The organism is Streptomyces sp. YIM 130001 (assembly GCF_003574445.1).
In the GTDB taxonomy this organism is placed as follows: domain Bacteria; phylum Actinomycetota; class Actinomycetes; order Streptomycetales; family Streptomycetaceae; genus Streptomyces.
In genome coordinates this window covers 171,454-229,124 of sequence record NZ_KZ984558.1, presented here as the reverse complement: position 1 = coordinate 229,124, position 57,671 = coordinate 171,454, and the positions used below count along the sequence as shown (strand labels likewise).

The following is a 57,671-nucleotide window of genomic DNA, read 5'->3' as shown; positions in this document are numbered from 1 at the left end:
GGCCGCGCCCTCCGCATGACATCGGAGTGCGGATCGGCCCGGGACCGCACAGGTCCCGGGCCCGGACGCCCGCCCCGGCCAGGTGTGACGGCGGCGGGTCAGGCAGGGAGCCGCGGCACGCTCTCGACGAGGCGGCGGGTGTAGGGGTGTGCGGGAGAACCGAGCACCTGACCGGTGTCGCCCTGCTCGACGATCCTGCCGCCTTCGAGCACCGCGGTACGTGCGCACAGTGAGGCGACGACGGACAGGTCGTGCGAGACCATCACGAGTGTCAGTCCCTGTTCCCGCTGGAGTTCGGCGAGCAGGTCGACCACCTTGACGCGCGTGGTGACGTCGAGTGCGCTGACGGGCTCGTCGGCGAGGAGGACCCGGGGGTCGCACACGGTGGCTCGGGCGATGGCGATGCGCTGGCGTTGCCCGCCGGAGAACTCACGAGGGTAGCGGTCTGCGGCATCGGCGGGCAGGCCTACCCGCCGCAGTACGTCTTCGACCTTGGCTTCGGCGGTGCGGCGGGTGTCGAGTCCCAGTGAGCGCAGAGGTTCGGCGACGAGGGTGCCGATGCGCTGCCGGGGGTCGAGGGACGAGTACGGGTCCTGGAAGACGCACTGCACACTGCGCCGGAAGCCGCGCATCTGGGTGCGGTCACGGAGGTTGAGGGGTGCCCCGTCGAAGCGGACGGTGCCGGTGGTCGGCCGGTTGAGGCCGAGGAGCAGGCGGAGCAGGGTGGTTTTGCCTGCGCCGGATTCACCGACGAGGGCGAGGCTCCGGCCTGCCTCGACGGTGAGGGAGATGTCTTCGACGACGGGTGTGCGACGTCCGCGGTAGGCGTAGCCGGCGGAGTCGAGTTCCAGTACCGGGCTCATCGCGTGCTCCCGAGGTCGAGGGCGGACTCGAGTTGGCGGGCGCTGGCCACGAGCTGCCGGGTGTACGCCTCGCGGGGGTGGCGCACGAGCGTGTGGATGTCGCCCTCTTCCACCGTGCGGCCCCGCTGGAGGACGAGTACGCGGTCGGTGATGCGGGCGACGACGGCCAGGTCGTGACTGACGAAGAGGACGGCCATGTCGCGTTCCCGTACGAGGGCGTCGAGGAGGTCGAGCATGTCGGACTGGACGGTGACGTCGAGGGCCGTGGTGGGTTCGTCGGCGATGAGGAGCTTGGGGTCGCAGGCGAGTGCCATGGCGAGGGCCGCGCGCTGGCGTTGTCCGCCGGAGATCTCGTACGGAAAGGCGCGGGCGATGCGCGTGGGGTCGGGCAGCCGGACCTGGTCGAGGGCGTCACGTACGGCCTTCTTCAACTCGGCGCCGTGCAAACCGCGTTGACGGGTGAGTGGTTCGGCGATCTGCTTGCCGATGCGCATCAGCGGATCGAGTGCGGTGAGGGGCTCCTGGAAGACGATGGCGGCGCCCCGACCGCGTACGGCGGTGAGTTGCCGTTCCGTGGCATCGATGACCTGGGTGCCGGCGAGCTCGATGCTGCCGGTGGCGGACATGCCGTCGGGCAGGAGGCCGAGGACGGCGAGAGTGGTGAGGGACTTGCCGGACCCGGATTCGCCGATGAGGCCGAGGCGTTCCCCCGGGGCGACGGTCAGGGACAGGTGGTCGACGAGGGTGTGTCCGGCCTCGGTGCGGATGGTGAGGTCGCGGATGTCGAGGAGTGTCATGAGCGCCTTTGCCGGGTGGCCGGGTCGAGGGTGTCACGCAGGCCGTCGGCGATCAGATTGACACCGATGACCAGCAGGACCAGCAGGACGCCGGGGGCGAGGGCGCCTGCGGGTGCGGTGGTGAAGGTGGCCTGTGCCTCCTGCAGCATGCCGCCCCAGGAGGCGTTGGGGGGCGGTGCGCCGAGGCCGAGGTAGGACAGCCCGGCTTCGGCGAGGACGGCGAGGCCGAACTGCAGGGCGAGGTTGACGACGAGCGTCGGCCAGATGTTGGGCAGGACGTGGCCGACGACGGTCCGGGGCCAGGAGGTTCCGGAGGTGCGAGCGGCGGTGATGTAGTCCTGCGCGAGCACCCGCTTGACGAGGATCCGTACGAGGCGGCCGACGACCGCGCTCTGGGCGAGCCCGATGGCGAGGACTGCGGAGCCGAGGGTGGCGGAATGTGCGGCGACGATGAGCATCGCGAGGAGCAGCGTCGGGAACGCGATGAGGATGTCGAGGAGCGCCGAGAGTGTGTCGTCGAGCCAGCCCTGCGCGAAGGCCGCGAGAACGCCGAGAGTGATGCCGAGGGTGGCGGCGATGAGCACCGAGCCGAGGCCCGCTTCGAAGGCGATACGGGAGCCGGTCATGAGCTGGGTGAAGAGATCGCGGCCGAGTTTGTCGGTGCCGAGGAGGTGGTCGCCACTGGGACCGGTGAGGCGTCCGCCGCTGGTGTCGTCGGACGCGTAGGGCTGCCAGAGCACAGAGACCAGAGCGAACAGGGCGATCGCCGCGGTGAGGACGGCGCCGACAACGAGCGTGCCGGAGCGGCCAGTTCGCGGTCGCCCGGTGACCGGCTCAGATGCGGGAGCGAGGAGGTCCGCGGTGGGTTTCATCGGGCGCCTCCCGAGAGCCGGCCGCGCAGCCGTGGGTCGACGATGCGCTGTACGAGGTCGGCGGTGAAGCCGATGAGGAGCACGGCGAGGGTGGACACGAACAGCACGCCCTGGATGACGGGGTAGTCGTGTTGGGCGATTCCGGTGGCGAGGAGCGAGCCGAGTCCGGGAAGGGCGAACACGGATTCCACGACGACCGCGCCGAGCAGGGTGGAGGCGAGTTCCATGCCGAGCACGGAGATGACCGGCACGGAGGCGTTGCGCAGTCCGTGGCGCCACATGGCACGTGAGAACGACGAGCCCAGCGCGCGGGCGGTACGCAGGTAGTCGCTGTCCAGAACGTCGAGAGTGGCGGATCTGACGTAGCGGATCAGGGAGGCGCTCATGACGAGGGCGATGGTGAGCACGGGCAGGACGAGCGAACGGACCGCTTGGGCTGGTTCGCCCCAGCCGTCCTGCGGGAAGCCGCCGGCGGGCAGCCAGCCGGCGTTGAGGGCGAAGACGGCGATGAGGATCATGCCGAGCCAGAACACCGGGATGGCGATGCCGAGTTGGGATACTCCGCTGAGCAGAGCGCCGTACCAGGTGTGGCGCTTGCGGGCGGCGATGAACCCCGCGGGTACGGCGATGACGACGGCCAGGACGAAGGCCGCGAGGGTCAGGGGCACGGTCACGTCGAGACGGGCGGTGACTTCGGGTCCGACGGGCAGCGAGCTGACGAAGGACGTGCCGAGGTCGCCGCGGGTGAGTTGTCCGATCCAGTGGACGAACTGTTCGGGCAGGGGCCTGTCGGAGCCGATGGAGTGCCGGGCCGCCTCGATCTGCTCGGGTGTGGCGCCGACCGAGGTCAGTGCGTTGGCGGGGTCACCGGGCAGCATGCGGAGCAACACGAACAGCACCACGCTCGCGAGGGCGAGCGAGACGAGCAGGAAGACGAAGCGGCGCAGCAGGTAGCGCAGCATCAGCCGGTCTTCTTGATGTCGTAGGCGAAGAACTGGGAGTTGAGGCCGTTGAGCGGGTAGCCGGAGAGCTTGGTGGAGGCGACGACGATCTGCGGGTAGAGGTACAGCCAGTCGCTTGCGGCGTCCTCGGCGGTCTTGCGGTTGGCCTTCTTGAGGAGTGCGGTCTGCTCGGAGGTGCTGGAGGCCGCTTCGGCCTCGTCGACCCACTGGGTGACCTGCTTGTTGTCGTAGCCCCAGTAGAAGTCGGGGTCGCCGTACCAGACCACGTCGCGGTCGTTGACGTGCTCCTGGAGGGTGGCGGTGAAGTCGTGGTTCTTGTAGATCTTCGTGTACCACTCGTCGGGCGTGATCGTGTTGATCTTGACGGTGACGCCGACCTTGGCGAGCTGCGACTTGATGAAGGTGGCGGCGGTCGGGTGAGGGTCGTAGTTGGGGGTGTCGAGGGTGAAGCTGAAGCCCTTGGCGTAACCGGCGTCCGCGAGCAGCTTCTTGGCCTTCTTGACGTCGTGGGCGTTGACGTCGGTGAGGTCCTCGTACCAGGGGTCGGTGGGCGGGACCATGGAGCCGATGGGCTTGCCGTATCCGCCCCAGACGGAGTCGAGGAGCTTCTTGTCGTCGATGGCCGCGGAGACCGCCCGGCGGACCTTGGTGTCGGTGAACGGCTTGGCGCGGTTGTTGAAGGCGAGGAGCAGCTTGGTCGTCGAATTGCCGTCGTTGACCTTGTAGTTCTGGTTGCTCTTGAACTGCTCGAGCGCGTCGGGCGACTGCTCGCTGGTGACGACGTCGACCGCGTTGGTGAGCAGTGCGTTGTTCAGCGCCGTGGCGTCCTTGTAGTAGTGGAAGACGACCTGCTTGTTGGCGGCGGCGTCGCCCCAGTAGCCGGAGTGGCGGTCGAGGCTGAGGGCGGAGCCGCGGGTCCACTTCTTCAGCCGGTAGGGACCCGTGCCGTCCTCGCTGGTCTTGAGGCTCTTGGCCTCGGAGTTGATGATCCAGACGTAGGACAGGTTGTAGATGAAGGAGATGGACTTCTTCTTCAGCTTGACCTCGACGGTGCGGGCGTCGGGGGTCCCTACGGACTTGACGACCTCGAGGTTGGTCTTGCGTGCGGACTGGGAGTCCTTCGCGATGACCTTCTCCAGGCTGTACTTGACGTCCTTGCTGGTGAGTTCCTTACCGCTGTGGAAGGTGACGCCGTCGCGCAGGGTGAAGGTGTAGGTGAGGCCGTCGTCGCTGACCTTGTGGTCCTCGGCGAGAAGCTTTTCGACCTTGCCCTGGTCGGTGAGCCTGAACAGGCCTTCGTAGACATTGCCGTTGAGAGCCTCGGTGACGCCCTGGCCGCCGCCGGCGGTGTTGTCGAGGTTCTGCGGCTCGTAGAGCGAGCCGATGTTCACGGTGGCGTTCTTGTCGTGGCTTCCGCCCCCGCCGCTCGTGCCGGTGCCGCCGCAGGCGGTGAGGGTCAGGGCGAGGGCCGCGGTGGTGGTGCCGGCATAGCGGATGGTCTTGTTCAGGCTCATGGCGGGGTTCGCGCTTTCGTGCGGCGGTGACGGAGGTGGGCCGTGGCGGTACGGTCGGTCGCCCGGCTCGGGGCGGCAGGCGGGGTGCGGGGCGGTCAGGACTGCGCGGGGAAGCCGTCGCGGAAGACGGGGCGCTTCTCACCGGCCTCGACGGGCAGGTGCAGGCGGTTCTCCCGCGGCGGCATCGGACAGTTGTACTGGTCGGAGTAGCCGCAGGGCGGTACGAAGGCGCGGTTGAAGTCCAGGGTCACGCGTCCGGGTCCGGCGTGGGTGACGAAGAGGAAGCGCCCGGCGCCATACGTCGATGTGCCGTTGGTGGGGTCGCCGAAGACGAGGAGCAGGGTGCCGTCGTCGTCGAAGGCGCTCAGGGTGTGGTCGCGGCCGTCGAGAGTGAGGGCGATGTCGCCGGGGACGACCTTCTGCCGGGTGCCGCCGTTGTCCCTGAGGTGCTCGAATGCCACGGTGCGCGCGCCGGTCACGGGCGTGTACGAGGCGTCGATCACCCAGTCCGGGTCGTAGGGGAAGACCTCGGTGTGCCGGAAGTGCTCGATCGCGGACGAGTGCGCGTCCCAGACGCGCAGACCGTACTCGGGCTCGCCGGTCACCAGGTCTGTGCGCTCGACGGAGGTGACGGTGATGCCGTCGGGCCGCGCGGCGCGCTCCGCGTCCAGATCCGGCCGTCGGCCGTCGGGGATCCAGCGGGTCTCGACGAGGGCGAGGTTGCCGGTGGGTGCGGTGAGTGAGCGGTGCCGTTCGGCGCGCCACGCTTCCCAGGCCCGCGTGCCGTCGACGGGCTGGTTCGGGGCGGTGGCGTCGTGCACGGTCTCACTCATTCACGTAAGCGCGGGCCGGCTGCCGTCTCCATGGGTGTCACGGTGGGTGAAGCCAACCTCAAAGGTATCTCTTTATCTTCCATAAGGCGCGCTAATGTCAAATTGCGCCCGCGGGAGCAGAACTTCCGAACTCGCTGCGGTACGCCGGTGCAGCGCGATACTGGAACGGTGAGCGCATCGCACATCAAGCCACATCTGCGCTGCCTGCAGGGCAGCGGCGCCGACCTCGGGCACGCGGTGGCCGAGCGGTCGGTGGAACGTGCTGCGGGGATCGCGGATTCGACTCCTCCCCCGGTCGGTCCGCCCGTCCATGTCCTGCTGATGCACACCGGGCGATCGTCGAATCTCCGCTGGTCCGCCGATGGTGCCGCACGGCGTGAGCGATTCCACGCCGGTGACGTGCTGGTCAATCCGGCCGGGTGGGCATCGCGGCCGCGCTGGCAGGACGACGTGGAACTGCTGTTGCTCGGCATCGATCCGGTGTGGCTGGAGAAGTTGGCGGCCGAGAGCGGCGCCAGGGCTCCGGTGGAGATTCTGCCGCGGTACCACTTCACCGATCCGCTTCTGAAACTGCTGCTCGAGCGACTGGTCGCGGAGTACGCGGGTCCAGGGCCGGCGGACTCGCTGTACGCACAGTCACTGGTGCAGGCCGCCGCGGCCGTGATGCTGCGCGTGGCGGGCGACGGCGGCCCCGCGGCCGTACGCGACGGGGGTCTGGCACCGCGCCGGCTCGGCGAAGTCGTGGACTTCATCCACGCGAACCTGTCGCGGCGGGTCACCCTGGCCGACCTGGCTACGGTCGCCGGGGTCAGCGAATCGCACTTCACCCGGGTCTTCCGTGCCTCCACGGGAGAGTCCCCGCACCGGTATGTGATGCAGCGCCGCCTCGAGCACGCCCGCAGGGAACTGCTCGGCAGCAGCCGCTCCATCGCCGAGATCGCCGTCGAGGCGGGTTTCGCGGACCAGTCGCATCTGACGCGGACCATGCGGCGGCATGAAGGGGCCACTCCGCGGATGCTGCGGGAGGCGGGGCGCGGGGCCGGCGGGAGCTCTTCGTAGGCCGTCGTGTCCGGGCAATCCGACTCTCGGGCAGTGCGTGAGCGGTCCGTTCCACGGGCGATCGGATCGTTCAAGATCGACAGGCGGCTCGATACCGATGCTGGGAGGGTCAGTGGCACGGCCTCCGGCCGGCTCCGGAGGCGGCGTCACCCCCACCCGTGCATGGAGGAGTCCGCAATGGCAGACACAGCGCAGAAGTCGCTGCGTGGAAAGGTCGCCTTCGTCGGCGGCGCGTCCCGCAATCTCGGCGCACTGATCAGCACCACACTCGGCGAGGAAGGTGCACGCGTCGCGGTGCACTACAACAGTGACTCCTCGCGGGCCAAGGCCGAGGACGTCGTCGCCGAGATCAACGCCGGACCGGGCGAGGCCTTCGCCGTACAGGCGGACCTCACCGTGGTGTCCGAAGTGGAACGCACCCTCGACAAGGTGGTGGACCGGTTCGGCCGCCTCGACTACAGCGTCAACACGGCCGGCATGGTCCTGAAGAAGCCGCTCACGGAGATCTCGGAGGAGGAGTACGACCGGATGTTCGCGGTCAACTCCAAGGCCGCGTTCTTCGTGATGCGCGAGGCGGCACGCCGGATCGAGGACGGCGGGAAGATCGTCACGATCCTCACCTCACTGCTCGCCGCCTACACGGGCCTTTACTCGTCGTACGCCGGCAGCAAGGCACCCGTCGAGCACTTCGCCCGCGCCCTGTCGAAGGAGCTGTTCGGCCGGCGCGTCTCGGTGAACAACATCGCGCCCGGACCCATGGACACCCCGTTCTTCTACCCGGCCGAGGACGACGCCTCGATCGCATTCCACAAGTCCTCTGCCATGAACGGCGAGTTGACGAAGATCGAGGACATTGTGCCGTGGGTGAAACTGCTGCTCAGCGACGGCTGGTGGGCCAACGGCCAGACCATCTTCCTCAACGGCGGATACACCACTCGCTGACCGCCCCACCCCTCACCGATGGAGGAATCCGTGAGCACCGAAATCAACGACCCCGCTGTGGCCGCGTTCGTCGACGCGGTCAACTCCGGCGACCGCGACGCCTTCTTCGCGGCACTCACGCCGGACGCCACCATGTCCGACGACGGCAGTGACCGCGACCTGACCAGCTGGGTCGACAAGGAGATCTTCACGGCGAACGGCCGCCTCGACGTCGACTCGGTCGCGTCGGACGGCCGTTCACTCACTGCGTCGTACACCAACGCCACGTGGGGCAGTATGCGTACCCGTTGGACCTTCTTCGTCAGCGACGGGAAGGTGAGCCGTTTCGAAACCGGGCAGGCTTGAACGGGCCTCTGCCACACGCCTGTTGGGAGGCACTCCTGCCGGGTCTCACGCGGTGTGCAGGGTCAGACCGTAGCGTCCGAGGATCTCGTTGACGGGCTGGAACCAGGTCTCGCCGCCGCTGCTGCAGTCGCCCCAGCCGCCGGAAGTGACGCCCTGGGCCTGGTCGCCGCTGATGAACGAGCCGCCCGAGTCGCCTCCTTCGGCGCAGACGCTGGTTCTGGTCAGCTCGTGGACGACCGCGCCGTCCGAGTAGTTGACCGTCTCGTTGGTGCCGAGCAAGGTGCCGCAGTGCCAGCCCGTGGTCGAACCCGAGCGGCAGATCGACGAGCCGACCGGTGCCTCCGCGGAGCCGCGTACCAACTGGTCGGGGATGGTTCCCCAGCCGATCACCACCGGTTCGGTCCACCAGCCGTTGCCGACGCTGACGTAGGCGTAGTCGTCGCCGGGGAAGGACGAACCCTGGAAGGTTCCGATGTCGGACCCGTCCCAGCCTCGTACTCCTGCGCCCGCGCCGCCGCAGTGTCCTGCGGTGACGAAGCCGCCGTGTACCGAGAAGCCTATGGAACAGCGGACGTTGCCCGTGTAATAGGGGTCGCCGCCGACGGTGCCGGCGGCGAAGGTGGAGGCCGCCTCGGGCACGGATTCCACCTTCAGGGGTCCTGCGTCGCGGGCCTTGGCGAGGAAGGCGCGTACGGAGGCGGAGCCCTCGCGGCCCTCGACGACGTCGACCACGATCCGGTTCGCCTTCGGGTCGACCTGCCAGCCGCTCACCGCCGAGGGCGCGTCGATCCTGTCGATGCGCTCCTTGGCGGCGTCCAGGTCCGCGGCGGTGTGCTCGACGATGCGGGTCGTGGCACCCAACTGGCGAATCTTTTCTGCCTTTTGACTGCTCGTCAGTGCGACGGTGAGGCGCTCGCTCTTCGCGTCGAACCAGGAACCCGCGTACGTCGCACCGGCCGACGCCTCGGCCTTGCGTTCCACCGCCGCCGCCTCGCGCTCGGCGGCGAGACGGTCACGGGCCTGGGTCTGGGTGAGCCCCAAGTCCCTTGCCATGGCGGCCTCCAGGCCGCGGGACAACTCCGGAGCCGGCTGGGCCGCGGCCGCCGGAGCGAGCGCCGTCGCGCCGCCCCAAGTGCCGGCGATCAACAGCAGCGTGGACAGACCTGCTCGTAATCCCTTGGTACGTCTCACTTGTGGGCCCTTCTGTTGTTCCGTGGTCGTGGGGAGGAACATCAGGTGCTGCGGGCGCCGAGGCGCCCATCGCCTGAGAGCGCTCTCAGGCGATACGTGCGAGACGGCCCGGCGCGGTACGTCGGGCCACGGTTCCGGTGCTGGGGAGCGCAACTGCGAGAGGGCACGGAGGAACGGGCCGAGCCGACACGAGGAGGCCAACTCCCCCTCCGACGCCGGAGTATCACGGCGCATCAGATACAACAGCACCCGTGAGCGGCTTTGTCCAGACCTACGGTGGCGGCCGCGCCCGGAACCGTGCGGGGTGCAGCGTGGGGGAAATCCCCCAGAGCCGTCCACCGGCTGACCGGATGGATCTTCGCACCGGCGGGCGAGAACCTGTCGAGGACGGTCGTCGAGATGCCGAGGCATCTGACGAACCGGCACCTGCCAAGACCTCGACCGCTCGCACCGCCCACGCATCGGAGACCCGAAAATGCCGACCCGCCGCACCGCCCTCCTCACCGCCGCAGCCGGGGCCCTCGCCGTCGCCGCACCCGTCCACTCCGCCTTGGGAAGCGAAGGAGGGTCCAGCCGGAAGTCCCCCCGCAGGAAGGGGAGTCGCGGCGTGCGGCTCGAACTGACCGCTCCTGGCGGCCGGCACCCCGTGGGTACGGTCTCGGCGCATCTGGTGGACCGGGCTCGCCGCGATCCGTGGATGCCCGACCGCCCGCAGCGGGAGTTGATGGTGGACGTGCGCTATCCGGCACGGGCGGTGCACGGCCACCCGCGGGCCGCGCAGATGCAGCCGGGCGCGGCAGCGGGCTTCGCCGAGCTCAACAACCTGGCCGATGTGCCTGCGGACCGTGTGGACTGGGCGGCGACACTCACCCACGCACACGAACAGGCTCCGGTCCACGCCGGGACGGAGTCGCTGCCGGTGGTGCTCTACTCCCCCGGCGTCATGGACCCCCGCACGTACGGAACGACGACGGCGGACGATCTGGCCTCGCGCGGTTTCCTGGTGGTCGTGGTGGACCACACGTACGACGCCTCGGCGGTGGAGTTTCCGGGCGGCCGGGTCGAACGCACCTGCCTGCTGGCGGAGTTCGAGGCCACGGGCGGCGACGAGGAGCGCGTACGGGCCCTGCTGAAGAAGACCCTCGGGGTACGGGTCGCGGACCTCCGCTTCGTCCTCGATGCCCTGCGCTCCGCCCTGCCTCCGCAGCTGCGTCGAGTCGCCGACTTCTCACGGGTGGGTGCCTACGGCCAGTCCGCGGGCGGGTTCGCCGCGCTGCAGTGGATGCACGACGACCGGCGGGTGCGGGCTGCGGCCGACCTCGACGGCGTACTCGCCTTCGTACAGGAGGACGCACAGCCGGGGCACTACGCGAGTGTGGCCCTGGACGGCGTGGACCGGCCGTTCCTGCTCTACGGCAAGGACGGCCACAGTCCGGACACCGTGCCGTCCTGGGGCGAGCTGGTCCGCCACAGCACGGGACCGCACCGCAGCAAGGAGCTGCGGGGCGCCGCGCACGGCAGCTTCACCGATTCGCAGGTGCTGATCCCCCAACTCGCCGACGCACTCGACCTGCCGGGGGATGTGGTCAAGTCGCTCATCGGAACGGTCGACCCCGTGGCGTCCGTGGCGGCTCAACGGACCGCACTGGCAAGCCTCTTCAACGGTTCGCTCGCCGGCTGAGTCGGGCGGCCGCCCCTGCTCCGGTGCAACGGCAGCACGCGGAGGCGGAAGGTGCGCCCGGGCAGGGGTCGATACGGAACCCTATCGACTACGGGCATGTTCCAAATGAATTTGCCAGAACTTCCCCCAGTTCTCCGCACGTTGCGTAACGTCCCGATTACCGGCACGCGGCCGAGCGTGCCCGGCGCCGGAGTGGGGAGGGGAGTTTTCGGGTGCCCGGAATCGACGCGTGCCTGGTGCAGGCGATGGATGTGCCCGGCGCACTGGGGGCGTCCATCGTGGACTGGACCAGCGGTCTGGCTCTCGGTGCGGCCGGCGAGAGCCCCGGTGGCGACGGGGAGGCAACTGCCGCCGAAACGGCGGAACTTGCGCGCATGGCCGCCGAGTACCGGTCCTTCACGGCGGAGTCGCCCGGAGCCCCGCCCCCGTCCGGTGATGCGGGCGCTGACGACACCAAGGCGCCGAAAGGGTTGCCGGTCGAGGACTTGATCGTCACCACGCGCTCCGCATACCACTTGATGCGGTTCGTGGAGACCAGCTTCGACAGCTGCGTCTTTCTGCACCTCTGGCTCGATCGCGAGACCGGCAACCTGGCGCTGGCCCGACTGCGGATGGCCGATCTCGCCGACCGCCTGGTACTCGGATGACTTCGGCAGCAGGCGCGGTGTCCCCGATGCTCGCCCGGCTCGCCGACGAGGGCGCGACCGGAGTCCTCGTACGCGACCACGGCGTCCTCTATCTGGCCGACGGGCAGGTGGTGCACGCCGAGAGCCCGGCCGCCCCCGGGATCGACGTGCTCCTCACGGCCGGCGGCCGGCTCGCCCGCACCGGCTGGGACGAGGCGGTGCAGCAGGCCGGGGCGCGTCGCGAGGTCGGCCGGTTCCTCGTCGACAGCGGTCAACTGGCCGACGGCGAACTGGAGATCTGCCATCTGGGCGCGCTGCACGACGCCGCCTACTTCACCCTCGCCCCGGCGAGCGGGCCCACACGTTTCCGGTACGGCGTGGCCCACTGGCTCGGCCGGGTCCGGCCGGTGGCGGCGACGGACGTCGCCCGTGAGGCGCGGCGCCGCAGGGAGCTGCTCGACGCCGTGTGGCCGTACCCCGAGATCGACTCCGCGCCGGTTCGGCCCGCGGCCCTGCCCGATGCGCCCGTGGCCGCTCCGCGCCAGCGTGCGCTCCTCGCTCTCGCCGACGGGGAACGCACACCCACCGTGATCGCCCGGCTGCTCGGCCGCCCGGCCTTTCACACCCTTCTCGACGTGCGGCGGATGGCCGCCGCGGGACTCGTCGAGACGCCGTCCGCACCCGTGGCGGAGCCGACCGCACAGCTGCCCGGCTGGGTCGCGGCGTTCCCCGACGACCCGGACGTCGCCCTGTTACGCCGGCTCCGCGACGCATTGGAGGCACACCTGTGACCCATCGGCCGACCCGCCGGGCCCCGCGCGATCCGTCATGAGGCGCGCGCTGCGGCTGCGCGCCGAGAGGAGACAGCTCATGACCGCCGAGGCCGACGTGCTCGGCGAACTGCAACGCCTTCGGGCTCGCGTCCCGCAGCTCACCGGCGGACTCGCGGCCAGTACCGACGGCCTGGTGATCGCCTCGGACAGCGGGGAGGCGGAGGGGGTCGCCGCCCTCACGGCTGCCGCACTCGGTGTGGCGCTGCGGCTGACCGAAGCCACCGGCCGCGGCGACTTCCGCGAGCTCCTCGTGCGAGGCGAGCACGGCTATGTCGCCAGTTACGCCGCAGGCCGCTCGGCAGTCCTGACCCTGCTCGCCGACGAACGCATCAATGTCGGTCGGCTGCACCTCGAGGCCCGGCGCTCCGGCGCCCGGATCGGTGAGCTGCTCGACACCGCCCTCGATCGACCCCAGGAGGCGTGATCGCTGCCCGCCGCACCCGCACACCACAGTCCGTACCCGCACAGAGCACCACGAGCAGCACACCCGACGAACGGAAGGAACGCGCACCAGCCATGTCCAACACCGAAACCGCACTCAAGGAAGCCGTCGCCATCGAGGGTGCCGTCGGCGCCGCACTCGTCGACTACACCAGCGGGATGGCGCTCGGCACGATCGGGGGAGGCAAGGACTTCGACCTGACCGTCGCCGCGGCGGGGAACACCGATGTGGTGCGGGCCAAGGTCCGTACGATGGAGCACCTCGGCCTCCAGGACGAGATCGAGGACATCCTGATCACGCTCGGCAGCCAGTACCACCTCATCCGACTGCTCAAGAACCGCAGCGGTGCCGGGCTCTTCCTGTACCTCGCGCTGCAGAAGGACCGGGCGAACCTCGCGATGGCCCGCCATCAGCTCAAGCGCATCGAGGACAGCCTGGAGGTCTGAGCGACAGTTCGGCGCACATACACGCTTCGGCGCTCCGGCCGAGGGCGCAAGTGCCGCACCCCGACGGCGCGTTCGGCGCCTCGAGCGGGCCGGCCCGGGACATCCGGGCCGGCCCGCTCGCGTGTTTGCGAGGACGACCGAAGGCCCGTCCGCACGCGTCTTCGGCGGGCCTGAACTCGTGCGTCCAGCGCCTTCACAGGGGCCGCGCGCCCTTGTTCAGGGGTGGAACGCCGGGGATCAATTCCATCTCTATGGGGTTCAACTCCTTGACGCGTCGTTCACCTGAGGTTTTGCTTTCAGCCACACCGGTCTCCACAGGAGAGTGATCACGCCAGGAAAGGCGCAAAGAATGAAGTGCAAGAGACGGTCCACCACCGTGGCCGTAACCGGTGTGCTGGCCCTCTCCCTCGCCGCCTGCAGCGGCTCCGTACTCCCCTCGGACGACGAGCCCTCGCGGTCGGCGGCAGGGAAGGCGGTGCGCATCGGCCTGCTGTTGCCCGAGAAGGAAGCCACTCGCTACGAGAAGTTCGACCGGCCGATCATCGAGAAGCGGGTCAAGAAGCTCACCGACGGGCGCGGCGAGGTGGTGTACGCGAACGCGGGTGCGGACGCCGCCCGGCAGCGCGCCCAGATCACCAGCATGATCTCGCAGAAGGTGGACGCGCTGATCCTTGACTCGGTCGACGCCAAGTCCGTCGCCGGGTCGGTCAAGAAGGCCAAGGCCGCCGGTATCCACGTGATCGCCTACGACCGGCTCGCCGAGGGCCCGGTCGACGGGTACGTGACGTTCGACAACGAGTTCGTCGGGGAACTGCAGGGCCGGGAACTACTGAAGGCGCTCGACGGCGGCGGAAGCAAGAAGGACAAGATCGTCGTCATCAACGGCGCACCGACCGACCCGAACGCTGCCGTGTTCAAACGCGGTGCGCTCTCCGTGCTCAACAGCACCGTGCAGGTCGCCAAGTCGTACGACACCCAGGGCTGGAGTCCGGCGCGCGCCCGGGCCCACATGTCGGAGGCGATCAAGGCGCTCGGCGCGGACGAGATAGCCGGTGTGTACTCGGCGAACGACGGAATGGCGGGGGGTGCCATCTCGGCGCTGAAGTCCGCGGGTCTCACCGAGCTGCCGCCGGTCACCGGTCAGGACGCGGAGCTGCCGGCGGTCCAGCGCATCGTCTCCGGCGAGCAGTACATGACCGTGTACAAGCCGTATCCGAAGCAGGCGGAGGCGGCGGCCGAGATGGCCGTGTCGATCGCGCAGAACCGCATGATCGCCTTCGAGGCGTTTGCGGGAGAGACCACGGACAGCGAGTCCGAGGAGAACATCCCGACGCATCTCGTGCAGGTCCGTGCGCTCACGCAGGAGACCATCAAGTCCACGGTGATCAAGGACGGCATCTACAAGGTGCGGGACATCTGCAAGGGCGAGTTCAAGGCTGACTGCGCGGCGATCGGTCTGGACTGACCGGCCTGGCGGCAGGCGCGCGAGGCTCGTACGCCGCTGCTCCGCGCCGTGTGGGCACGCTCTGCGGATGACGAGCGAGGCCGGATGACGAGCGAGGCCGAGGGGCGGGCCGGGCGTTGCCCACTGGAGGCGGGGGTCCGGGGCCGTCCCTCGGCCGGTGCTTACTGGTGGATCAAGCGGTACGGGGTGGTGCGCAGACGGGCGCGATCAGTGCGGTTCAGGTGCTCGTTCGGGCCGGCCGCGAGTGGGGGCGGCCTTGGCGGCAGCTTCCCGCTCGCGTGCGAGCTGCTGCTCGCGCCGTCCTTCTTCCCTGAGCCCGGCGTCACCGAGTGCGATTCCGTCCGATTCCTTTTTCATGCCCCGCAGCCGTTGCGCCTTGGCCAGGGCGAGGTCTCGGTGATTGGTCACGGTGCCCTCCATGCCTTCACATGTTCGGCGGAACGACCGCCTCAACAACCACCATGAAGGGCTGTCCTCGCATCGCGCAAGAGATACAGGGGGAAGTCCCGAATAATCGCCTCGACCTGCACAATCACGACAGCCGGCGCCTGATGATCAGTGCGTGTAGGTGCCACTGGATCGCGCGGCTCCGTGCGCTCGATCGATGTCCTCGCCAAGGCCCTCGAGCTGCTCTCACCGCGTCCAGATGACGGGCCCCGCTGCTCGGAACGGATCCGTAGAACGTCCACTCGCCCGTCGTCGCTGCGGGTGACGCCCTCCGCCCGGCGACGGAGGACCGGCGAGCGGAAGGGGCAGCCTCGGTCGGCGCGGCGTCCTCGTCCAACACCTCGCGCATTTCGCCTGCTTGGCCACGACTCCGGTCCCACCCGCCGGTCACCCGGGCTGCACGGCCGGTCCGTTGCCGGCAATGCGGTGCTGCTCGGCTTCTCGACGGCCGATGGTCATTACGACACCATGGCGGCGAGTCGTACGTGCTCCGCGGGACACCACATGCTCCAGAGACTGGACGAGGCAGGTGCTCATGCAACTGGGAGATTCACTCAATCTGGCCCGTCTCGCAGAAACGGCGCGAGAACGGCTCGGCGACTACGAGTCGGTCGTGTACGAGGAGCAGGTGTACCGGTCGGGGCAGCTGCACGAGCGGGCCGTGCACCTCGGCGCCGGACTCACGGCGCTCGGCCTGGAGCCGGGGGACAGGGTGGTCGTCCTGATGGCCAACTGCCCCGAGGTGACCGTCACTTATCAGGCGGTGTGGCGGGCCGGTGGTGTGGTGACTCCGGTGATGTTCCTGGTCGGGCCGGACGAACTGGGGCACATTCTCGCCGATTCGGCCGCCCGCATCGTCGTGACCAGCCGCGAGTTGCTGAACACGCTCGCCTGGGCCGCGCCCGCCGCGGCCGCGCTGCGGCATGTGGTGGTGGCGGACGAGCTGGACGGCGAGGTACCGCAGCTGCCTGGGTCGGTCCGGCTGACGACGCTCGCGCAGGTCGAGGCCGCCGCCCCTGCGGCGTTGCGGCCGCGGGCCGACGACGATCTCGCCGCGCTCCTCTACACCGGGGGCACGACGGGGCGGGCCAAGGGCGTGATGCTCAGTCACCGCAACCTTCAGGCCTGCGCGAGGAGCGGGCACGCCGCCGCGCGCGCCGAGGGTGTCACCGATGGCCTGACCCGCACGCTGATGCCGCTGCCGCTCTCGCATGCGTACGGACTGATCGTCACCTTGATCGGCTGGCATGCCGTGGAGCCCCAACTGGCGGTACTGCAACGCTGGTTCGATCCGGCGCAGTGGGTGGAACTGGCACAGCGGTATCGGGTGCAGCGGACGACTCTGGTGCCGAGCATGATGCAGATGCTCCTCGCCCAACCGCTCGAGGAGGCCGACCTGTCGGAGTTGCGGTACGTGACGAGCGGGGCGGCCCCGTTGCCGCCGGAGACGCGGGCGGCCTGGGAGGAGCGGGTGCCCGGCTGCCGCATCATGGAGGGCTATGGCTGTACGGAGTCGGGGTCGGTGATCGCGACCACGCGGCCGGGGCGGGAACGGCCGGGATCGGTGGGCGAGCCACTGCCCGACTTCGAGGTCGAGATCCGTGACGACGAGGGACTCGCGGTGCCGGCCGGCGTCGCGGGCGAGATCTGTGTGCGGTCGGCAGGTGTGATGCGCGGGTACTGGAAGTCGCCGGACCTGACCGCGCGGACCGTGCGGGACGAGTGGCTGTACACCGGCGACATCGGGCGCCTCGACGCCGACGGGTTCCTGTACGTGCTGGACCGCAAGAAGGATCTGATCCTGCGCGGCGGGTTCAACGTCTACCCGCGGGACGTCGAGGACGTGCTGCTCGCGCATCCCGACGTGGCGTCCGCGGGGGTGGTGGGCAGGCCTGACGTACGGCTCGGCGAGGAAGTGGTGGCGTACGTGACCCTGCGGCCGGAGGCCTCGGTCGGTCCGCGGGAGTTGATCGAGCACTGTCGCGGGCGGCTCGCCGCGCACAAGTACCCGCGGCAGGTCGAGGTGTTGGAGCAGCTGCCACTGACACGTGTGGGCAAGCTGGACCGCACGTCACTGCGAGACCTGGCGCGTGCACCGCGGGAGGCGGCGGAGTCCGGCTGAACAGGCGTGCGTGCAGGCGGAGTTGGTCGCCCGCAGGGCCCGCCGTACGGGCGGTCTCAGTTCAGGTCGGCGCCTGCTGTCGCACCGTCCGCGGTGAGCGCGGTGACCAGGTCGTCCAGGTTCTGCGCGTACAGGTCGAAGGTGTCGGCGCTGGTCGGCGGGTCGCCAACCGGCCGCCGTACATAAGCCGTTCGCATGCCGAGTGCCTGGGCTGCGCGCAGATCCCAGGCGTGGGCCGCGACCATGAGTACGCGCTCCGGCGGGCGGCCGACGGCGTCGAGTGCGAGCCGGTAGACCTCCGGCGCCGGCTTGTACGCCCGGGCATCTTGCGCGGACAGGGCGAGGTGCCAGCTCAGTCCTGCGTGGGCATTGAGCCGGAGCAGGGTGGAGCGGGCGGCGTTGGACAGCCCCAGGACGGGGAATGCCCGTGCCAGACGGACGAGTCCGGCGGCCGAGTCCGGCCAGGGGTCGAGGCGTTGGGCCGCGCAGGCGAGCCGCTCGACGACGTCCGGGTCGGTGACGTCGGCGCGGCCGGTGACGTGCCGGGCCGCCTCGCGGTCGATGAACTCGCTGTCGGCGTAGGGCCGTTCGCCCGAGGCGATGCGCTGCTGCTCACGCTCGACGTACTCCTGCCACCGGGTCAGCAGCCGGTCCAGGCGCTCGTCGTCGGCCGTGGGCAGTGCCTCGTGGAGCGCGGTGCGCAGCCCGCCGGGCTCGTCGACCATCGTGCCCAGGATGTCGAGGACGACCGCTTCGATCCCACCCACCGTTGCCATCGTGGCTCCCCACTCCGTCCGTTCAGCCGCCTCCGGCTGTAGTCGGACCTTATACGGGGGCTGCGGCGCACGATGTCGGGGCCGCCGCGTGACAGCGGGCGGCACGTCCGCGCCGCGGATGCTCCGGCATCACGTCGGGCGCGGACGTACGCCCGGTGGTCAGGTCGAGACCGGTTCGCCGTCGGCCTCGGTACCGCTTCCGTCGGTGGTGTCGTCGTGGGCGGGGCCGGTGCGCTGCCCGACGAGTGCCTTGCGGTCCTCCGCGGTCGTGGGCTCTCCCGGGCCGTCCGCGTCGTTCGTGGCGTCAGCACCGTTGCCGTCGTCGGTGCGCTTGCCGGCTTCCTCGTCGGGGACGAACACGTCCTTGCCGTCGAGTACGCGGGCCGCCTTGCCGCGGTCGAGGGCGCCTTCCCAACGGGAGACCACGAAGACAGCCACGCAGTTGCCCAGCAGGTTGGTGGCCACCCGCATCGCGTCCATGATGCGGTCGACACCGAGGAGCAGGGCGACCGCTCCGGCGGGGATCACTCCGAGTGCGGCCGCGGTCGCCGACAGGGCGAGGAACGCCGAACCGGGCACCCCCGCCATGCCCTTGCTGGTGAGCATGAGGACGAGCACGACCGTGATCTGTTGGCCCAGAGTGAGATCGACGCCGACGGCCTGGGCGATGAACAGGGTGCCGATGGAGAGGTAGATGGAGGCCCCGTCCAGGTTGAACGAGTAGCCCGTCGGCAGGACCAGCCCCACCGAGTCGTCCCGGCAGCCCGCGTGGCGCAGCTTCTGCATCATCCGCGGCATGACGGCCTCGCTGGACGCGGTGCCGAGAGCGAGCAGCATCTCCTCGCGGGTGTAGCGCACGAACTTCCACAGGCTCAGGCCGGTGATCGCCTTCAGCGCGGCGGCGAGGAAGAGCAGGAAGATCAGCGCCACTCCGTAACAGACGGCGATGAGCTTGCCGTACGTGGACAGGGCGCCGAGGCCGTACTCCCCCACGAGGTGGGCGGTGGCGCCGAACACGGCGATGGGGGCGAGCTTCATGATGAAGCCGACGATCGCGAAGATGACGTTCTGCACCTGCTCGATGGCCGGCAGGATCGCGGGGACCTTGGTGTGTCCGAGGTGCAGCAGTGCGGCGCCCACCAGGCAGGCCAGTACGAGGACCTGGAGCAGGGAGTTCTCGGCGAAGGCACCGACGGCGCTCTCCGGCAGTGAGTGCAGGATGAACTCGCTCGTCGACGGCAGCTCACCGCCGCCCGTCTTCTCGTCCACGGCGGAGGCGTCGAGCGAGGCCGGGTCGACGTTCATGCCGGTGCCCGGACTGACCAGGTTGCCGGCGACCAGACCGACCACGAGGGCCACGGTGGTGGCGACCTCGAACCAGACGAGTGCCTTGAGCCCGATGCGGCCGAACGCTTTGAGGTCGCCTGCCTTGGCGATGCCGAACACGACGACACAGAACACCAGTGGTGCGATGACGGCCTTGATCAGACGGATGAACCCGTCCCCCAAGGGCTGGGCCGCGACGCCCACTTGAGGCCACAGCCTGCCGACCAGGACGCCGAGGATCAGGGCCAGTGCGACCTGGGCGAACAGGGACGTACGCAACGATCGGGCCACGCGTCGGGCGAACGACGGTGAGGCAGCGTTCTGCACGGCACTCCTTCAACTGAGCTTCTGCGATGCGGAAACAACCTTCCGCACAGCGCACTATGGGGGAGGCTCAGTGCTCTTGAGAAGACCCAAAAATCCGCTGCCTGAAAATTTGGACCTTGCTCCAAGTGCCGCTGTCCCGACGAGGTCGGGGCAGCGGCCCGGCCGCCCGGATCAACCGGCGTCGGCCGGCTCCGTCTCCCGCTGCCGCCGCACCTTCGGAGCGATCACCGAAGCGGTCGCGAGTGCTCCCCCGATGAAGGCGGTGGCGACGACCCAGGGGCGGTCGAGAACGTGGCACGTCGCGTGGTCGAGTGAGTAGCGTCCGGCTCCCGTCACCCCGATGGCCGCCGCGGCGAAGCCGAGGAACGCCGGGTACTCGAAGCCGCCGGACTGGGCGAAGAACCCGGCCGGGGCGTGCACCGCGACTGCTCCCGCCATCGTTCCGGCAGCGGCCGCGCCGGCCGCGGGTGTGGCGAGGCCGAGAGCGAGGAGCGCTCCCCCGCCTGCCTCGCCCAGCCCGGCCGCGACGGCACTGCGCCGGCCCGGTGTGAAACCCATGGCCTCCATGCCCTTCGCGGTCTCCTGCAGTCCGCCTCCCCCGAACCAGCCGAAGAGCTTCTGCGTGCCGTGCGCCGCCAGTACGGCACCGGTGCCGACCCGGAGTGCGAGCAGCCCGATGTCACGTCGGTTGAGGCAGGTCATGAGGGTCTCCCGGTGCCACGGCGGGGCGGGGTGCGCCGCCTGTGTCCTCCACTCTCCTCGCGAGGGCCCGGACGGCTCAGTAGTAGTGCTCCGGACGGGTCACGAAGGGCCGAGACGGCTCGCCGACGGTCGGGCTGCCCGATACGACCGGGCGGGCGCAAGGTGGGAAACGTCACCGTCCAGAGTCTGGGCATCCGGTCCGCGGGGCGCATGCTGCGGGTAGTGATGGGCAACAGCCGGGCGGGGCCGCCCCGTCCCCGACGGCGGCGCAGGACGCATGGCCCGGTGCAGCCCAGCCGCAGAGCTCACGTCGTACCCGGGCCGACAGAAAGGAACCCGCATGTTCCGCAAGGTGCTCGTCGCAAACCGCGGAGAGATCGCTATCCGGGCGTTCCGCGCCGGATATGAACTGGGCGCTCGAACGGTCGCCGTCTTCCCGCACGAGGACCGGGGCTCGCTGCACCGGATGAAGGCCGACGAGGCCTACGAGATCGGTGAGCCGGGGCATCCCGTGCGGGCGTATCTCTCGGTCGACGAGATCGTGCGTGCGGCCCAGCGAGCGGGCGCCGACGCGATCTACCCGGGGTACGGCTTCCTGTCCGAGAACCCGGAGCTGGCGCGAGCCTGCGAACGGTCCGGGATCACCTTCGTCGGGCCGAGCGCGGACACCCTCGAGCTGACAGGCAACAAGGCCAGTGCGGTGGCCGCGGCACGGGCCGCAGGCGTTCCGGTGCTCGGCTCGTCGGCGCCGTCCACCGACGTGGACGAGCTGGTGCAGGCGGCGGACGAACTGGGATTCCCGGTGTTCGTGAAGGCGGTGGCGGGCGGCGGCGGTCGCGGGATGCGGCGCGTGGAGGACCCGGCGACGCTGCGCGAGTCGATCGAGGCCGCGGCGCGCGAGGCCGAGTCCGCGTTCGGCGATCCGACGGTGTTCCTGGAGAAGGCCGTGGTCGAGCCGCGGCACATCGAGGTGCAGATCCTGGCGGACGGTACGGGCGAGGTCATCCATCTCTTCGAGCGGGACTGTTCGCTGCAGCGCCGGCACCAGAAGGTCATCGAGCTCGCTCCCGCACCGCATCTGGACCCGGAGCTCAGGGAGCGGATCTGCGGGGACGCGGTCAAGTTCGCCCGGCAGATCGGCTACCGCAACGCGGGCACCGTGGAGTTCCTCCTCGACCCCGAGGGCAACCACGTCTTCATCGAGATGAATCCGCGCATCCAGGTCGAGCACACGGTGACGGAGGAGGTCACCGATGTCGACCTGGTCCAGTCGCAGCTGCGTATCGCAGGCGGCGCGACCCTGGCGGACCTGGGTCTTTCGCAGGACACCGTCCAGTTGCACGGCGCCGCTCTGCAGTGCCGCATCACCACCGAGGACCCCGCGAACGGCTTCCGCCCCGACACCGGGATGATCAGCGCCTACCGTTCGCCCGGCGGCTCGGGCATCCGTCTGGACGGTGGCACGACGCACGCCGGAACCGAGATCAGCGCCCATTTCGACTCCATGCTGGTGAAGTTGACCTGCCGGGGGCGGGACTTCGAGACCGCGGTCGGGCGGGCGCGGCGCGCGGTCGCGGAGTTCCGTATCCGTGGCGTGTCGACCAACATCCCGTTCCTGCAAGCCGTGTTGGACGATTCCGACTTCCAGGCGGGCCGGGTCACCACCTCGTTCATCGAGCAGCGTCCGCAGCTGCTCACCGCCCGGCACTCGGCCGACCGCGGTTCGAAGCTGCTGACGTATCTGGCCGATGTCACGGTCAACAAGCCGAACGGTGAGCGTCCCGAGCTGATCGACGCGACGACGAAGCTGCCCCGACTCCCCGACGGTGCACCGCCGGTGGGGTCGAAGCAGAAGCTGACCCAGCTCGGTCCCGAGGGTTTCGCCGAGTGGCTGCGGGACTCCCCCACCATCGGCGTCACCGACACCACCTTCCGTGACGCGCACCAGTCGCTGCTTGCCACCCGAGTCCGTACGAAGGACCTGCTTGCGGTGGCGCCCACGGTGGCCCGGACCCTGCCGGAGCTGCTGTCCCTCGAGTGCTGGGGCGGAGCCACCTACGACGTGGCGCTGCGTTTCCTGGCCGAGGACCCGTGGGACCGGCTGGCCCAACTCCGGGCGGCCGTACCGAACATCTGCCTGCAGATGCTGCTGCGGGGGCGCAACACGGTTGGCTACACGCCGTATCCGACGGAGGTGACAGGGGCGTTCGTCCAGGAGGCGACCGCGACCGGTATCGACATCTTCCGGATCTTCGACGCGTTGAACGACGTGAGCCAGATGCGGCCCGCGATCGACGCGGTCCGCGAGACGGGCAGTGCGGTCGCCGAGGTGGCCCTGTGCTACACCTCCGACCTGTCCGACCCGTCGGAGAAGCTCTACACGCTCGACTACTACCTGCGGCTCGCGGAGCAGATCGTCGACGCCGGCGCCCATGTGCTCGCGGTGAAGGACATGGCGGGCCTGCTGCGCGCACCCGCCGCGGCGAAGCTGGTGTCGGCACTGCGCAGGGAGTTCGACCTGCCGGTGCACATCCACACGCACGACACGGCGGGCGGTCAACTGGCCACGTATCTGGCAGCGGTTCAGGCGGGTGCGGACGCGGTGGACGGCGCGGTCGCGTCGATGGCCGGCACCACCTCGCAGCCGTCCCTGTCGGCGCTGGTGGCGGCCACCGACCACTCGGAGCGGCCCACGGGTCTCGATCTGCAGGCGGTCGGCGACCTGGAGCCGTACTGGGAGAGCGTGCGCAAGATCTACGCACCGTTCGAGGCGGGGCTGGCCGCACCGACCGGGCGGGTGTACCACCACGAGATTCCGGGCGGTCAGCTGTCTAATCTGCGGACGCAGGCCATCGCGCTCGGTCTCGGTGACCGCTTCGAGGACATCGAGGCGATGTACGCGGCCGCCGACCGGATTCTCGGGCACCTGGTGAAGGTCACTCCGTCGTCGAAGGTGGTCGGCGATCTCGCGCTGCATCTGGTGGGTGCCGGGGTGGCACCGGAGGACTTCGAGGCGGAGCCGGACACCTTCGACCTGCCGGATTCCGTGATCGGCTTCCTGCACGGCGAGTTGGGCACGCCTCCCGGCGGCTGGCCCGAGCCGTTCCGTACGAAGGCGCTGCAGGGCAGGGACGGCCCGAAGCCGATGAGTGAGCTGTCGGCGGAGGACCGCGAGGGCCTCGACAAGGACCCGCGGGGCACCTTGAACCGGCTGCTGTTCCCGGGCCCGACCAAGGAGTTCGAGAACCACCGCCAGACGTACGGCGACACGGGCGTCCTGGAGAGCAAGGACTTCTTCTACGGCATCAGGCCCGGCAAGGAGTACACCGTCGATCTGGAGCCGGGTGTGCGGCTGCTGATCGAGCTGGAGGCGATCGGCGAGGCGGACGAGCGCGGCGTGCGCACGGTGATGTCGACGCTGAACGGGCAGATGCGCCCGATCCAGGTGCGCGACCTGTCGGTGGCCTCCGACGTACCCGTGACGGAGAAGGCGGACCGGTCCAACTCGGGCCATGTCGCTGCCCCGTTCGCGGGTGTGGTGACACTGACGGCCGCCGAGGGTGACGAGGTCGAGGCCGGTGCCACGGTGGCGACGATCGAGGCGATGAAGATGGAGGCGTCGATCACCGCTCCGCGGGCCGGCCGGGTCTCACGCTTGGCGATCAACGCCATCCAGCAGGTGGAGGGCGGAGATCTGCTGGTCGAACTGGCCTGAGGTACGGTCTCCGGCGCGAAACCGTCAGGGCGGTACGGGAAGAGTAACTCCCGTACCGCCCTTGCGTGTTGAGGGCCGGCCTCCCGCCCGCTCCGAGCGACCCCCTGGGTGAAAGATGGTGAAAGGTTTCAAGGTGGACTGACAGAAACTAGGCGCAGGACAGGCCCGGGTCAACCCCCAGAGTCACGTCCATCTTCAACTGACCTGTATCGCCTATTGATTCGGACGCACCCCCTTGACGCACCGCGCCGACCGCTCTAGCTTCACCACTTCATGAAACGATTCAACATCGAGTCGTAATCGGAGCCGTGTAGTGATCAGCAGAAGACGACTGCTCAGCACCAGCGCCGCCACCGCACTGGGTGCCGCCCTCTCCGCGGGAGCGGTACCGGGCGCCCGTGCCGCCGGACGGCCGGCCGCGGCCGGAGCCGCTTCGGCAGGCCGCATCACCACCCCCACCGTGGAGTACGTGCCGAACGCACTCGGCCTCGACGTGCCGCACCCCAGGCTGAGTTGGCCGGTCGACGCCGCGGCGGGCCGCACCCAGAGCGCGTACCGGATCAAGGTGGCCACCACCGAGAAACTCCTCGCCGAACCCGATGTGTGGGACAGCGGGAAGGTCAGCTCCGCCGACTCGGTCCTGGTGCCCTACGCCGGCCCGGACCTCGCCTCACGTACGCGCTACTACTGGACCGTGCGCAGCTGGGACGGCGAAGGGACCGCCTCCGCCTGGAGCGAACCGTCGTGGTGGGAGACCGGCCTGCGGGACGCCGACGACTGGACCGCGCAATGGATCGCGGCACCCGAGGCCCTCGCCTCGGCCCCCTCGCTCGAGGAGTCGGCCTGGATCTGGTTCCCGGAGGGCGATCCGGCCACCAGCGCCCCCGAGGGCACCCGGTACTTCCGCGCCCACTTCGAGGCCCCCGCCGGGGTGATCAGCGCCCGACTCGTCAGCACGGCCGACAACGGCCACACCGCGTATGTCAACGGCACCGAAGTGGCCACGGTCGAGGCCGACGACGCAGGGGAGAACTGGCGTCAGCCGGCCGTCACGGATGTCACCGCCCAACTCCGCGAGGGCACAGGGGTATTGGCGTTCGCCGCCGTCAACGCCACCGAAGGACCCGCCGGCCTGCTGGCCGTGCTGGAACTGACGACGGCCGACGGCGTCCGGACCGTGGCCACCGACGACACCTGGCGCAGTGCCGCCGACAAGCCCGCCGACGGCTGGCAGTCCCCCGACTTCGACGACTCGGCCTGGGAGGCCGCCGAGATCGCCGCCGCGTGGGGCGCGGACCCGTGGGGCAAGGTCGCGGTCGCGCAGGCGCCCGCACCGCAACTGCGCCACGAGTTCCGTCTCGGCCGCGGCAGGATCCGCGGCGCCCGCCTGTACGCAACCGCCCTCGGCGTGTACGACGCACACGTCAACGGCCACCGGGTCGGCGAGGACCGCCTCGCGCCCGGCTGGACGGACTACGACAAGCGCGTCCAGTATCAGACCTACGACGTGACGAAGCTGCTGCGCCCTGGCGACAACGCGATCGGAGTCACTCTGTCGACGGGCTGGTACGCCGGGAACGTAGGCATGTTCGGCCCGCACCAGTACGGTGAAATCCCCGCGCTTCTCGCCCAGTTGGAAGTGACGTACGCGGACGGCTCCACCGAGCGCGTGGTGTCCGGCGCCGACTGGCGCGCCGGGACGGGGCCGGTCACGTCGGCGGACCTGCTGTCCGGCGAGGACTACGATGCGCGCCTCGAGACGCCGGGCTGGACGCGGCCCGGCTTCGACGACGGGAAGTGGCAGCGCGCCGTCCAGGTCGACGAGGTCAACGCACAGGTCGTCGCCGCCGTCGACGGCGCCACCCGGGTGGCGGGCGAGGTCCGGGCCGAGAAGCTCACCGAGCCTCAACCCGGCGTATATGTCTACGATTTGGGCCAGAACATGGTCGGTGCGGTGCGCCTGAAGGTGTCGGGCAAGGCAGGCACCACGGTCACCCTGCGGCACGCGGAGGTACTGAATCCCGACGGGACGCTGTACACCGCGAATCTGCGCACCGCCCGCGCCACCGACACGTACACGCTCAAGGGCGGCGGCACCGAGACGTACGAGCCGCGCTTCACGTTCCACGGCTTCCGCTACGTCGAGATCACGGGCCTTGCCCGGAAGCCGGCGGCGGATGCCGTGGTGGGGCGGGTGCTGCACACCGACGCGCCGTTCACCATGGAGTTCACCACCGACGTCCCGATGCTCAACCAGCTGCACAGCAACATCACTTGGGGCCAGCGCGGCAATTTCCTGTCCGTGCCCACCGACACCCCGGCCCGCGACGAACGCCTCGGCTGGACCGGTGACATCAATGTGTTCGCGCCCACGGCCGCGTACACCATGGAGTCGGCCCGGTTCCTCACCAAGTGGCTGCAGGACCTGCGGGACGATCAGCTCGAGGACGGTTCGCTGCCGGACGTGGCGCCGCTGGTCGGTAACGTCGGTAACGGCGCGGCGGGTTGGGGCGACGCAGGCGTGACCGTCCCGTGGGCGCTCTACCAGGCCTACGGCGACATCCGCGTCCTCGAGGAGTCCTGGGCGTCGATGGTCAAGTGGCTGGAGTACCTCGAGGCGCACAGCGACGGGCTGCTGCGTCCCGACGCGGGCTACGGCGACTGGCTCAACATCGAGGACGAGACACCCAAGGACGTGATCGCCACCGCCTACTTCGCGCACAGCGCGGACCTGGTGGCCCGGATCGCCGAAGTCCTGGACAGGGACCCGGCGCCGTACCGTGATCTCTTCGAGCGGGTGCGTGCCGCCTTCCGCAAGGCCTATGTGGCGTCGGGCCGGGTCGAGGGCGACACCCAGACCGCGTACGTGCTGAGCTTGTCGATGGATCTGCTCGCCGACGACGAGCGGGGCCCCGCCGCCGACCGCCTGGTCGAGTTGATCAAGTCGAAGGACTGGCATCTGTCGACGGGATTCCTCGGCACCCCGCGGCTGCTGCCCGTCCTCACCGACACCGGCCACACCGACGTCGCCTACCGGCTGTTGACGCAGCGCACGTTCCCGAGCTGGGGTTACCAGATCGAGCAGGGCGCCACCACGATGTGGGAACGCTGGGACTCGATTCGGCCGGACGGCAGCTTCCAGGACGCCGGCATGAACTCCTTCAACCACTACGCGTACGGCTCGGTCGGCGAGTGGATGTACGCGCACATCGCGGGCATCGCACCCGGCAGCCCGGGCTTTCGCAAGGTGGTCGTCCGGCCCCGGCCGGGCGGCGGGGTGACGGAGGCGAGCGGCACGTACCGCTCGCTGTACGGCCCGATCAGTACGCGGTGGAAGGCGGCGTCGGACAGCTTCCGGCTGACGGTGTCACTGCCCGCGCACACCAGTGGTGAGGTCTGGGTCCCGGCGAAGAAGGGAGCGGACGTCTCGCACGGGGACGCGGAATTCCTGCGCCGGGAGGCCGGCTGCGCGGTCTTCTCGGTCGGCGCGGGGCGGCACCGCTTCAGCGTGTGAACCGCGCGGGGGCCGGCGGACCGCGTCCGCCCGCCCCCGCGCACCACCGTGTTGTTCAGCCGGCCGGTTTCGCCGCGGTCTCCCAGGTCTCGGGCGCCCAGATCCCGGAGCGGTGCAGCGACTGCGGGCAGTGCAGGTAGATCTCGTCGATCTCGACGACGACGGCGATATCGGGCCGCTTGCCCTTGACCGTCATCGCGTCGAAGAACGGTGCGTCGGTGAGGATGCGGGCGCGGCCGTTGACCCGGATCACCTCCCGGGCGCCCGGGATCAGGTAGAGCAGGCCGACGTGCGGATTGACCAGGATGTTGTGCAGGCTGTCGCCGCGCCGGTTGCCGGGGCGGTCCGGCAGCGCGAGGGTCCCGGCGTCGAGTATCTGCGTGAACCCGGGTACGTCGCCGCGCGGCGAGACGTCGCAGTTGCCTTCGGCGTCGGCGGTGGACAGTGCGCAGAACGAGGATCTGGCGAGCAGACCGCGGTCCTGCTCGGTGAGGCGGTCGTGCACCTTGTCGATGACGATCGGGTGCGGTGTGCCGAGAATGTCCCTCAGCTCCTCCGCGGATCGCAGTTCGGTGGTCCCGGCGAGGACGGAAGCGGGTCCGGCCGGGGCGGCGGCGTCCGTGTGGGCGTGAAGCAACGTTTCTCCGTAGCTGGGGGACGCGGACAGGGAGCGTCCGGCAGGCACTGTTAGCCTTACCTTACTTGGGCCCGCGGCCGTGTCGGCTGCGGGAGTGCAGGTACTTTTGCCGACTGTCCGCGGCAAGCCGCACCGGACGCAGATACGAGGATGTAGAGACAGTGCGCAACCGCTGGCCCGGTCCACGGGCGGCAGGGTCGTGACGGCACCTGCGGCTGAGGCCCTCCCCCGCGAGCGGGGGCCCAGGCGCCGCGCCCGCAGCAGGCCCGTACTCGCTCTCGGGCTGCTGGTCGTCGGGGCCGTCCTGCTGCTCGCAGTGCTGGCCAGCCTGGCGATCGGTTCGGGTCCGGTCTCGCTCGCCGATGTGACGCAGGGCGTCTTCGATCCGCAGCCCGGCGACCAGGGGCAGCTGATCATCCAGGAGGTGCGGATCCCCCGCACCGTCGCCGGGCTGCTCGCCGGTGTGGCCCTCGGCCTCGGCGGCACCGTGATGCAAGGAGTGGCACGCAATCCGCTCGCCGACCCGACGCTGCTCGGCATCAATCAGGGCGCTTCGCTCGCGGTCGTCGTCGCGATCAGCGCCCTCGGTCTGACCTCGCCCTCGCAGTACATCTGGTTCGGCTTCCTCGGCGCGCTGCTCGCTTCGCTCCTGGTGTACGGCGTGGGTTCACTCGGCCGCGAGGGCGCGACTCCAGTCAAGCTGGCACTCGCGGGCGCGGCGACCGGCGCGGTGCTCGGCTCGTTCACCAGCGCGATGCTGCTCAACGACCGGGAGGGCTACGACCAGTTCCGGTTCTGGCAGGTCGGTTCGCTGGACGCGCGCGAGGCGGAAGTGCTGTGGCAGGCCGCACCGTTCATCGCGGTCGGCGTCGTGCTCGCGCTGGCCCTGTGCCCGCAGCTCAACGCCCTGTCCCTGGGTGACGATCTGGCCCGCGGGCTCGGGCAGCGGGTCGGCCGGGCACGGCTCGTGTCGGCGCTGGTCGTCGTGCTGCTGTGCGGGGCGGCGACCGTCGTCGCGGGGCCGATCGGCTTCGTCGGACTCGCCGTTCCCCATGTCGCCCGGCTCATCACCGGCCCCGACTACCGCTGGGTCCTGCCGTACAGCATGCTGCTGGCGCCGATCGTGCTGCTGCTCGCGGACATCCTGGGCCGGGTGATCGCACGGCCGGGCGAGGTGCAGGTCGGTGTGATCACGGCCGCGGTGGGCTGCATTCCGTTCATCTGGCTGGTGCGGCGTCGGAAGATGGTGGAACTGTGACCGCACCGGTGATCGACGGCGGACCGGCCGAGCGCCGGGCCCGTACCGAGGCCGCGATCCAGGAGGTGTCGCGGGCGCGGCACGCCGGACGGCGGCGCTGGGTGGTGGTGAGCGCGGGGCTCGCGCTGTGCGCCCTGGCGGTGTTCTGTGTGTCGCTCAGCGTCGGCGACATGGTGGTGCCCCTCGCGGATGTGGTGGCGACGCTGTCCGGCGACGGTCCTGGCGGCGCCGAGTTCGTGATCATGGAGCTGCGGCTCCCGCGGGCGCTGCTCGCGGTACTGATCGGCATGGCTTTCGGGACCGCGGGCGCGGTCTTCCAGACGTTGCTGCGCAATCCGCTGGCCAGTCCGGACATCATCGGCATCAGCGCCGGTGCGAGTGCCGGCGCCGCGATCGGCTCGCTCGGCTTCCAGCTCAGTGGTCTCGCTCTGTCGATGACCGCCCTCGCGGGCGCGATGATCGCGGGCATCGCGATCTACCTGCTGGCGTGGCGCAACGGCGTGGTCGGACAGCGGCTCGTCCTGGTGGGTCTCGGGGTGGCGGCCGGTCTGGTCAGCCTGGTGTCGTACTTGATGACGCGGGCGGAGGTGACCGATGCGCAGCAGCTCCTCGGCTGGTTGAAGGGCAGCCTCAACGGCCGTTCCTGGGACCAGTTGTGGCCTCTGGTCATCGGCCTGTCCGTGCTCGGGCCGCTGACCGTCCTGGCGGCCCGGCTGCTGCCGGCGCTGCAGCTCGGCGACGACACCGCCGCGGGGCTCGGCACCCGGGTCGAGCCGAGCCGCCTCGCCCTGCTCGCCTGCGCCACCGCGCTCGCGGGTGTGGCCACGGCGGCGGCGGGCCCGGTGGACTTCGTGGCGCTGCTGTCCGCACCCATCGCGCGGCGCCTCGTGCCGGGCCGGCCGGCGCTGCTGCCCGCGGCCCTGACCGGGGCCGTGATGGTCCTGACCGCCGATCTCGTCGCGCAGCACCTGCTGCCGTCCACGCAGCTTCCCGTTGGTGTGGTGACGAGCATCATCGGTGCGCCCTATCTGCTGTTCCTGCTGGCCCGGGCCAATCGCGTGGGACGGGGAGGCTGAGGTGGCCGCCATGAAGGATTCCAGGACATCGCCGGACGGCGAGCTGCGGCGTACGGTCGCGGGCGGGCGCCCGCGACCGGCGAAGGAGACGGCGGCCCGGTCCGGGCCGGCGACGACGCGAGAGGGCGACTCGGTGCAGGACGGACACACGCTCGAGGCCCGTGGTGTGAGCCTCGGCTACGGCGAGCGCGACATCGTCAAGGATCTCGACGTCACCGTCCCGCGCGGCCGCATCAGCGTCATCGTCGGTCCCAACGCCTGCGGCAAGTCGACCCTGCTGCGGGCGATGGCCCGGCTGCTGGCGCCCACCGCAGGTCAGGTGCTGCTCGACGGCCGCGACATCCAGCACACGCCGACCAAGGAGGTCGCCGCGCTGCTCGGGATCCTGCCGCAGAGCCCGATCGCTCCGGAGGGCATCACCGTCTCCGATCTGGTGGGCCGGGGCCGCTATCCGCACCAGGGCTGGTTCCGGCGATGGACGGCCGAGGACGACGCCGCGGTCGCGGAGGCGTTGCTGGCCACCGATGTCCTCGACCTCGCCGACCGGCCGGTGGACGAGCTGTCCGGCGGCCAGCGGCAGCGGGTGTGGATCGCGATGGCCCTGTCCCAGCGCACGGACATCCTGCTCCTGGACGAGCCCACGACGTTCCTCGACGTCAGTCATCAGCTGGACGTACTGGACCTGTTGACGGATCTGAACCGGGAGCGGGGGGTGACGCTGGTCGCGGTGCTGCACGACCTGAACCTGGCCTGCCGGTACGCGGACCATCTGATCGCGATGAAGGACGGGCAGATCGTCGCCGAGGGCGATCCGACGGAGATCGTCGACGAGGAGCTGGTCGGCGAGGTGTTCGGGATGCGCTGCAAGGTGATCGACGATCCTGCCTCGGCCACACCCGTGGTGGTTCCGCTGGGGCGGCACCACGTGGCACCGCAACAGTAAGGCTAGGCTAACCTGACCGGGTGAACGTCATGATGAAGTCCTCCCGCCGCACCGCGACCCTGCTGTCCGGCATTCTCGCCGCCGTCCTCGTCTCCGTGACGGCCTGCGGATCCTCCGACGGCGACGAGTCGTCGAGCAGCTCGTCGACCGGCTCGAAGGGTGCCTTTCCCGCCAAGGTCGCGACCAAGTTCGGCGAAGTCACCGTGGACGAGGCCCCCAAGCGGGTCGTCGCACTCGGCTGGGGCGACGCGGAGACCGCACTCGCCCTCGGCGTGCAGCCGGTCGGCGCGAGCGACTGGCTGCCGTTCGGCGGCGACGGTGTCGGCCCCTGGGCCAAGGGCAAGTACGAGAAGAAGCCGCAGCTGATCGGGACCCTCGAGCCGGAGTACGAGAAGATCGCCGAGCTGCAGCCCGACCTGATCCTCGACGTGAAGTCCAGCGGCGACAAGACCCGTTACGACACCCTCAGCAAGATCGCCCCGACGGTCGGCGTCCCGAAGGGCGGCGACCAGTACAAGGTGACGTGGGACAAGCAGACGAAGATGGTCTCGGCGGCGCTCGGCGTACCCGAGAAGGGCGACAAGCTGATCTCCGGCGTGGAGAAGAAGTTCGCCGCGGCCAAGAAGGCCCACCCCGAGTTCCAGGGCAAGACCATCACGGTCGGCTCGCGCACCTCCGAGGGCTACGGCGCCTACGTCCGCGGCACCGGCCGGATCAACTTCGTCGAGAGCCTGGGCTTCGAGAACTCGCCGGCCGTGCAGAAGAAGGCCGGCAAGGCGTTCTCCATCTCGGTGTCCAAGGAGAATCTGACGCTCCTCGACGCCGACCTCACGGTGATGACCCCGATCGGCATCCCGGCCAAGACCATCACCGATGACCCGCTGTACAAGGCGGTGCCGTCGGTGAAGGACGGCCGCGATCTGTTCTTCCCCGCGACGGTCGACAAGGCCTTCGCGACGGACTCGGTGCTCTCGGTCTCGTACGCCATCGACAAGGTCGTCCCGCTCCTCGCCGACAAGGTGAAATAGACAGGCCTAGACAGCGCCGGCGTCGGCCGCCGTCCGCAACCGGGCGGCGGTCCGCGCCGGGTCGTAGCCGTCCGGCACACCGGGCACCATGATCACGTCGGCCGCGATGTGATCGGTGCGCATCGGCAGGATCTCCTGGTACGCGTCCGAGTCGTACCAGCCCTTCGCCCGCGCCTCGTCGGGGAAGGCGATCACCACGAGGTATCCCGGCCAGCTGCCCTCGACGACCTCGGGCTTCGCTCCGTGCACGACGAACCGGCCCTCGTAGGGGTCCATCGTCGACTGGATGCGCTCCAGGTAGACGAGTACGTCCTCGTGCTGCGCGTCATTCTGCAGATGGGCCGCGGTGAAGTACGTCATGGGGCCCTCCTCGGTCGGGCTGTGAACCGGTGCCTGACCGAGCCTCTCCGAATGGGCCGCGGCGGTCGATTACCTCGCGGGTCATCGCCGCGCCCCGGCTTCCCTTCGGTACGCCCGATTCACCCCTCAAGAGGGGCCGAATGGCCCTGTAGTCGCGAACCGTTGATGCGTCAATCCCGTCATACGCTCAACAATCGGACATATCGCACCGTCGATAGACGCCCGACCGTTCGCCGCACTGCCCTGGGAGTGAAATCGATGGCACACCGTCCGAGCCGCCGACCCGTTCGCATTCTGCTCGCCTGCGGGGCGGTGCTCGCACTCGCCGCGGCCAATGCACCGGCGGTGTACGACTTCACCTCCGAGCGCTATCACGCCTACGAGATCGACCAGGCCGACTACAAGGCGGAGAAGGGCCACTGGCGGACCGTCGACGTCCCCGAGAAGTACCGCATCAACACCATTCACGCGGCGCTGCTGAACACCGGCAAGGTGCTGCTGATCGCCGGGTCGGGCAACGACGCCAAACAGTTCGACGCCAAGACGTTCCGCACCGTGCTCTGGGACCCGAAGAAGAACTCCTTCAAGGAGATCGACACTCCGAAGGACCTGTTCTGCGCCGGCCACACCCAGCTGCCGGACGGCAATCTCCTGGTGGCCGGGGGCACCCAGCGCTACGAGACGCTCAAGGGAGACGTCCAGAAGGCCGGCGGCCTGATGATCGTGCACAACGAGAACCCGGACAAGCCCAAGACCCTGCCGGAAGGGACGCGCTTCACGGGTCAGGAGAACGGCAAGACCTTCGTCTCGCAGGCCAGTGTCCTGATCCCGCGCGCGAAGAAGACCGTCGACAAGAAGACCGGCAAGGCCAAGGTCACCGCGAGCAGCGCCAGGGTTTATGTGGAGGCGCCCGAGAAGGGTGAGAAGTACCAGACCGGCACCCAGGACCAGTACCGGGTCGAGGGCCTCAAGGGCGACGAGAAGCAGAACATCTACGGCATCGCGCAGAAGCTGTCCTTCGACAAGAAGGACTTCCAGGGGATCAAGGACTCGTTCGAGTTCGACCCCGTGGCCGAGCGGTACATCACGGTCGATCCGATGGCGGAGGCCCGCTGGTACCCGACACTGACCACGCTGGAGGACGGCAAGGTCCTGTCGGTCTCCGGTCTCGACGAGATCGGACAGGTCGTCCCCGGCAAGAACGAGATCTACGACCCGAAGTCGAAGAAGTGGAAGTACCTGCCGAAGTCGCGGTTCTTCCCGACCTATCCGGCACTGTTCCTCACCGCGGACAGCCGCATCTTCTTCACCGGATCGAACGCGGGATACGGGCCGGACGACCAGGGCCGGGTGCCGGGCCTGTGGGATCTGGACTCCAACAAGTTCTCCGAGGTACCGGGCCTGTCCGACCCCGACATCCTGGAGACGTCCATGTCGGTCCTGCTGCCGCCCGCCCAGGACCAGAAGTTCCTGGTCCTCGGCGGGGGCGGGGTCGGCGAGTCGCCGAAGTCGACCGACCGCACCGGGATCGCCGACCTCAAGGCCGACAAGCCGCGCTTCACCGACGGACCCGACCTGTACGACAAGGCCCGCTACCCGAGCAGTGTGATCCTGCCCGACGACACCGTCCTCACCACCAACGGCTCGGGCGACTACCGCGGCAAGGGCGCGAGCAACGTCCTCAAGGCCTCCCTCTACGACCCGGGGACCAACAAGTTCGCCGAAGCGGCGGCCCCGCTCGTCGGGCGCAACTACCACTCGGGCGGTCTGCTGTTGCCGGACGGCCGGGTGATGACGTTCGGTTCCGACTCGCTCTTCTCCGACAAGGCCGACAGCAAGCCCGGGAAGTTCGAGCAGACGCTGGAGATCTACACGCCGCCGTATCTCCACAAGGGGGGCGAGCGGCCGGAGCTGCGCGACTCCGACGGGGCACGCCGGACCGTGAAGCTAGGTGCGTCGGCGGACTTCCGCAGCAAGGACGCCGCGTCCATCAAGAAGATGCGGCTGATCAGGCCGGGCGCGTTCACGCACGTCACCAATGTCGAGCAGCGTTCGATCGCGATGGACTTCAAGCGGACGGCCGACGGCGTGCGGGTGACCGTCCCGCACAACCCGTCGCTCGTCCCGCCCGGCTGGTACATGCTCACGGCCGTGGACGACCGCGGGGTCCCGTCCGAGTCGGTCTGGCTGAACGTTCCGGTGTCGAAGGACGCTCCGACGCACAAGACCACGGCGGACGCACCGGCGCCGGCACCGAACTGAGGTCCGTTCAACTCGAGGCGCGGGCGCGGTGGCCGAGAGCCGCCGCCCTGCGCCTGCGGTGTGTCCGCCTTCCGCGCGTACCGCTCCGCGCCCTGCCGAGGCCGGGTGAACCCGGCTGCCGGGCATCACCGAAATCGCCCTGCCGGTACGGGACTTCGGGGTCACGGCGCGGCGAGTCGGGCGATCGTCACGAGGGTGACGGCCGCTCCTGACGCGGTAGTTCGGGATGACGGGATCCGGCCGTTTTCAGTGACCCCCTTGGACGATCGACATATGGTTAGCCTAACCTAAGTTGCGCATCGAGGGCCGTGCTCCTCCAGGAGGCTGCTCCTGGCCCGAGGTGTGCTGTCTGCCCTGTCCAGGGACGGGTCCCGGCCTGCCCGGACGCCGGCCCGGACCCGTCCCGGCCACCGATACGTACGGAGAAGCCAGTCCATGCTTGCGAAGTCGTCCCCCTCCTCACGCGGTCCAGGCCGCCTCAACGCCGCGGCTGCCGTGACCGCGGTCGGCGCACCGACGCCGGCCGTCCTCTCGTCCTCGGGCGACGGCGGCTGTTTCGGGGCGGCGTCGGGTGACACCGCGGCGGGCGCTTCGACGCGGGCCAGGGTCGATGTGCGTCAGGCCAGGGCCAAGTGACTGTCGATCAGGAGCTGGCCGGGCGGTTCGCCCTGGTCACGGGTGCCGGCCGAGGCATCGGCGAGGCTGTGGTGAACGCGCTCGTGGAGCGCGGTGCCCGAGTCCTGGCCACCGACCTCGACCCGGCGGGCGTGGCGGCGCTCGCCGTGAAGCATCCCACCCGGGTGACCGCCCGCGCCTTGGACGTCACCGACGCCGACGCCGTGGAACGCCTCGTCGACGAGGCCGAACGCGAACTGGGCGCACTGGACATCGCGGTGAGCGTCGCCGGCGTTCTGCGCGGCGGCCCGGTCACCGAACTGAGCGACGACGACTGGTCCGCCACCTTCGCGGTCAACGCCGACGGCGTGTTCCACCTGAGCCGGGCGGCCGCCCGGCGGATGTCGGAGCGCGGTCACGGAAGCATCGTCACCGTCGCCTCCAACGCGGCAGGGGTACCCCGCTCCGGCATGGCCGCGTACGCGGCGTCGAAAGCGGCGGCGGTCATGTTCACCAAGTGCCTCGGCCTCGAGGTCGCCGCGCGCGGAGTGCGCTGCAACACCGTCTCCCCCGGCTCGACCCTCACCGAGATGCAGCGCGGCATGTGGGCCGAATCCGGCGTCGACGAGACGGAGGCAGCCCGGCGGATCGTCGCGGGCGACCCGGAGTCGTACCGAACGGGCATTCCGCTCGGGCGGATCGCCGGGCCCGAGGACATCGCGGATGCGGTCGCCTTCCTGGTGTCCGACCGCGCCCGCCACATCACTCTGCACGACCTGTACGTCGACGGCGGCGCCACGCTCAGGGCCTGAACGGTGTGACGCCGGCCCCGGACGCCTCCCCCGCCGTGTGCGGCCTTTCTCCGCCGTCGCGGCGAACCCGGCCAGGCGTACCCCCGGACCCACCCCACCCGGCCACCGGATTTCCCCACTCGTCCCAGCCACCGTCCGCGCCACCGCACGCCGTCGATCGCGGCGGGTGGCCCTCCCCCACTGGAGACCCTCATGTCTGCCTCTCTGCGTGAACCCGTCGCGCCGGCCGGGCACGCCTCCACCGAAGTGCCCCTCACTCCCGGCGCCGCGACGGCGCTGCTCGAGGCCTACCGGCCGGGCACTGACCGCTTTCTCGCCACGCCACGGCACACTCTGCTCGCACGCGGGATCCGATCCGAAATACCGCACGACGAGAGGCCGTTGGCGGTCCGAGTGGCTGCGGCTCTGGACGACGCCCGTCGCGCCGGTGCCCCGTCGCCGGTGGTGATCGGTTCCGTGCCCTTCGCACCCGACGCACCGGCCTCGCTCGCCGTGCCCGCGTCCCTTCGGACGGCACCGGCACTGCACAAGGACCCGCTGATCGCGCTTCCCGTGCCTCAGCAGGCGTCGGACGCGGGGTGGCGGGTGCGTGAAGTACCGGCTGCCGATGCGTACGGGGCGGCTGTCGCCGCGGCCGTGGCGCGGATGCGGGCCGGCGAGTTCGACAAGGTGGTGCTCGCGCGCACCCTGGAGCTGTCCTCGCCGCAGCCACCGGACCTGCCGGCGATGCTGCGGCGGCTCGCCCACCGGGACCCTTCCGGGTACACCTTCGCCCTGCCGAGCGGCGCCGGCCGCACCCTGATCGGGGCGAGCCCCGAGCTCCTCGTGGCTCGCCGCGGCGGGCAGTTGATCGCCAATCCGCTGGCCGGGTCCGCGCCGCGCAGTCCCGACCTGGCCGAGGATGTGCGCCGGGCCGCCGCGCTCCTGGAGTCCGCCAAGGATCTCCACGAGCACGCGGTGGTGGTGGATGCGGTCGGCGCCGCCCTCGCCCCGTTCTGCACCCGCCTGGACGTGCCCGAGCGGCCGACGCTCGTACGTACCGCGGCCATGTGGCACCTGTCCACCTCCATCACCGGCGATCTCGCCGAACCCGGCACCGGCGCACTGGAGTTGGCGTCCGCGCTGCATCCCACTCCGGCGGTGTGCGGTACGCCGACGGCGGTGGCGCGGGACGTGATCGCGGCGTCCGAACCCTTCGACCGGGGCGCGTACACCGGGATGGTCGGCTGGCAGGACGACTCCGGTGACGGCGAATGGGTCGTCACCATCCGCTGCGCGGAGGCCGAGGGCAACCGGCTGCGGCTGTACGCGGGCGCCGGCGTGGTCGCCGACTCCACGCCGGAGGCCGAGACCGCCGAGACCGCGGCCAAGTTCCGCACCTTCCTCGGCGCGGTGGGGGCCGCCCTGTGACCACCGTCGACATCCCCGCACTCACCCCCGGGGCCGACGCGCCGACCTGGCCCGCCGAGTACGCCGAGCGCTACCGTGCGGCCGGCTACTGGCGCGGCGAGACCTTCGGCGGAGTCCTGCGCGAGCGCGCCGCCCAGCACCCCGACCGCATCGCTCTGGTCGATCCCGCGCCCGAGCGCCGCACCTGGACGTACGCCCAACTCGACCGCGCCGTCGACCGGTTGGCCGAAGGGTTCCGGCAGCGGGGCATCGGTCCCGGTGACCGGGTGGTGCTGCAGCTGCCCAACGCCGGTGAGTTCATCGAGGTGGTCTTCGCGCTGCTGCGCATCGGTGCGCTGCCGGTGTACGCGCTGCCCGCGCACCGGGAGACGGAGATCTCCTACTTCTGCGAGTTCACCGAGGCCGTGGCCTATGTGATCCCGGACCGCCACGCGGGCTTCGACCACCGCGCGCTCGCCTCCACGGTCAAGGCGCGTACTCCTGGCCTGCGGCATGTGTTCGTGGCCGGTGACCCCGGGGAGCACACGGCGCTCGCCGACGTGCCGTGCGAGCCGCCCTCGGAGCGGCCGGACGAACCGGCGCCGCACCAGCTGGCGTTCCTCCAGCTGTCCGGCGGGACCACCGGTGTGCCGAAGCTGATCCCGCGCACGCACGACGACTACCTGTATTCGCTGTGGGGGTCCAACGACATCTGCGGTGTGGACGAGGACACCCGCTTCCTCGTGGTGCTGCCGGCGGCACACAACTTCCCTATGAGTTCACCGGGTTGGCTGGGCGTGCTGTACGCCGGCGGCACGGTCGTGCTGTGCCCGGGGCCCGATCCGGCGACGGCGTTCCCGCTGATCGAGCAGGAGCGGATCACCATGACCGGGATGGTGCCGCCGCTGGCGCTGGTCTGGACGGACAGCGCCGAGTCGACGGAGTACGACCTGACCAGCCTGGAGCTGGTTCTCGTCGGCGGCGCCAAGTACAGCGAGGCTGCGGCCCGTCGCCTGGAACCGGCGCTCGGATGCAGGCTGATGCAGGTCTTCGGCATGGCGGAGGGCCTGGTCAACTACACACGGCTCGACGACGACCACGAGACGGTGGTGACCACTCAGGGTCTGCCGATCTCGCCCGACGACGAGGTGCGGGTCGTCGACGACGCCGGACTCGACGTCGCAGAAGGGGAGTTCGGACATCTGCTGACCCGCGGCCCGTACACCATCCGCGGTTACTGGCGGGCACCGGAGCACAATGCCACGGCCTTCACCGGGGACGGTTTCTACCGGACCGGTGACATCGTGCGGCGCACCGGGACCGGTCATCTCGTGGTCGAGGGCCGGGCGAAGGACCAGATCAACCGGGGCGGCGAGAAGGTCGCCCCGGAGGAGGTCGAGAACGTCATCCTGGCGCATCCGTCCGTACATGACGTCTCGGTCGTCGCGGTCGCCGACGAGTACCTCGGGGAGCGGTCCCTGGCGTACGTGATCCTGCGCGACGGCGCCGAACCCCTGAAGTCCGTGGCGGTGAAACGCTTCGTGCGGGAGCGAGGGCTCGCCGCGTACAAGATTCCCGACCTCGTCGAGTTCGTCGACACCTTCCCGCAGACCGGTATCGGCAAGATCAGCAAGAAGGGGCTGCGTTCCACCGCGGCCACCGCCGAGCACCACTGACCGGGACGCACCGAAAGGCCCCACCCTCATGGCACTTCCCGCCATCGCCCCCTACGCCCTGCCCACCGAGGGCGAACTCCCCGCCAACCGCGTGTCGTGGAAGGTCGATCCGTCCCGCGCCGTACTGCTGGTGCACGACCTGCAGAATCACTTCCTGAAGGCGTTTCCCGCCGGGACCGAGCCGCTCACCGGGCTCCTCGACAACACCTCGCGCGTCCTCGCCGAGAGCCGCAAGCGCTCGGTCCCTGTGGTCTACTCGGCGCAGCGCGGCGGTCAGACTCCCGAGGAGCGCGGGCTCCAACTCGACTTCTGGGGGCCCGGCGTGGCCGATGGCCCCGAAGCGCTCGCGACGCCGGCCGCTGTCGCACCCGAACCCGGTGACACCTGGCTCACCAAGTGGAAGTACAGCGCCTTCGTCCGCACCGAACTCGCCGATCTGATGCGGGAGTCGGGCCGTGACCAGCTTGTGGTGGTCGGTGTCTACGCGCACATCGGCGTACTGATGTCGGCCTGCGACGCCTGGATGCGTGACATCCAGGCCTTCGTCGTGGCCGACGCCGTGGCCGACTTCTCCCGCGCGGACCACGACATGGCTCTCACCTGGGCCGCCGGGCGCTGCGCGGTCGTGACCACCACCGACGCCCTCTTCAAGGAGGCCTGAACCGATGGCGCTCACCGTGGAACAGATCCGCGCCGACGTCGCCGACGCGCTCGGCGAGGAGCCGGCCGAGATCCCCTTCGACGAGAACCTGCTGGACTACGGCCTCGACTCGGTCCGGATCATGGCCCTGCTCGAGGGCTGGCGTCGTGACCACGCGGTCACCGCCGACTTCGCCGATCTCGCCGAGCAGCCGGCCATCGAGGCCTGGGCACCGATGCTGGGGGTGAAGGTCTCATGACACTCCTGCACACCGATCCGGGCACGTCGGCCGACGTGGTGCCTCCGGTCGAACTCCCGCTCACCGCCGCCCAGTCGGGCATGTGGTTCGCCCAGGCTCTCGACCCGCTCAGCCCCGCGCAGAACACCGCGGAGTGCCTGGAGATGGACGGCCCGCTCGACCCGGCCCTGTTCGCCGCCGCCCTGCGCCGGGTCGCCGCGGAAGCCGATGTGCTTCGGGTACGTGTGGTGGACACCCCGGACGGGCCGCGGCAGTACGTGGAGGCGGAGGCCGAACTGCCGCTCACCGTCCTGGACTTCAGCGGTCGTGCCGACGGGCAGGAGCGGGCCGAGGCGTGGATGCGTGAGGACCTGGCCACCCCCTGCGATCTCACGGCCGGTCCGCTGTTCCGCCAGGCCCTGTTCCGCGTGGGCGACGACCGGTGGCTGTGGTACCAGTGCATCCACCACCTGGTCATCGACGGCTTCGGCTACTCCTTGCTCGCGCGGCGTACGGCGGAGGTCTACTCGGCCCTGGCGCGCGGCGAGGAACCGTCCGCCCGCACCTTCGGCTCACTCGAGGAACTGGTGGAGCAGGACGCGGAGTACCGGGCGTCCGAGGCGTACGCGACGGACCGCGACCACTGGTCGGAGGCTTTCGCCGACCGCCCCGAGGTGCCTCGGCTCGCGGGCCGGGGCGCGCTGCCCGGCCGTACGTTCCGCCGGCGGACCGCCCATCTGCCGCAGGTGACCGCGGAACGGCTCCGTGAGGTGGCGGGCCGGCTGCGGGCGACCTGGCCGGAGGTGCTGATCGCCGCCCAGGCCCTGTACACCTCGCGTGCCACCGCGCAGTCGGACGTGGTCCTCGGGCTGCCGATGATGGGCCGGGTCGGCTCGGCGTCGCTGCGTATCCCCGGCATGGTGATGAACGTGCTGCCGCTGCGGCTCACCGTCTCGCCGACGGACACGTTCGCCGAACTGGTGCGGCAGGTGGTGCTCGGCGTACGGAAGATCCGCCGGCACCAGCGCTACCGCTACGAGGACATCCGCCGCGATCTGGGTCTGCTCGGCGAGGGCCGCGGCCTGGTCGGTCCGCTGGTGAACGTCATGCCGTTCGACTACGCCCTGGACTTCGCCGGCACCGAGGCACGCGCCCGCAATCTGTCCGCCGGGCCGGTCGACGATCTGACGGTCAACGTCTACGACCGCGCCGACGGCCGAGGCCTGCGCATCGATCACGACGGCAATCCGGCGCTGTACGACGACGCGGCTCTCGCGGCCCATCAGGACCGTTTCCTGCACCTGCTCGAAGCTCTCGCGAACACCGACCCGCAGGCACAGCTCGGGGCGCACGGCATCGCCACCGAGGCCGAACGCGCCCTGGTGGTCGACGAGTTCAACCGCACCGAGCGTGATCTGCCGCCGACGACCCTGATCGGTCCGATCGAGTCACGTGCCGCTCGCTGCCCGGACGCCACGGCCCTGGTCTTCGGCGACACCTCGCTGACGTACGGCGCGCTGAACGCCCGCTCCAACCGCCTGGCCCGGCATCTGCAGTCGCTCGGCGCGGGCCCGGGGCGGCTCGTCGCCGTCGCGGTGCCGCGTTCCGTGGACCTGGTCGTGTCGCTCCTGGCGATCCTCAAGTCGGGTGCGGCGTATCTGCCGCTCGACCCCGAGTATCCGCAGGCGCGGCTCACCTACATGCTTCGAGACGCGGCGCCGGTGTGCGCCGTGACCGACCGGGCGAGCCGGCTGCCGGAGGAGGCGGGGACCCCGCTCGTCGTCCTGCCGGAGCTCGACGCCGGCGTACTCGCGGAGTACCTGCCGACGAATCCGGCGAGGCCCCTGACGCCTGCGGACCCGGCCTACGTCATCTACACCTCGGGGTCGACCGGGCGCCCCAAGGGCGTGGTGGTGTCGCACGGTGCGATCGACAACCGGCTGCGCTGGATGCAGTACACCTACGGGCTCCGGTCCGACGACCGGGTTCTGCAGAAGACCCCGTCCTCGTTCGACGTGTCCGTGTGGGAGTTCTTCTGGCCGCTGCGTGAGGGCGCGGCCCTTGTGGTGGCGGAGCCGGGTGGCCACAAGGATCCGGTGTACCTGGCCCGGCTGATCGCCGAACAGGCCGTCACCACCTGCCACTTCGTGCCGTCCATGCTGCAGGTCTTCCTGACCGGGGGCGCCGATGTCGCCGGGCTGTGCTCGGGAATGCGCCGGGTGTTCTGCAGTGGCGAGGCGCTGCCGCGGGAGACCGCGCAGGCCTTCGGCAAGGTGCTGCCCCGGGTCGGCCTGCACAACCTGTACGGGCCGACCGAGGCCGCGGTCGACGTCAGCCATCACACCTGCGAGGCCGGGGACACCGGCCCTGTGCCGATCGGGCGGCCGGTGTGGAACACGCGCCTGTACGTCCTGGACGCGGCGCTCGAGCCGTGCCCGCCCGGAGTTCCGGGTGAACTGTTCCTGGCGGGGCGACAGTTGGCCGACGGCTATCTCAACCGGCCCGAGCTGACCGCCGAGCGTTTCGTGGACGATCCGTTCGCGCCGCCCGGTGAGCGGATGTACCGCACGGGTGACCTCGCCCGATGGACCGAACAGGGCGAGGTGGAGTATCTCGGCCGCACCGACCACCAGGTGAAGTTGCGCGGTCAGCGCATCGAACTCGGCGAGATCGAGGCGGCGTTGGCCGCACGTCCGGGTGTCACGGGTGCGTGCACGCTGGTCCGTGAGGATCGTCCGGGAGACCAGCGGCTGGTCGGCTACGTGACCGGTGACGCCGATCCGGCCGAGTTGCGGACGTCGCTCGCGCGTGAGCTGCCCGAGCACATGGTGCCGGCCCCGGTCCTGGTCCTCGATGCGTTCCCGCTCAGCCCCAACGGGAAGCTGGACCGGCGGGAGTTGCCCGCCCCCGTCCACACGGGCGGACAGGAAGCACGGGACGCGGCGGGTCCGCTGGAGAGGACGCTGGTCGGTCTCTTCGCGGAGGTGCTCGGCGTCGAACGGGTGGGCCCGGACGACGCGTTCTTCGATCTCGGCGGCACCTCGCTGCTCGCTGTGCGGCTCGTGACCCGGATCGGCGAGGAGCTGGGCTCCGAACTCACCATCGGTTCGCTCTTCGAGGCACCGACCCCGGCTCGCCTCGCGGACCGCCTCGGATCCGGGCGCCCCACCTCCGGGGACGCGCTCGACTGCGTCCTTCCGCTGCGACCGGGGGGCGCGCGGCCCCCGCTGTTCGCCTTCCATCCGGCCGGCGGCATCGCCTGGTGCTACGCGGGCCTCGTCGCCCGCCTCGGTCCGGATCAGCCGGTGTACGGGATCCAGGCGAGGGGCCTGACGGACGACGCACCGCTGCCCGTGAGCCTGCAGGAGCAGGCGGCGGACTATGTGCGGCACATCCGCGAGGTCCGGCCGCACGGCCCGTACCGGCTGATCGGATGGTCGGTCGGCGGGATCCTCGCGCACACCGTCGCCGTGCTGCTGCAGGAGGCGGGCGAGGAGGTCCAACTCCTGGCGCTGCTCGACGCGTTCCCGGCCGAGCAGTGGCGTGAGCGGCCCGCCCCCGAGGAGGGTGACGCCCTGACGGCCGTGCTGCGGATGGCGGGCTTCGAGCGAACCGGCGAACGCGACCGGGACGACGTACTCGCCACGCTGCGGCGGGGCGGCAGCCCGCTGGCCGGACTCGGCGACCACACGCTCAACCGCATCGTGGACATCGTGCCGAACCACGCGCGGATGATGCGCGAGCACGAGCACGGGACCTACGACGGCGACGTGCTGTTCTTCACCGCGGCCGCGCCGCGCGCGGAGGACTGGCTGACCAGGGAGGCATGGAAGCCGCATGTAGTGGGTGAGATCGCGAATCTGGACCTCGACTGCACCCATCCGCAGTTGCTGCAGGATCACCAACTCGACGCGATCGGGGCCAGGTTGACGGAGCGGCTGAGGGAAATCGACGGATGAGCCGGTGCCGACCCACCTTTGACTAACTTAGGCAAGCCTAAGCTAAGTTGATTCCACGTCGCCTCCTCCCAGGAGGCACATCAGCATCAGGAGACTGACGCAGCATGTCCTCACTCACCCGTCGTATCCGTCGTGCCGCAGCGATCGCCGTCGCCGTCGCCGCGGGGAGTTCGCTGGCCGTGGCCGGCACCGCGACCGCACAGCCCGGCAAAGGCTCCGCGGCCTCGCCCGTCACGTCGGCGCCGTTGGCCCAGGGCCTGTACCAGTCCGCGTACTCGGAGCGGAACAACGTCCTGTGGACGACCTCTGCCGTAGGCCGTCCGCCGGTCACCCAGTCCAGCCTGCTGAAGGTCGACCCGCGCTCACTCGAGGTGAAGGCCTCCTACACCCCGCCGGTGACCGATCAGGAGACCGGCGCCGTCGAGGCCGTGTACGGCATCGCCGTGGACGACGAGCACAACACGGTCTGGACCACCAACACCCGCGACAACTCCGTCGCGGTCTACAGCCAGCGCGACGGCAAACACCTCGCGACGCTGCCCGACGTGGCGCACGCCCGTGAGGTCGTCGTGGACGAGCGGCACGACGTGGCCTGGGCCAGCGGCTTCGGCGACGGCACGGTGATCGGCTTCGACACACGTACGTTCAAGGAGAACAAGCGCGTCACGGTCGAGGGCTCCTCCCCCACGGGCCTCGCCGTGAACGAGCGCACCGGCACGGTGTACGCGACCGATCTCGAAGGCGACCGCATCATCGAGATCTCGCCGTACGCCAAGGAACCGCGGTTCATCCCCGCGGGCGACGGGCCGATCTCGGTGGCCCTGTCCCGTGACGGCCGCACCGCCTACACCGCGGACCAGGCCGCCGGCGGCCTCTCCGTGGTGAACCTGCGCAAGGGCGAGGTCACCGGTACGGTCGCCACCGGCGAGGGAGCCCTGAACGTTGTCTTCGATCCCCGCTCGGGACGCGTCCTGGTGGCGAACCGTACGGCAGGCACGATCTCGGTCGTCGACCCGCGCAAGGGCGCGGTCGTCGAGTCCCACGCCACCGGCGCCGACCCGAATCACATCGCCGTGCACCGCGGCACCGCCTACGCCGTGGACAAGTCCGGCTCGGGACCCGAGGGTGAGGACCGGATCCACCGCATCCGTGTCTCCCGCTGAGCGAGACCCGCTGAGCGCACGTCCCGCAGCACTCCGGCCGGGGACCCTTCGCCACGGGCCCCGGCCGGCCCCCTGCCCGCCGATCAGCCGTGGCTGGTGTCGATCACGCAGAAGCGGTTGCCGTCCGGATCGGCGAGCACCACGAAGTCGGGGTCCGGAGGGTATCGGTCCCAGTCAACCCGGCTCGCGCCGAGCGACACCAACCGCTCCACCTCGGCCGCCTGATCGGCCGCGTCCGCCGCGTACAGGTCCAGGTGAATCCGCGGGTACGACTGCACCGGAACGTCGCTGAGGCCGAGCGAGAGGCGCACGCCCCGGCCGTCGGCGGGCACCAGGACCGCCCAGTCGGGTTCCGGCTCCTCCCGGAGCACGTAGCCCAGGACATCCGTCCAGAACACGACCGCGCGCGGCACGTCCGCCACACCCACCACTACCGATCCGATGCTGACCATGCATCGAGTCAAGCACGTCCGCCGTCGTCCGCCTCCTCGGACGGGTCGGCCGCCGCGAGGCGCACCGCGGCGACGGTCACGACCATGGCAGGGCCCGGCGTCAGGAGCAGCAGCGAGGCGGACCAGTGGACGGACGCCCAGACGCCGAGCACGGCGAGCGACGGGCCCGCCAGGTGCCGCAGCGGATGCCGCAGCACCAGATGCAGTCCACACGCCCACAGGAGCCGCCCGCGCAGGTCGGGGCGCAGGACACCGAGCGGCAGGGCCACCGCCAGGGCGAGCAGAGCGAGCAGCGCCGCCGCTCCGTTCAGCCCCACGGAGAGCAGCAGCCAGTCCGCGTCGGACTGTCGCCACATGGTGAGTGCGACGAGGAGGGCGGCCGCGGGGGCCGCCGCGATCAGGCAGTTCACCATCCCGTAGAGCCACAACTCCCTCAGGGCGCACCACCATTGGCGGACCGTCGCACCGCCGTCGGCGGCCCGGGTCAGCGCCGCCGTCCCCGGGCCCACGAGGACGGCGGCGAGCAGCACCGAGACCGGCGTGATGCCCGGCGACAGGAGCGCCGTCACGGTGGCTCCCGCGCACACGGTCACGCTCGCGGCGAGGAGCGCGGGCAGGCCGGGCCACGCGCCGCGCAGGGTGCCGAGGAGCGCCTCGCGTTCACCCGCACCGAGTTCCCGGACGGCCATCGTGCTCAGCCCCTCAGCCCGGCGGACGCGATGCTCGCCACGAAGCTGCGCTGGAAGGCGAGGAACAAGGCGAGCACGGGCAGTACGACCGCGGTGATCGCCGCGAACACGACCACCGACGAGCCCGACTGGCCGTTCTGCAGGGCGACGAGACCGATGGGCAGGGTCATGTGCTCGGGTGTGCTCAGGAAGATGAGTGGTCCGAAATAGTTGTTCCAGGACAGCTCGAACGTCAGGATCGTCATCGCGGCGAGTGCCGGACCGGACAGCGGCACGATCATGCGGAAGAGGATCCACAGATGGCCCGCCCCGTCGATCCGGGCCGCCTCGTCGAGTTCCCGCGGGATGGTGTTGAAGTACTGCCGCAGGAAGAAGACCGAGAAGACGTTGATCAGGGCGGGCAGCCAGAGTGCGGCGAGGGTGTCGACCAGGCCGAGGTTGCGCATCAGGACGAAGACCGGGATGACCGTCATCTGTACCGGCACCATGAGCGCGCTGAGCATGAGAAGGAAGAGTCCGTCGCGTCCGCGGAAGCTCAGCCGGGAGAAGGCGTACGCGGCGAGGACACTGACGAGCAGCGATCCGGCGGTCGAAATGACCGCCACCTGGAGGCTGTTGAGTGCCATCCGACCGAACGGGATCAGCTCGGGGATGCCGCCGAAATGGTCGAAGGTGAACGGCGCCGGCACCCACTCCGGCGGGATCGAGAAGGCCGACTTCTCCGGAGTGAGGCTCTGGCCCACCAGCCACACCAGGGGCGCCACCATGAGCAGCCCGACGACCAGTAGCACCGTGTTGATCACGGCTCCCGCTGCCTTGTTCACTGTTGGTGCACCCACTTCCTGGATCCCCAGAACTGCAGCAGCGTCACGGCCATCATCACGACGAACACCAGCAGCGAGACCGCCGAGGCGTAGCCGACCTGGAAGGACTCGAAGCCCTTCTGGTAGAGGTACATGACCACGGTCAACGTCGAGTCGTCCGGGCCGCCTTGGGGCGTGATGATCTGCACCGGATCGAAGATCTGGAACGCGCCGATGAACGTGATGACCGCGGCGAAGAAGATCGTCGGTGACATCAGCGGGATCGTCACGTGCCACAGGACCTGACGCCCGTCGGCTCCGTCGCAGCGCGCCGCCTCGACGAGTTCCTTCGGCACCGTCTGGAGCCCGGCGAGCATGATCACGAAGGTGAAGCCGATGGTGTGCCAGAAGTCGATGCCGATGATCGCGGGCAGCGCCCAGGCCGGGTCGGTGAACCAGTCCGGAGTGGTGATACCCACCTCGCCCGCGTAGTGCGTCACGATGCCGAAGGTCGGGTCGAGTACGTACTTCCAGAGCAGCGCGACGGCCGCCCAGGAGATGACGAACGGGAAGAACAGCGCGGTGCGGACGAAGTACGAAAGGGCCCTGCTCATCGCTCTGTTGACCGCGAGTGCGAGGAGCAGGCCACCGACCAGGTGGGTGACGACGGAGGCCAGGGCGAAGACGAAGGTGTTCGCGAGGGCCGTGTAGAGCAGCGGGTCGGAGAACATCCGGGTGAAGTTCTCGGTGCCGGTGAAGCGGGCCGGGGTGAGCATGTCCCACTGGAAGAAGCTCAGACCGATCGCGACGACGAACGGTCCGAGCACGAACACCAGGAACAGCAGCACGGCCGGGCTGACGAACGCGTATCCCACCCATCCGCGCCGCGGTCCGGCACGCCGCTCCCCGGGCTGTCCGTGCCGCCCGCCGCGCCGTACGGCAGGGGCGGCTGTGTCGGTCACAGCAGCCCGCTCAACTTGCTGTTCGCCGCCTCCAGCGCCTCGCGCACCGGCTTGGTGCCGGTGATGGCGGCCTGCCAGCCCTGTGTGACGGCGGCCTGCATCTGCGCGCCCTGGATCGGTGAGGGTATGGGTGCGCCGTAGCCGATCGCCTTGGGGAGCTCCCCGGTGCCTTCAGGTGCTTCGTCGGTGAAACTCGCGCTCTCGGCCACCGAGTTGCGGGCCGGTACGTTGGTGCCGCCGATGGAGGCGTAGAACTGCGAGGCGTCCTTGGTCATCAGCCACTTGAGGAACGTCCAGGCGGCCTGCTTCTTCTTGGACGCCTTCAGGATCGGCCAGCCGTCCCAGCCGACGGGCGAGCCCCGGCCGGCCTTCACCGGCCAGCTGACGATCCGCACCTTGTCGACCATCTCGAGCCGGCGCAGGTCGGCCGTCGGCCAGCGTCCGCCGCCGAGTGCGGCGAGTTTGTTCTTGGCGAGCTGCGCGCCCGCGTCGAAGGTGCCGCCGGGCTTGGGCGAGAGGCCGTCGTCGACGAGGCTCTTGACGAAGGCCGCCGCCTCGACGGCCTCCGGGGAGTCGTACGTTCCCTTGTCCCAGGCGCTGTTGAGGGTGCTGGTGCCGTTGGTGAGCAGCCACGGCAGGATGTCGACGAACGGGAAGCCGTAGCCGACCGGCAGCAGGAAGGCGCCGGTGCGTTCCTTGATCCGCAGTCCTGCCTGCCTGAAGTCGTCCCAGGTCCACTCCCCCGACGGCAGATCGACGCCGGCCTCGGCGAAGACCTCGGTGTTGAGGTACATGACGACGGTGTTGTAGCCGCCGGGGATGTAGTACGTGCGGCCGTCGTCGGTGGAGCCGTACTTCTGGGTCCAGCGGCGCAGCTTCGGGTCGACATCCGCGAAATAGGCGTCGACGGTCTTCTTGTCCTTGTCGATGTAGGCGTCGAGCGGTTCGAGGAGTCCCTTGGAGGCGAACAGGCGCTGGCCTTCCGTCGCGACCTGCACGATGTCGGGGACCTTGCCTCCGGCGATCTGGGTGGAGACGGTGTTGGCGAAGGTCGCCCAGTCCTTGGAGGCGATCCCGCGGGCCTTGACGCGGATCTTCGGGTGCGCCTTGTTGAACTCGTCGAAGAGGGCGTTGAACGACTTCTGCTGGGTGGCGTCGCCGAGGTAGATCAGGTTCAGGTCACCGGTGGCGGCCGAGCCTCCGCCATCGTCCGGTCCACCGCAGGCGGTGAGTGCGGAGGCCGCGGGGAGTGTGGCGGCGGCGGCCGACATGCGCAGCGCGCGGCGCCGGGTGAGGGGTGCCCGCTGGAAGGTGTGCATCGCTGGGTCTCCTGTCCTGGGTTGTCCCGGGGTTGCGCATGTGACTCATCCGCTGGGCCGCAGTACGAGCTCGTACGGTTCGCCTCCGTATCGGCCTGCGAACCGCGCGGTGCGTGCCTCGGTCACCTCCACGGTCCCGACGAGTGCGCCGGCGATGACCGGCCAGCGGCCGGGCAGCGGGTCGAGCGTGATGGTGCGGCTGCGGGCATCGACGACCGTGCGGGGCCAGGCGTGCAGGAGGCCGAAGGACGCCATCGAGCGGACGTAGTGGTTGCCGCATTCCACTTCGTTGAACGGGTTGCGGGTGCGGCCGGAGTAGCGGGCGCGCACGTCGTCGACGATGTGTTCGGCGAGGTCGTGCATCCCGTGGGTGGCGAGTGCGACGGCCGCCGTGTACTCCAGACCGGTCCATACCTCGTTGCAGTACGGGAAGGGGCGTTCGGGCCTGCCGCCGTGCGGATAGGTGCAGTTGAGCAGTCCGTGCTCGTCGCCGAGTGCGTAGCTGCGCAGGTGGTTGAAGTGGGAGTGGAACTCCGCGCGGTGGTTGTGCCGGACGATGCTGTGCAGGGCGGTGGTGACGTGCTCGGGGTCGAGCCGGTCGTCGAGGCCGCACAGGCGGGCCAGGGCGTGGCCGGCGAGCTGGTCGGTCATGCAGCCGGGGCCGATCTGCAGGTCCGGGTCGACGAGGTCGTCGGAGCCGACGTCGGGACTGTCGCCGTCGTAGCGGATGCGCAGCCCGTCGGCGATGCGGTCGGCGGTGCCCGGCGGGAGCACCGTGTGGGCGTAGTACTCGCCGTTGAAGAGTTCGGCGTCGGTGGCGGTGGCGCCGCGGGTCAGGAGTTCCTCGCAGTCGTCGGCGAAGGCGGTGTCACCGACGGCGCGGGCCATCTCGGCCGAGGCGGCGAGTGCGCCCAGGTACCAGGACTGGTTGATGCCGTTCGGGCCGTAGTACTCGACGTCCGATGTGCTGTGCTGGCAGCCCTCCAGCAGGCCGTCGCGGTCCGCGTCCCAGCCGAGCGGGATCCAGGTGAATTCCAGGGCTTTGCGGGCCCCGGGCCAGTACGCGGCGAGGAGGTCGTCGCGGCCGGTGAGCTGCCAGGTCCGGTGCAGGCGCAGCAGCGCGCCCAGTTGTCCGTCGGCGGCTGCGACCGGCCACTTGGTGCCCTCGGTGGCGAGGGGGAGGCCGGCGCGGAAGCTCATCTTCCCGCGCTCGTCGAGGCTGTGGACGAACTCGACCTCCCGCATCGTCCAGGCCAGGTCGGGGAAGAGCTGCTCGAGCGCGTACTGGTAGTTCCAGACATGGGTGCAGCTCCCGTGGCAGCTGCCGTGGTCGGTGTTGCCGCCCTCCCAGGCGAGAAAGGTGCCGTCGGCGATCCGGAAGCAGGTGGGCGACTTGAGTACGGCGGCGTTGGACAGGACGGCGTCCTGCACCGCTTCGGGGAGGTCGGATCCGGTGACCGTCTCCACGTAGCCGCGGGTTCGCCGCAGGTACTCGGGCAGTCGGGGCGCGGCGTGGCGTACGACGTCCGCGGCGTCGGTGAAGCGCGTCGTGTAGTGGTTGCCGACCAGCGGTCCGCCGTGGCCGTAGTCCGGTGGGCCCGCGAAGTGGTGGGTCCAGGCACGGCGGTTGGGGAAGTGCCAGGCGATCAGGAAGGTGAAGTCGGCGCAGGCACCGGGCGGGATCCGCCGGGTGACGACGAGGGAGCCGGTGGGCACACGGGCTCCCTCGCCGGGTGCCTCGAGCCGGCCGTCGTCTGCGAAGTCGTCCCAGAAGTCCAGGAGCGAGTCACCCCAGGAGCGGCGTGCCCAGGTCAACCGGTGCGAGGTGACCGGCCCGTCGACGGCGGCGAGGGCGAGGCTTCCGCGCGCCTCGTCGTCGGGGGCGACGGTGTCGCCGCATCGGCCCGCGAGTGTGGTGGTGTCGCCGCCGGAGTGGACGAGCGAGAAGGTGTTGCCCGGCGGGATACGCCCGTCCGGTCCGCGTCCGGCGATGTGCTGGAGGCTGCCGCAGACCGCGGCCTCGACCGTGCGGTCGGATGTGTTGTGCAGGCGGGTGCGGTGGATGAGAAGCGGGAGGCCGCTGGCTTCCGCGTCACCCGGCACGAAGGGGTTGTACGCGGACACCGTGGCCACGACGGGGAGTTCGGGGTCGGTGAGCAGGGCCTGGCCGAAGGGGTGGGCGGCGGCGAACTCGCCGTGCCGGAACCGGGGCAGTCCGTGCAGTGCGGAACGGCTGCCGTGCGGACCCTCGTACTCGTGCTCGAGGAGGGATGCCTCGAGGACGCGGGTGGTGACGCGCTCGCCGTCGTCCAGGCGCACCGAGAAGAAGCTGTCCGCCCCGGTTCCCTTCGCCGGGCGGTTGAACAACTCCCAGTCCAGGAGCTGGCCGCGGCCGCCGAACCCGATACACCCGGTGCCGATGCCGCCGACCGGCAGGACGATGTGGGCGCGGTCCTGGCCGCGGTAGTGACGCAGCCAGGGCCGGTCCGCGTCGAACGCGGCGGACTCCTCGCTGTATGGCTGGATCGGCTCCGAGCGCCTCTGCACGTCTCAAGTCCTCCGGTGGATGGCCCGGTTGCGGGCATGGGTGGGGTTCCGGTGGAAGATCTGCACCTGCGAGCCGGGGCCACCTCCTAGTTCGCGTCGGCGTGCTGGCGGGCGGCGAGGGCGTGTGCGGTGTCGCGGGTGGACAGGTAGAGGTCCAGGTAGTGGCCGTAGAGCTCCTCGTAGAGCGGGCCGCGGGAAGGGTCCGGTTCGACGACGGACTCCACGGGGTTCCACGATGCGATGTCACCCGGTTCCGCGAGGCCCGCGCCGACCGCCGCGAGGAAGGTGTCCCCGTAGGCGGCTCCGATGGTGTGGCGCGGGACCTGCTGGGGTTTGCCGGTGACGTCGGAGACGATCTGCGTCCAGAGTTCGCGGGCTCCGCCGCCGACCGCGATCAGCCGGTGCGGGTCGCCGCCCGCCTCGGTCACCGCGGTGAGGTTGTGGCGTACGCCGAAGGCGGTGCCCTCGAGGGCGGCCCGGTACAGGTGGCCCCGCCCATGACGCAACGTCAGACCGTGCACCACTCCCCGGGCGTCCGGGTCGAAGAGTGGCGACCGCTCCCCCGCGAAGTACGGCAGCATGAGCAACCCCTCGGCGCCGGGCGGGACTTGGGCCGCCTCGGAGACGAGGGTGGGATAGTCGGAGCCGGTCAGATCGCGCAGCCAGGCGGTGACCGCGCCCGACGTGGCCATGCCGCCGGCCAGGCAGTAGGTGCCGGGGAATGCGCCGGTGGTTCCCCAGAGTTTGGTGCTGGAGACCGGCTGGGCGGTGAAGTTCACGAGGAACATCGTGGTGCCGTACATCAGCATCAGGTCGCCCGGCCGGGTGGCGCCGACCGCCGTCGCCTCCGCCCATGCGTCGACGGTGCCGGCGACGACCGGGGTCCCGGCGGGGATGCCGGTGACGGCGGCGGCATCGGCGGTCACCTCGCCCACCACGTCGGCCGGCCAGACGAGTTCGGGCCATTCGAGACCCGGCGCGATCTCCTCGCACCAGTCCTCGATCCAGCTGTTGGTGTGCAGATCGTAGAGCGGCGTGCACTGGCTGGCCGAGTGGTGGTCGAGCACATAGGCGCCCGTGAGGCGGTGCGCGAGCCAGGAACTGGCCATGTACCAGCGGGAGGTGGCGCCGTAGATGTCGGGCTCGCGTTCGCGCAGCCACTGGAGTTTGGGGCCGATGGCCTGGCTGGTGAGGACGGAGCCGCAGCGGGCGGCGATGCGGTCCTGGCCGTAGCGCGCGGTCTGTGCGGCGATCTGGTCGCCGGCCCGGGTGTCGACTCCGTACAGGATCGCCGGGCGCAGTGGGGTGCCGGCCGCGCCGACGGGCAGCAGGCAGGGGCCGATGCCGCTGATGCCGAGCGCGCTCACGCGCTCGCCCGAGGCCGCCGCCGCGGTGGTCAACTCCCGTGCCAGCGCCACGAAGTCGGACCACCACACGCGTTCCGCGTCGTGCTCCACACGTCCGGGGAACGGAGTGTCGGTGGCGTGTTCGCGTACGGCCTGGGTGACCAGGGTGCCGTCAGGGCGGGTGAGGACGCCCTTGGACGAGGACGTGCCGATGTCGATGCCGAGGATCAGGGTCATGAAGGTCCCAAGGGGCTGGTGAGTGCGGGCTGACTCGGGCCGGCCGGATCAGCCGGTCTTCTTCGTCATGTCGTAACGGCCGTACACGTCCTCGGCGTTGGACTTGGTGATCTCGGTGGTGTCGAGGGTCTGCTTCTTCTCCACCTTCTTGCCCTCGGCCAGTTTCGCGGCCGTCTCGGCCGCCTCCTCGGCGCCGGTCGGGTAGAGGTAGGTGGCGATCATCTTGCCCTGCTGGACGGCGCGGATGCCGCCGTCGGGGATGGCGAGTCCGTCGATGCCGATGAACTTGATGTCCTTGGCCTTGCCCGCTCCGGACGCGGCGGACTGGGCGCCGATCGCCATCGGGTCGTTGTGCGAGTACACCAGGTCGATCTTCGTGCCGCGCTGCAGCCACTGCTGCATGATCTTCGTGCCTTCCGGCTGCAGCCATTTGCCCTCGCGCTGCTCGACCACCTTGATGTCGTCGTGGCCCTTCAGCGCGGCGGCGAATCCCTTGTGGCGCTGCTTCTGCGGGTCGGTGGAGAGCAGTCCGCGGATCTCGGCGACATTGCCGCCGTCCGGGAGCGCCTTGATGGCGGCCTCGCCGGCCTTCTTGCCGATCTGGAAGTTGTCACCGCCGATGAATGCGTCGTAGCAGTCGGTCTTGACGGCCCGGTCGAGGATGATGACCGGGATCTTCGCCTGGCAGGCCTGTTCGACGGCCGGGGTGAGCGGGTCGGGCTCGTTGGGCGAGACGATGAGGACGTCGACCTTCTGCTGGATGAACTGCTGTACCTGGCTGACCTGACGGGCGTTGTCCTGTTTGGCGTCGGCGATGGGCAGCAGCTTCAGGTTCTTGTGCCGCTTCACGTAGTACGCGAGCTGCTTGTTGAGCTGGGCCCGGTACGGCTCGGCGTTGTTGGCCTGGGCGTAGCCGATGGTGAAGGTGCCGTCGCCGTCCTTGCCGGACGAGCCCCCGCCGTCGTCGGTCTTCGATGCGCAGCCCGCGCAGAGGGCGGCGGAGGCGGCCAGGGCGGTCGCTGCGGCCAGGGCCTTCGCGGGACGTGGCGACTTTCCGGTGCGTGGTGTGAGGGTCATGCGGCGGAGTCCTTTCGAGCCGGGGTGAGTCGGTTCCGCAGGGTGCGCAGCAGCTCGGGGCGCTGCAGGACCACGGCGACGACGACGATGAGTCCCTTGATGACCAGCTGCCAGTTGTCGCTGACGGCATTCAGGCCGAGGACGTTGTCGAGCAGGGTGAGGATCAGGGCGCCGACGAAGGTGCCGATGATGGTGCCCTTGCCGCCGGCGAGCGAGGCGCCGCCGATGACGGCCGCGGCGATGGCGTCGAGTTCGTAGGTGTTTCCGGCCTGAGGGTCGGCTGACACCGAGTAGGCGGCGTCGATCGGGCCGGCGAATCCGGCGAGCATGCCGGAGAGGGTGAAGACGGCGATGACGACCAGGGTGACGTTGATGCCGGAGAGCCGGGCGGCCGTCGGGTTGCCGCCGACCGCGTAGATGTGCCGGCCGAAGGCGGTGCGCGACAGGATCAGGTGGAAGACGACGCACACGATGACGAAGGCGAGCACCGGGTAGTACACGCCGTCGGGTCCGAGGAATCCGACGCCGACGTTGTGTCCCGGCGTGCCGAGGCTCTGGAACGCCTCGGCGTTCTCGGTGAGTTTCCCGTCGGGCCCGGCGACGGTCGTGCCGACGGACTGGTTGTCGGACATCTGTCTGTCGAGGCCGCGGGCGATGGAGAGCATCGCGAGGGTCATCACGAACGACTGGATCCTCAGGACCGAGGTGCCGACGCCGTTGACGAAGCCGAAGGCCGCGCCGATCAGCATGCACAGCGGGACGATCTGCCACACGGGCATGTCGTGGTTGGCGACCATCATGGCCGAGGCCATCGAGGCGAAGCCGAGCAGGGAGCCGACCGACAGGTCGATGCCGGCGGTGAGGATGACGAGCGTGACACCGACGGCGAGGATGCCGCGGGAGGCGAAGTTGCCCACCGCGTTGGTGAGGTTGGTCTGGTCCAGGAAGGTGTCGCCCTGGGTGGCGATGCCGATGGCGACGATGAGGACGAGGCCGATGTAGCTCTGCAGCGAGCCGAGCCAGGGCAGCAGACGCTTCGCGCGGGTGCGCACGTCGGGGCCGTCGTTCTTCGCCTGATCGAGAAGGGTGTCAGTCATCCCGCCTCCCGTCGTCTGGGGCTTCCGTGTGCGTGATGCGGTGTTCCGCGATCACCGCTGCCTGTTCGTCCGTGACCGTCTCGCGGGCCATCGCGGCGGTGAGGATCGCTTCCTGGGTGGCCTCGGGTCCCTGCGCCGGGTCGCGGTGGAACTCGCCGGTGAGGCGGCCTTCGCAGAGCACCAGGATCCGGTCGCACATGCCGATGAGTTCCGGCAGTTCGGAGGAGACGGCGACGATGGCGGTGCCCTGGGCGGCGAGCCGGTCCATCAGGGCGTGGATCTCGGCCTTGGCGCCGACGTCGATGCCGCGGGTGGGTTCGTCCATGAGCAGCACACTGGGTTCGGTGAGCAGGCACCGGGCGAGTACGACCTTCTGCTGGTTGCCGCCGGAGAGGTCGCTCACCGTCGCCTCGAGACCCGGGGTCTTCACCTTCAGGCTCGTCACCTGGGCGGCGACATCGGCCCGTTCGCGTCTGCGGCTCAGGGTCCGCCAGGCTGTCCGGTAGCGGGCCAGGGCCGCCAGGGAGCCGTTGAAGCGCACGGTGTTGCCGAGGACGAGGCTCTGTTCCTTGCGGTCCTCGGCCACCAGGGCGAGCCCGCGGCGGATCGCCTGGCCCGGCGTACGAGGGTGGTACGGCTTGTCGTCGAGCGTGAACCTGCCTCGCACGCGCGGGCCGTAGTCGCCGAAGACGGCCTGCAGGACTTCGCTGCGCCCGGCGCCCATGAGTCCGGCGAGGCCGACGATCTCGCCGGCCCGCACCGTGAGGTCGATGCCGTGCAGGGAGGGCCCGCCGGACCGGTTCGGGTGGGTGAGGCCGTCGACCTGAAGGCGTACGGGTCCGTCGCTGTGCTGCTCGGGGCGGCGCGGGAAGAGTTCGCCGAGGGGCCGGCCGACCATCAGGCGGATCAGTTCGGCGCGGGTGGTGTCGGCCGTCGCGCGGTGGCCCGCGTGGGTGCCGTCGCGGAGCACGGTGACGGTGTCGGCGATGGCCTCCAGCTCCTCGAGCCGGTGGGAGATGTAGATGACGCCGACGCCCTGTGCGGTGAGGTCGCGGATGACGGCGAACAGGCTGCGTACCTCGGCGTCCGCGAGGGCGGAGGTCGGCTCGTCCATGACCAGGACGCGGACGTTCAGGCTGAGGGCCTTCGCGACCTCGATGAGTTGCTGCTCGGCGATCCGGCAGTCCTTGACGAGCCGGCGCGGCGGAGTATCGAGCCCGAGTCCCGCGAGCAGTTCCGCGGCCCGGCGGTCCATCGCCTTGCGGTCCACCGTGCCGCGGCCGGTT

Annotated in this window: 48 protein-coding genes (2 of these 48 only partly in view); 25 read left to right on the top strand and 23 right to left on the bottom strand. The window is 70.1% G+C overall.

Going from position 1 to position 57,671, the window contains the following annotated elements:
* Positions 1-19, top strand: the final stretch of a protein-coding gene (locus DSC45_RS20885; RefSeq protein ID WP_119293178.1) for a hypothetical protein. 857 nt of this gene lie to the left of the window's left edge; only the last 19 of its 876 coding nucleotides appear in the window; its start codon lies beyond the left edge, outside the window; the stop codon is at positions 17-19.
* A gap of 79 nt (positions 20-98) precedes the next feature.
* Here DSC45_RS20885 and DSC45_RS20880 read toward each other — a convergent pair whose 3' ends face one another.
* From DSC45_RS20880 to DSC45_RS20855, 6 genes are all read right to left on the bottom strand, one after another.
* The gene (locus DSC45_RS20880; RefSeq protein WP_119293176.1) at positions 99-863 is read right to left on the bottom strand and encodes an ABC transporter ATP-binding protein; all 765 of its coding nucleotides are present in this window, start codon (positions 861-863) and stop codon (positions 99-101) included.
* Positions 860-1,660: an ATP-binding cassette domain-containing protein gene (locus DSC45_RS20875; RefSeq protein ID WP_119293174.1), complete on the bottom strand. Its 801-nt coding sequence runs from the start codon at positions 1,658-1,660 to the stop codon at positions 860-862. Before DSC45_RS20875 ends, DSC45_RS20880 begins: the two co-directional genes overlap by 4 nt.
* Positions 1,657-2,532 carry an ABC transporter permease gene (locus tag DSC45_RS20870; protein ID WP_119293172.1) on the bottom strand — a complete coding sequence of 292 codons (876 nt, stop codon included), beginning with the start codon at positions 2,530-2,532 and terminating at the stop codon, positions 1,657-1,659. The genes DSC45_RS20875 and DSC45_RS20870 overlap by 4 nt, the downstream gene beginning before the upstream one ends.
* On the bottom strand, positions 2,529-3,494 hold the full coding sequence (locus DSC45_RS20865; protein WP_119293170.1) for an ABC transporter permease: 966 nt from the start codon (positions 3,492-3,494) through the stop codon (positions 2,529-2,531). Before DSC45_RS20865 ends, DSC45_RS20870 begins: the two co-directional genes overlap by 4 nt.
* Entirely contained in the window at positions 3,494-5,008 is a 1,515-nt protein-coding gene (locus DSC45_RS20860; RefSeq protein ID WP_119293168.1) for an ABC transporter substrate-binding protein, read from the bottom strand. The genes DSC45_RS20865 and DSC45_RS20860 overlap by 1 nt, the downstream gene beginning before the upstream one ends.
* A 95-nt stretch (positions 5,009-5,103) precedes the next feature.
* Complete coding sequence (locus DSC45_RS20855; RefSeq protein WP_119293166.1) at positions 5,104-5,841, bottom strand: DUF1684 domain-containing protein; 738 nt, start codon at positions 5,839-5,841, stop codon at positions 5,104-5,106.
* A gap of 168 nt (positions 5,842-6,009) precedes the next feature.
* Here DSC45_RS20855 and DSC45_RS20850 point away from each other — a divergent pair, with 168 nt between their 5' ends.
* The 3 genes from DSC45_RS20850 (at position 6,010) to DSC45_RS20840 (ending at position 8,187) form a co-directional block, all read left to right on the top strand.
* Positions 6,010-6,900, top strand: coding sequence for a helix-turn-helix domain-containing protein (locus DSC45_RS20850; RefSeq protein WP_119293164.1), 891 nt, complete (start codon positions 6,010-6,012; stop codon positions 6,898-6,900).
* A gap of 177 nt (positions 6,901-7,077) precedes the next feature.
* Positions 7,078-7,842 (top strand): SDR family oxidoreductase, encoded by a 765-nt coding sequence (locus DSC45_RS20845; RefSeq protein WP_119293162.1) that lies wholly within the window; start codon positions 7,078-7,080, stop codon positions 7,840-7,842.
* A gap of 30 nt (positions 7,843-7,872) precedes the next feature.
* Positions 7,873-8,187, top strand: a complete 315-nt coding sequence (locus tag DSC45_RS20840; RefSeq protein ID WP_119293303.1) for a nuclear transport factor 2-like protein — start codon at positions 7,873-7,875, stop codon at positions 8,185-8,187.
* A gap of 45 nt (positions 8,188-8,232) precedes the next feature.
* On the opposite strand, the gene DSC45_RS20835 is transcribed toward DSC45_RS20840, so the two are convergent.
* The gene (locus tag DSC45_RS20835; RefSeq protein WP_119293160.1) at positions 8,233-9,420 is read right to left on the bottom strand and encodes a S1 family peptidase; all 1,188 of its coding nucleotides are present in this window, start codon (positions 9,418-9,420) and stop codon (positions 8,233-8,235) included.
* A 565-nt stretch (positions 9,421-9,985) separates the two neighbouring features.
* Here DSC45_RS20835 and DSC45_RS20830 point away from each other — a divergent pair.
* The 6 genes from DSC45_RS20830 (at position 9,986) to DSC45_RS20805 (ending at position 14,871) form a co-directional block, all read left to right on the top strand.
* Entirely contained in the window at positions 9,986-11,059 is a 1,074-nt protein-coding gene (locus DSC45_RS20830; protein ID WP_162929286.1) for an alpha/beta hydrolase, read from the top strand.
* Between the two features lie 212 nt (positions 11,060-11,271).
* Complete coding sequence (locus DSC45_RS20825; RefSeq protein WP_119293156.1) at positions 11,272-11,706, top strand: hypothetical protein; 435 nt, start codon at positions 11,272-11,274, stop codon at positions 11,704-11,706.
* Positions 11,703-12,476, top strand: coding sequence for a transcriptional regulator (locus DSC45_RS20820; RefSeq protein ID WP_119293154.1), 774 nt, complete (start codon positions 11,703-11,705; stop codon positions 12,474-12,476). Before DSC45_RS20825 ends, DSC45_RS20820 begins: the two co-directional genes overlap by 4 nt.
* 37 nt (positions 12,477-12,513) lie before the next feature.
* Positions 12,514-12,942: a roadblock/LC7 domain-containing protein gene (locus DSC45_RS20815; RefSeq protein WP_119293152.1), complete on the top strand. Its 429-nt coding sequence runs from the start codon at positions 12,514-12,516 to the stop codon at positions 12,940-12,942.
* 92 nt (positions 12,943-13,034) lie between these two features.
* Positions 13,035-13,406 (top strand): hypothetical protein, encoded by a 372-nt coding sequence (locus tag DSC45_RS20810; RefSeq protein ID WP_119293150.1) that lies wholly within the window; start codon positions 13,035-13,037, stop codon positions 13,404-13,406.
* A 349-nt stretch (positions 13,407-13,755) separates the two neighbouring features.
* Positions 13,756-14,871, top strand: a complete 1,116-nt coding sequence (locus DSC45_RS20805) for a sugar ABC transporter substrate-binding protein (RefSeq protein WP_119293149.1) — start codon at positions 13,756-13,758, stop codon at positions 14,869-14,871.
* A 207-nt stretch (positions 14,872-15,078) separates the two neighbouring features.
* Here the strand turns inward: DSC45_RS20805 and DSC45_RS20800 are convergent, their stop codons facing one another.
* On the bottom strand, positions 15,079-15,291 hold the full coding sequence (locus DSC45_RS20800) for a hypothetical protein (protein ID WP_119293147.1): 213 nt from the start codon (positions 15,289-15,291) through the stop codon (positions 15,079-15,081).
* Positions 15,292-15,853: 562 nt separating this feature from the next.
* Between DSC45_RS20800 and DSC45_RS20795 the strand changes: the two genes are divergently transcribed.
* The gene (locus tag DSC45_RS20795) at positions 15,854-17,440 is read left to right on the top strand and encodes a class I adenylate-forming enzyme family protein (RefSeq protein ID WP_119293301.1); all 1,587 of its coding nucleotides are present in this window, start codon (positions 15,854-15,856) and stop codon (positions 17,438-17,440) included.
* A 56-nt stretch (positions 17,441-17,496) separates the two neighbouring features.
* On the opposite strand, the gene DSC45_RS20790 is transcribed toward DSC45_RS20795, so the two are convergent.
* The 3 genes from DSC45_RS20790 to DSC45_RS20780 form a co-directional block, all read right to left on the bottom strand.
* The gene (locus DSC45_RS20790) at positions 17,497-18,216 is read right to left on the bottom strand and encodes a haloacid dehalogenase type II (RefSeq protein ID WP_119293145.1); all 720 of its coding nucleotides are present in this window, start codon (positions 18,214-18,216) and stop codon (positions 17,497-17,499) included.
* 159 nt (positions 18,217-18,375) lie between these two features.
* Positions 18,376-19,869: a cation:dicarboxylate symporter family transporter gene (locus DSC45_RS20785; protein WP_119293143.1), complete on the bottom strand. Its 1,494-nt coding sequence runs from the start codon at positions 19,867-19,869 to the stop codon at positions 18,376-18,378.
* Positions 19,870-20,040: 171 nt separating this feature from the next.
* Positions 20,041-20,571 carry a DoxX family protein gene (locus DSC45_RS20780; protein WP_119293141.1) on the bottom strand — a complete coding sequence of 177 codons (531 nt, stop codon included), beginning with the start codon at positions 20,569-20,571 and terminating at the stop codon, positions 20,041-20,043.
* Positions 20,572-20,911: 340 nt separating this feature from the next.
* Here DSC45_RS20780 and DSC45_RS20775 point away from each other — a divergent pair, with 340 nt between their 5' ends.
* Complete coding sequence (locus DSC45_RS20775) at positions 20,912-24,286, top strand: pyruvate carboxylase (RefSeq protein ID WP_119293139.1); 3,375 nt, start codon at positions 20,912-20,914, stop codon at positions 24,284-24,286.
* Positions 24,287-24,599: 313 nt separating this feature from the next.
* Positions 24,600-27,800 (top strand): alpha-L-rhamnosidase, encoded by a 3,201-nt coding sequence (locus DSC45_RS20770; protein WP_119293137.1) that lies wholly within the window; start codon positions 24,600-24,602, stop codon positions 27,798-27,800.
* 55 nt (positions 27,801-27,855) lie between these two features.
* Here DSC45_RS20770 and DSC45_RS20765 read toward each other — a convergent pair whose 3' ends face one another.
* On the bottom strand, positions 27,856-28,437 hold the full coding sequence (locus tag DSC45_RS20765) for an MSMEG_1061 family FMN-dependent PPOX-type flavoprotein (protein ID WP_205571382.1): 582 nt from the start codon (positions 28,435-28,437) through the stop codon (positions 27,856-27,858).
* Positions 28,438-28,636: 199 nt separating this feature from the next.
* Between DSC45_RS20765 and DSC45_RS20760 the strand changes: the two genes are divergently transcribed.
* Genes DSC45_RS20760 through DSC45_RS20745 form a run of 4 tightly spaced genes read left to right on the top strand, consistent with a single transcriptional unit; the run spans position 28,637 to position 32,742 of the window.
* The gene (locus DSC45_RS20760; RefSeq protein WP_119293133.1) at positions 28,637-29,695 is read left to right on the top strand and encodes a FecCD family ABC transporter permease; all 1,059 of its coding nucleotides are present in this window, start codon (positions 28,637-28,639) and stop codon (positions 29,693-29,695) included.
* A complete protein-coding gene (locus DSC45_RS20755; protein ID WP_119293132.1) occupies positions 29,692-30,771 on the top strand; it encodes a FecCD family ABC transporter permease in 1,080 nt (359 codons plus the stop codon). The genes DSC45_RS20760 and DSC45_RS20755 overlap by 4 nt, the downstream gene beginning before the upstream one ends.
* A 10-nt stretch (positions 30,772-30,781) precedes the next feature.
* Positions 30,782-31,714 carry an ABC transporter ATP-binding protein gene (locus tag DSC45_RS20750; protein ID WP_119293299.1) on the top strand — a complete coding sequence of 311 codons (933 nt, stop codon included), beginning with the start codon at positions 30,782-30,784 and terminating at the stop codon, positions 31,712-31,714.
* A 29-nt stretch (positions 31,715-31,743) separates the two neighbouring features.
* Positions 31,744-32,742: an iron-siderophore ABC transporter substrate-binding protein gene (locus tag DSC45_RS20745; RefSeq protein ID WP_119293130.1), complete on the top strand. Its 999-nt coding sequence runs from the start codon at positions 31,744-31,746 to the stop codon at positions 32,740-32,742.
* Positions 32,743-32,748: 6 nt separating this feature from the next.
* Here the strand turns inward: DSC45_RS20745 and DSC45_RS20740 are convergent, their stop codons facing one another.
* The gene (locus DSC45_RS20740) at positions 32,749-33,102 is read right to left on the bottom strand and encodes a DUF1330 domain-containing protein (RefSeq protein WP_119293128.1); all 354 of its coding nucleotides are present in this window, start codon (positions 33,100-33,102) and stop codon (positions 32,749-32,751) included.
* Between the two features lie 258 nt (positions 33,103-33,360).
* On the opposite strand from DSC45_RS20740, the gene DSC45_RS20735 reads away from it, so the two are divergent.
* The 8 genes from DSC45_RS20735 to DSC45_RS20700 all read left to right on the top strand — a co-directional run bounded on the left by DSC45_RS20735 (position 33,361) and on the right by DSC45_RS20700 (position 45,856).
* Entirely contained in the window at positions 33,361-35,364 is a 2,004-nt protein-coding gene (locus tag DSC45_RS20735; RefSeq protein WP_119293126.1) for a radical copper oxidase GlxA, read from the top strand.
* Between the two features lie 632 nt (positions 35,365-35,996).
* Positions 35,997-36,791: a 2,3-dihydro-2,3-dihydroxybenzoate dehydrogenase gene (locus tag DSC45_RS20730; RefSeq protein WP_119293125.1), complete on the top strand. Its 795-nt coding sequence runs from the start codon at positions 35,997-35,999 to the stop codon at positions 36,789-36,791.
* Between the two features lie 192 nt (positions 36,792-36,983).
* Positions 36,984-38,201, top strand: coding sequence for an isochorismate synthase (locus DSC45_RS20725; protein ID WP_119293123.1), 1,218 nt, complete (start codon positions 36,984-36,986; stop codon positions 38,199-38,201).
* The gene (locus DSC45_RS20720; protein WP_119293121.1) at positions 38,198-39,856 is read left to right on the top strand and encodes a (2,3-dihydroxybenzoyl)adenylate synthase; all 1,659 of its coding nucleotides are present in this window, start codon (positions 38,198-38,200) and stop codon (positions 39,854-39,856) included. Before DSC45_RS20725 ends, DSC45_RS20720 begins: the two co-directional genes overlap by 4 nt.
* Before the next feature lie 28 nt (positions 39,857-39,884).
* Positions 39,885-40,517 carry an isochorismatase family protein gene (locus DSC45_RS20715; protein WP_119293119.1) on the top strand — a complete coding sequence of 211 codons (633 nt, stop codon included), beginning with the start codon at positions 39,885-39,887 and terminating at the stop codon, positions 40,515-40,517.
* 4 nt (positions 40,518-40,521) lie between these two features.
* Positions 40,522-40,755 (top strand): phosphopantetheine-binding protein, encoded by a 234-nt coding sequence (locus tag DSC45_RS20710; protein WP_119293118.1) that lies wholly within the window; start codon positions 40,522-40,524, stop codon positions 40,753-40,755.
* Positions 40,752-44,693, top strand: a complete 3,942-nt coding sequence (locus DSC45_RS20705; protein ID WP_119293116.1) for a non-ribosomal peptide synthetase — start codon at positions 40,752-40,754, stop codon at positions 44,691-44,693. The genes DSC45_RS20710 and DSC45_RS20705 overlap by 4 nt, the downstream gene beginning before the upstream one ends.
* A 104-nt stretch (positions 44,694-44,797) precedes the next feature.
* The gene (locus DSC45_RS20700; protein WP_119293114.1) at positions 44,798-45,856 is read left to right on the top strand and encodes a YncE family protein; all 1,059 of its coding nucleotides are present in this window, start codon (positions 44,798-44,800) and stop codon (positions 45,854-45,856) included.
* A gap of 83 nt (positions 45,857-45,939) precedes the next feature.
* Here the strand turns inward: DSC45_RS20700 and DSC45_RS20695 are convergent, their stop codons facing one another.
* The 10 genes from DSC45_RS20695 to DSC45_RS20650 form a co-directional block, all read right to left on the bottom strand.
* Complete coding sequence (locus DSC45_RS20695; RefSeq protein ID WP_119293112.1) at positions 45,940-46,308, bottom strand: VOC family protein; 369 nt, start codon at positions 46,306-46,308, stop codon at positions 45,940-45,942.
* Between the two features lie 8 nt (positions 46,309-46,316).
* Positions 46,317-46,997 carry a hypothetical protein gene (locus DSC45_RS20690; RefSeq protein WP_119293110.1) on the bottom strand — a complete coding sequence of 227 codons (681 nt, stop codon included), beginning with the start codon at positions 46,995-46,997 and terminating at the stop codon, positions 46,317-46,319.
* A gap of 5 nt (positions 46,998-47,002) precedes the next feature.
* The gene (locus DSC45_RS20685; protein ID WP_240434757.1) at positions 47,003-47,821 is read right to left on the bottom strand and encodes a carbohydrate ABC transporter permease; all 819 of its coding nucleotides are present in this window, start codon (positions 47,819-47,821) and stop codon (positions 47,003-47,005) included.
* Positions 47,818-48,762: a carbohydrate ABC transporter permease gene (locus DSC45_RS20680; RefSeq protein WP_119293108.1), complete on the bottom strand. Its 945-nt coding sequence runs from the start codon at positions 48,760-48,762 to the stop codon at positions 47,818-47,820. Before DSC45_RS20680 ends, DSC45_RS20685 begins: the two co-directional genes overlap by 4 nt.
* The gene (locus tag DSC45_RS20675; protein ID WP_240434756.1) at positions 48,759-50,081 is read right to left on the bottom strand and encodes an ABC transporter substrate-binding protein; all 1,323 of its coding nucleotides are present in this window, start codon (positions 50,079-50,081) and stop codon (positions 48,759-48,761) included. Before DSC45_RS20675 ends, DSC45_RS20680 begins: the two co-directional genes overlap by 4 nt.
* 45 nt (positions 50,082-50,126) lie before the next feature.
* Positions 50,127-52,628, bottom strand: a complete 2,502-nt coding sequence (locus DSC45_RS20670; RefSeq protein ID WP_240434755.1) for a GH116 family glycosyl-hydrolase — start codon at positions 52,626-52,628, stop codon at positions 50,127-50,129.
* An 86-nt stretch (positions 52,629-52,714) separates the two neighbouring features.
* A complete protein-coding gene (locus tag DSC45_RS20665) occupies positions 52,715-54,211 on the bottom strand; it encodes an FGGY-family carbohydrate kinase (RefSeq protein ID WP_119293107.1) in 1,497 nt (498 codons plus the stop codon).
* 48 nt (positions 54,212-54,259) lie between these two features.
* Positions 54,260-55,288, bottom strand: coding sequence for a substrate-binding domain-containing protein (locus DSC45_RS20660; protein WP_119293105.1), 1,029 nt, complete (start codon positions 55,286-55,288; stop codon positions 54,260-54,262).
* A complete protein-coding gene (locus DSC45_RS20655; protein ID WP_119293103.1) occupies positions 55,285-56,385 on the bottom strand; it encodes an ABC transporter permease in 1,101 nt (366 codons plus the stop codon). The genes DSC45_RS20660 and DSC45_RS20655 overlap by 4 nt, the downstream gene beginning before the upstream one ends.
* Positions 56,378-57,671, bottom strand: partial view of a sugar ABC transporter ATP-binding protein gene (locus DSC45_RS20650; protein ID WP_119293101.1) — the 3' portion only. The gene runs 341 nt beyond the window's last position; the window shows 1,294 of its 1,635 coding nt (coding positions 342-1,635); its start codon lies off the right edge, out of view; the stop codon is at positions 56,378-56,380. Before DSC45_RS20650 ends, DSC45_RS20655 begins: the two co-directional genes overlap by 8 nt.

Excerpts from the sequence above, each read along its gene's own strand:
- DSC45_RS20835 (WP_119293160.1), bottom strand. The coding sequence starts at position 9,420 with ATGTTCCTCCCCACGACCACGGAACAACAGAAGGGCCCACAAGTGAGA.
- DSC45_RS20750 (WP_119293299.1), top strand. The coding sequence starts at position 30,782 with ATGAAGGATTCCAGGACATCGCCGGACGGCGAGCTGCGGCGTACGGTC.
- DSC45_RS20805 (WP_119293149.1), top strand. The coding sequence starts at position 13,756 with ATGAAGTGCAAGAGACGGTCCACCACCGTGGCCGTAACCGGTGTGCTG.
- DSC45_RS20870 (WP_119293172.1), bottom strand. The coding sequence starts at position 2,532 with ATGAAACCCACCGCGGACCTCCTCGCTCCCGCATCTGAGCCGGTCACC.
- DSC45_RS20855 (WP_119293166.1), bottom strand. The coding sequence starts at position 5,841 with ATGAGTGAGACCGTGCACGACGCCACCGCCCCGAACCAGCCCGTCGAC.
- DSC45_RS20800 (WP_119293147.1), bottom strand. The coding sequence starts at position 15,291 with ATGGAGGGCACCGTGACCAATCACCGAGACCTCGCCCTGGCCAAGGCG.
- DSC45_RS20675 (WP_240434756.1), bottom strand. The coding sequence starts at position 50,081 with ATGCACACCTTCCAGCGGGCACCCCTCACCCGGCGCCGCGCGCTGCGC.
- DSC45_RS20735 (WP_119293126.1), top strand. The coding sequence starts at position 33,361 with ATGGCACACCGTCCGAGCCGCCGACCCGTTCGCATTCTGCTCGCCTGC.
- DSC45_RS20865 (WP_119293170.1), bottom strand. The coding sequence starts at position 3,494 with ATGCTGCGCTACCTGCTGCGCCGCTTCGTCTTCCTGCTCGTCTCGCTC.
- DSC45_RS20695 (WP_119293112.1), bottom strand. The coding sequence starts at position 46,308 with ATGGTCAGCATCGGATCGGTAGTGGTGGGTGTGGCGGACGTGCCGCGC.
- DSC45_RS20795 (WP_119293301.1), top strand. The coding sequence starts at position 15,854 with ATGCAACTGGGAGATTCACTCAATCTGGCCCGTCTCGCAGAAACGGCG.
- DSC45_RS20725 (WP_119293123.1), top strand. The coding sequence starts at position 36,984 with ATGTCTGCCTCTCTGCGTGAACCCGTCGCGCCGGCCGGGCACGCCTCC.
- DSC45_RS20845 (WP_119293162.1), top strand. The coding sequence starts at position 7,078 with ATGGCAGACACAGCGCAGAAGTCGCTGCGTGGAAAGGTCGCCTTCGTC.
- DSC45_RS20745 (WP_119293130.1), top strand. The coding sequence starts at position 31,744 with ATGATGAAGTCCTCCCGCCGCACCGCGACCCTGCTGTCCGGCATTCTC.
- DSC45_RS20780 (WP_119293141.1), bottom strand. The coding sequence starts at position 20,571 with ATGACCTGCCTCAACCGACGTGACATCGGGCTGCTCGCACTCCGGGTC.
- DSC45_RS20790 (WP_119293145.1), bottom strand. The coding sequence starts at position 18,216 with ATGGCAACGGTGGGTGGGATCGAAGCGGTCGTCCTCGACATCCTGGGC.
- DSC45_RS20880 (WP_119293176.1), bottom strand. The coding sequence starts at position 863 with ATGAGCCCGGTACTGGAACTCGACTCCGCCGGCTACGCCTACCGCGGA.
- DSC45_RS20860 (WP_119293168.1), bottom strand. The coding sequence starts at position 5,008 with ATGAGCCTGAACAAGACCATCCGCTATGCCGGCACCACCACCGCGGCC.
- DSC45_RS20815 (WP_119293152.1), top strand. The coding sequence starts at position 12,514 with ATGAGGCGCGCGCTGCGGCTGCGCGCCGAGAGGAGACAGCTCATGACC.
- DSC45_RS20700 (WP_119293114.1), top strand. The coding sequence starts at position 44,798 with ATGTCCTCACTCACCCGTCGTATCCGTCGTGCCGCAGCGATCGCCGTC.
- DSC45_RS20660 (WP_119293105.1), bottom strand. The coding sequence starts at position 55,288 with ATGACCCTCACACCACGCACCGGAAAGTCGCCACGTCCCGCGAAGGCC.
- DSC45_RS20690 (WP_119293110.1), bottom strand. The coding sequence starts at position 46,997 with ATGGCCGTCCGGGAACTCGGTGCGGGTGAACGCGAGGCGCTCCTCGGC.
- DSC45_RS20810 (WP_119293150.1), top strand. The coding sequence starts at position 13,035 with ATGTCCAACACCGAAACCGCACTCAAGGAAGCCGTCGCCATCGAGGGT.
- DSC45_RS20875 (WP_119293174.1), bottom strand. The coding sequence starts at position 1,660 with ATGACACTCCTCGACATCCGCGACCTCACCATCCGCACCGAGGCCGGA.
- DSC45_RS20775 (WP_119293139.1), top strand. The coding sequence starts at position 20,912 with ATGTTCCGCAAGGTGCTCGTCGCAAACCGCGGAGAGATCGCTATCCGG.
- DSC45_RS20665 (WP_119293107.1), bottom strand. The coding sequence starts at position 54,211 with ATGACCCTGATCCTCGGCATCGACATCGGCACGTCCTCGTCCAAGGGC.
- DSC45_RS20740 (WP_119293128.1), bottom strand. The coding sequence starts at position 33,102 with ATGACGTACTTCACCGCGGCCCATCTGCAGAATGACGCGCAGCACGAG.
- DSC45_RS20715 (WP_119293119.1), top strand. The coding sequence starts at position 39,885 with ATGGCACTTCCCGCCATCGCCCCCTACGCCCTGCCCACCGAGGGCGAA.
- DSC45_RS20820 (WP_119293154.1), top strand. The coding sequence starts at position 11,703 with ATGACTTCGGCAGCAGGCGCGGTGTCCCCGATGCTCGCCCGGCTCGCC.
- DSC45_RS20705 (WP_119293116.1), top strand. The coding sequence starts at position 40,752 with ATGACACTCCTGCACACCGATCCGGGCACGTCGGCCGACGTGGTGCCT.
- DSC45_RS20710 (WP_119293118.1), top strand. The coding sequence starts at position 40,522 with ATGGCGCTCACCGTGGAACAGATCCGCGCCGACGTCGCCGACGCGCTC.
- DSC45_RS20655 (WP_119293103.1), bottom strand. The coding sequence starts at position 56,385 with ATGACTGACACCCTTCTCGATCAGGCGAAGAACGACGGCCCCGACGTG.